Annotated in this window: 51 protein-coding genes (2 of these 51 running past the window's edge); 27 read left to right on the plus strand and 24 right to left on the minus strand. The window is 64.0% G+C overall.

Translation table 11 applies throughout. The annotated features are described in order from the left end of the window. The 5 genes from CQW31_RS14085 to mtnA all read right to left on the minus strand — a co-directional run. Positions 1-1,184 carry the 5' portion of a bifunctional prephenate dehydrogenase/3-phosphoshikimate 1-carboxyvinyltransferase gene (locus tag CQW31_RS14085; RefSeq protein WP_054886631.1) on the minus strand. 1,024 nt of this gene lie to the left of the window's left edge, so the window shows 1,184 of its 2,208 coding nt (coding positions 1-1,184); its start codon is at positions 1,182-1,184; the stop codon falls past the left edge of the window. Positions 1,185-1,378: 194 nt separating this feature from the next. Further along, positions 1,379-2,473 carry a prephenate dehydratase gene (gene pheA / locus CQW31_RS14090; RefSeq protein ID WP_085675434.1) on the minus strand — a complete coding sequence of 365 codons (1,095 nt, stop codon included), beginning with the start codon at positions 2,471-2,473 and terminating at the stop codon, positions 1,379-1,381. Next, positions 2,473-3,558 (minus strand): 3-phosphoserine/phosphohydroxythreonine transaminase, encoded by a 1,086-nt coding sequence (gene serC, locus CQW31_RS14095; protein ID WP_099814792.1) that lies wholly within the window; start codon positions 3,556-3,558, stop codon positions 2,473-2,475. The genes pheA and serC overlap by 1 nt, the downstream gene beginning before the upstream one ends. 149 nt (positions 3,559-3,707) lie before the next feature. Continuing rightward, positions 3,708-6,470, minus strand: a complete 2,763-nt coding sequence (gene gyrA / locus CQW31_RS14100; protein WP_054887170.1) for a DNA gyrase subunit A — start codon at positions 6,468-6,470, stop codon at positions 3,708-3,710. Positions 6,471-6,802: 332 nt separating this feature from the next. Beyond that, positions 6,803-7,879 carry an S-methyl-5-thioribose-1-phosphate isomerase gene (mtnA, locus tag CQW31_RS14110; protein ID WP_099814759.1) on the minus strand — a complete coding sequence of 359 codons (1,077 nt, stop codon included), beginning with the start codon at positions 7,877-7,879 and terminating at the stop codon, positions 6,803-6,805. A 112-nt stretch (positions 7,880-7,991) separates the two neighbouring features. On the opposite strand from mtnA, the gene ubiG reads away from it, so the two are divergent. From ubiG to CQW31_RS14125, 3 genes are all read left to right on the plus strand, one after another. Then, complete coding sequence (ubiG, locus tag CQW31_RS14115; RefSeq protein ID WP_054887173.1) at positions 7,992-8,690, plus strand: bifunctional 2-polyprenyl-6-hydroxyphenol methylase/3-demethylubiquinol 3-O-methyltransferase UbiG; 699 nt, start codon at positions 7,992-7,994, stop codon at positions 8,688-8,690. Between the two features lie 2 nt (positions 8,691-8,692). Beyond that, positions 8,693-9,364: an N-acetylmuramic acid 6-phosphate phosphatase MupP gene (mupP, locus tag CQW31_RS14120; protein ID WP_054887174.1), complete on the plus strand. Its 672-nt coding sequence runs from the start codon at positions 8,693-8,695 to the stop codon at positions 9,362-9,364. A 162-nt stretch (positions 9,365-9,526) separates the two neighbouring features. Continuing rightward, positions 9,527-10,267, plus strand: coding sequence for a YciK family oxidoreductase (locus CQW31_RS14125; protein ID WP_099814760.1), 741 nt, complete (start codon positions 9,527-9,529; stop codon positions 10,265-10,267). A 125-nt stretch (positions 10,268-10,392) separates the two neighbouring features. Here CQW31_RS14125 and CQW31_RS14130 read toward each other — a convergent pair whose 3' ends face one another. From CQW31_RS14130 to CQW31_RS14160, 7 genes are all read right to left on the minus strand, one after another. Next, a complete protein-coding gene (locus CQW31_RS14130; protein WP_054887176.1) occupies positions 10,393-11,178 on the minus strand; it encodes a TenA family transcriptional regulator in 786 nt (261 codons plus the stop codon). Positions 11,179-11,216: 38 nt separating this feature from the next. Beyond that, positions 11,217-13,673 (minus strand): EAL domain-containing protein, encoded by a 2,457-nt coding sequence (locus tag CQW31_RS14135; protein WP_099814761.1) that lies wholly within the window; start codon positions 13,671-13,673, stop codon positions 11,217-11,219. Between the two features lie 224 nt (positions 13,674-13,897). Then, positions 13,898-15,730 (minus strand): ABC transporter ATP-binding protein, encoded by a 1,833-nt coding sequence (locus CQW31_RS14140; protein ID WP_054886394.1) that lies wholly within the window; start codon positions 15,728-15,730, stop codon positions 13,898-13,900. Further along, positions 15,723-16,355, minus strand: a complete 633-nt coding sequence (locus CQW31_RS14145; RefSeq protein WP_054886395.1) for a DsbA family protein — start codon at positions 16,353-16,355, stop codon at positions 15,723-15,725. Before CQW31_RS14145 ends, CQW31_RS14140 begins: the two co-directional genes overlap by 8 nt. Positions 16,356-16,358: 3 nt before the next feature. Beyond that, positions 16,359-17,291, minus strand: a complete 933-nt coding sequence (locus CQW31_RS14150) for a rhodanese-related sulfurtransferase (protein ID WP_054886396.1) — start codon at positions 17,289-17,291, stop codon at positions 16,359-16,361. Between the two features lie 205 nt (positions 17,292-17,496). Beyond that, complete coding sequence (locus CQW31_RS14155; protein WP_054886397.1) at positions 17,497-17,793, minus strand: BolA family transcriptional regulator; 297 nt, start codon at positions 17,791-17,793, stop codon at positions 17,497-17,499. 10 nt (positions 17,794-17,803) lie between these two features. Then, on the minus strand, positions 17,804-18,328 hold the full coding sequence (locus tag CQW31_RS14160) for a DUF2059 domain-containing protein (protein ID WP_027918170.1): 525 nt from the start codon (positions 18,326-18,328) through the stop codon (positions 17,804-17,806). A 152-nt stretch (positions 18,329-18,480) separates the two neighbouring features. Here CQW31_RS14160 and CQW31_RS14165 point away from each other — a divergent pair, with 152 nt between their 5' ends. After that, on the plus strand, positions 18,481-19,875 hold the full coding sequence (locus CQW31_RS14165; protein ID WP_099814762.1) for a class II fumarate hydratase: 1,395 nt from the start codon (positions 18,481-18,483) through the stop codon (positions 19,873-19,875). Positions 19,876-20,035: 160 nt separating this feature from the next. On the opposite strand, the gene CQW31_RS14175 is transcribed toward CQW31_RS14165, so the two are convergent. Together CQW31_RS14175 and pap are read right to left on the minus strand one after the other, a co-directional pair. Then, positions 20,036-20,989, minus strand: a complete 954-nt coding sequence (locus tag CQW31_RS14175; protein ID WP_099814764.1) for a DMT family transporter — start codon at positions 20,987-20,989, stop codon at positions 20,036-20,038. A 117-nt stretch (positions 20,990-21,106) separates the two neighbouring features. Then, entirely contained in the window at positions 21,107-22,600 is a 1,494-nt protein-coding gene (gene pap, locus CQW31_RS14180) for a polyphosphate:AMP phosphotransferase (RefSeq protein ID WP_099814765.1), read from the minus strand. Positions 22,601-22,706: 106 nt separating this feature from the next. On the opposite strand from pap, the gene mnmC reads away from it, so the two are divergent. The 5 genes from mnmC (at position 22,707) to CQW31_RS14210 (ending at position 29,970) form a co-directional block, all read left to right on the plus strand. After that, positions 22,707-24,674, plus strand: a complete 1,968-nt coding sequence (mnmC, locus tag CQW31_RS14185) for a bifunctional tRNA (5-methylaminomethyl-2-thiouridine)(34)-methyltransferase MnmD/FAD-dependent 5-carboxymethylaminomethyl-2-thiouridine(34) oxidoreductase MnmC (protein ID WP_099814766.1) — start codon at positions 22,707-22,709, stop codon at positions 24,672-24,674. A gap of 183 nt (positions 24,675-24,857) precedes the next feature. Further along, a complete protein-coding gene (locus CQW31_RS14190) occupies positions 24,858-26,645 on the plus strand; it encodes an N-acetylglutaminylglutamine amidotransferase (RefSeq protein WP_099814767.1) in 1,788 nt (595 codons plus the stop codon). A 3-nt stretch (positions 26,646-26,648) separates the two neighbouring features. After that, positions 26,649-28,394: an N-acetylglutaminylglutamine synthetase gene (gene ngg, locus CQW31_RS14195; RefSeq protein WP_099814768.1), complete on the plus strand. Its 1,746-nt coding sequence runs from the start codon at positions 26,649-26,651 to the stop codon at positions 28,392-28,394. Between the two features lie 108 nt (positions 28,395-28,502). Then, a complete protein-coding gene (locus tag CQW31_RS14205) occupies positions 28,503-29,687 on the plus strand; it encodes an osmoprotectant NAGGN system M42 family peptidase (RefSeq protein WP_054886404.1) in 1,185 nt (394 codons plus the stop codon). 55 nt (positions 29,688-29,742) lie between these two features. Next, entirely contained in the window at positions 29,743-29,970 is a 228-nt protein-coding gene (locus CQW31_RS14210) for a YheU family protein (RefSeq protein WP_054886405.1), read from the plus strand. Between the two features lie 153 nt (positions 29,971-30,123). Here CQW31_RS14210 and csrA read toward each other — a convergent pair whose 3' ends face one another. Both csrA and CQW31_RS14225 read right to left on the minus strand, forming a co-directional pair. Then, on the minus strand, positions 30,124-30,306 hold the full coding sequence (gene csrA / locus CQW31_RS14220) for a carbon storage regulator CsrA (RefSeq protein ID WP_099814771.1): 183 nt from the start codon (positions 30,304-30,306) through the stop codon (positions 30,124-30,126). Between the two features lie 128 nt (positions 30,307-30,434). Then, positions 30,435-31,244, minus strand: coding sequence for an SDR family oxidoreductase (locus CQW31_RS14225; protein ID WP_099814772.1), 810 nt, complete (start codon positions 31,242-31,244; stop codon positions 30,435-30,437). 312 nt (positions 31,245-31,556) lie between these two features. Here CQW31_RS14225 and CQW31_RS14230 point away from each other — a divergent pair, with 312 nt between their 5' ends. After that, a complete protein-coding gene (locus tag CQW31_RS14230) occupies positions 31,557-31,709 on the plus strand; it encodes a DUF3309 family protein (protein WP_012271016.1) in 153 nt (50 codons plus the stop codon). Between the two features lie 53 nt (positions 31,710-31,762). Here the strand turns inward: CQW31_RS14230 and CQW31_RS14235 are convergent, their stop codons facing one another. The 3 genes from CQW31_RS14235 to CQW31_RS14245 form a co-directional block, all read right to left on the minus strand. Beyond that, positions 31,763-33,427 (minus strand): cation acetate symporter, encoded by a 1,665-nt coding sequence (locus CQW31_RS14235; protein WP_054886408.1) that lies wholly within the window; start codon positions 33,425-33,427, stop codon positions 31,763-31,765. Continuing rightward, positions 33,424-33,735 (minus strand): DUF485 domain-containing protein, encoded by a 312-nt coding sequence (locus CQW31_RS14240; RefSeq protein WP_054886409.1) that lies wholly within the window; start codon positions 33,733-33,735, stop codon positions 33,424-33,426. Before CQW31_RS14240 ends, CQW31_RS14235 begins: the two co-directional genes overlap by 4 nt. Positions 33,736-33,976: 241 nt before the next feature. Then, positions 33,977-34,837: a glycine betaine ABC transporter substrate-binding protein gene (locus tag CQW31_RS14245; protein WP_054886410.1), complete on the minus strand. Its 861-nt coding sequence runs from the start codon at positions 34,835-34,837 to the stop codon at positions 33,977-33,979. A 196-nt stretch (positions 34,838-35,033) separates the two neighbouring features. On the opposite strand from CQW31_RS14245, the gene CQW31_RS14250 reads away from it, so the two are divergent. After that, positions 35,034-36,599, plus strand: coding sequence for a beta (1-6) glucans synthase (locus tag CQW31_RS14250; protein WP_099814773.1), 1,566 nt, complete (start codon positions 35,034-35,036; stop codon positions 36,597-36,599). 138 nt (positions 36,600-36,737) lie between these two features. Here CQW31_RS14250 and CQW31_RS14255 read toward each other — a convergent pair whose 3' ends face one another. Beyond that, positions 36,738-37,103, minus strand: a complete 366-nt coding sequence (locus CQW31_RS14255) for a hypothetical protein (protein ID WP_099814774.1) — start codon at positions 37,101-37,103, stop codon at positions 36,738-36,740. Between the two features lie 189 nt (positions 37,104-37,292). On the opposite strand from CQW31_RS14255, the gene CQW31_RS14260 reads away from it, so the two are divergent. Further along, positions 37,293-38,591: a serine/threonine protein kinase gene (locus CQW31_RS14260; RefSeq protein ID WP_054886413.1), complete on the plus strand. Its 1,299-nt coding sequence runs from the start codon at positions 37,293-37,295 to the stop codon at positions 38,589-38,591. 76 nt (positions 38,592-38,667) lie between these two features. Next, positions 38,668-39,411, plus strand: coding sequence for a VacJ family lipoprotein (locus CQW31_RS14265; RefSeq protein WP_371858381.1), 744 nt, complete (start codon positions 38,668-38,670; stop codon positions 39,409-39,411). Positions 39,412-39,526: 115 nt separating this feature from the next. On the opposite strand, the gene CQW31_RS14270 is transcribed toward CQW31_RS14265, so the two are convergent. Both CQW31_RS14270 and CQW31_RS14280 read right to left on the minus strand, forming a co-directional pair. Next, positions 39,527-40,675 (minus strand): patatin-like phospholipase family protein, encoded by a 1,149-nt coding sequence (locus tag CQW31_RS14270; RefSeq protein WP_099814776.1) that lies wholly within the window; start codon positions 40,673-40,675, stop codon positions 39,527-39,529. A gap of 128 nt (positions 40,676-40,803) precedes the next feature. Beyond that, entirely contained in the window at positions 40,804-41,739 is a 936-nt protein-coding gene (locus CQW31_RS14280; RefSeq protein WP_099814777.1) for a lipid A biosynthesis lauroyl acyltransferase, read from the minus strand. A gap of 111 nt (positions 41,740-41,850) precedes the next feature. Here CQW31_RS14280 and minC point away from each other — a divergent pair, with 111 nt between their 5' ends. The 7 genes from minC (at position 41,851) to CQW31_RS14315 (ending at position 48,603) form a co-directional block, all read left to right on the plus strand. Beyond that, positions 41,851-42,615 (plus strand): septum site-determining protein MinC, encoded by a 765-nt coding sequence (gene minC, locus CQW31_RS14285; RefSeq protein WP_099814778.1) that lies wholly within the window; start codon positions 41,851-41,853, stop codon positions 42,613-42,615. Between the two features lie 100 nt (positions 42,616-42,715). Next, a complete protein-coding gene (gene minD / locus CQW31_RS14290) occupies positions 42,716-43,528 on the plus strand; it encodes a septum site-determining protein MinD (protein ID WP_054886417.1) in 813 nt (270 codons plus the stop codon). Positions 43,529-43,531: 3 nt separating this feature from the next. Next, complete coding sequence (minE, locus tag CQW31_RS14295) at positions 43,532-43,786, plus strand: cell division topological specificity factor MinE (protein ID WP_003252572.1); 255 nt, start codon at positions 43,532-43,534, stop codon at positions 43,784-43,786. Positions 43,787-43,939: 153 nt separating this feature from the next. Then, positions 43,940-44,575, plus strand: coding sequence for an RluA family pseudouridine synthase (locus tag CQW31_RS14300; protein WP_019472567.1), 636 nt, complete (start codon positions 43,940-43,942; stop codon positions 44,573-44,575). A 168-nt stretch (positions 44,576-44,743) separates the two neighbouring features. Next, the gene (locus CQW31_RS14305; RefSeq protein ID WP_099814779.1) at positions 44,744-46,033 is read left to right on the plus strand and encodes a M18 family aminopeptidase; all 1,290 of its coding nucleotides are present in this window, start codon (positions 44,744-44,746) and stop codon (positions 46,031-46,033) included. Between the two features lie 204 nt (positions 46,034-46,237). Continuing rightward, positions 46,238-46,405 carry a hypothetical protein gene (locus tag CQW31_RS31315; protein WP_165837385.1) on the plus strand — a complete coding sequence of 56 codons (168 nt, stop codon included), beginning with the start codon at positions 46,238-46,240 and terminating at the stop codon, positions 46,403-46,405. A gap of 44 nt (positions 46,406-46,449) precedes the next feature. Further along, on the plus strand, positions 46,450-48,603 hold the full coding sequence (locus CQW31_RS14315; protein WP_099814780.1) for a mechanosensitive ion channel family protein: 2,154 nt from the start codon (positions 46,450-46,452) through the stop codon (positions 48,601-48,603). 100 nt (positions 48,604-48,703) lie between these two features. On the opposite strand, the gene CQW31_RS14325 is transcribed toward CQW31_RS14315, so the two are convergent. After that, positions 48,704-49,417: a UTRA domain-containing protein gene (locus CQW31_RS14325; RefSeq protein WP_054886421.1), complete on the minus strand. Its 714-nt coding sequence runs from the start codon at positions 49,415-49,417 to the stop codon at positions 48,704-48,706. Positions 49,418-49,735: 318 nt separating this feature from the next. Here CQW31_RS14325 and CQW31_RS14330 point away from each other — a divergent pair, with 318 nt between their 5' ends. The 6 genes from CQW31_RS14330 to CQW31_RS14355 all read left to right on the plus strand — a co-directional run bounded on the left by CQW31_RS14330 (position 49,736) and on the right by CQW31_RS14355 (position 55,022). Beyond that, positions 49,736-50,800 carry an ABC transporter substrate-binding protein gene (locus CQW31_RS14330; protein WP_054886422.1) on the plus strand — a complete coding sequence of 355 codons (1,065 nt, stop codon included), beginning with the start codon at positions 49,736-49,738 and terminating at the stop codon, positions 50,798-50,800. Positions 50,801-50,945: 145 nt separating this feature from the next. Then, positions 50,946-51,752, plus strand: a complete 807-nt coding sequence (locus tag CQW31_RS14335) for an alkaline phosphatase family protein (protein WP_054886423.1) — start codon at positions 50,946-50,948, stop codon at positions 51,750-51,752. Next, on the plus strand, positions 51,749-52,579 hold the full coding sequence (locus CQW31_RS14340) for an ABC transporter permease subunit (protein ID WP_054886424.1): 831 nt from the start codon (positions 51,749-51,751) through the stop codon (positions 52,577-52,579). The genes CQW31_RS14335 and CQW31_RS14340 overlap by 4 nt, the downstream gene beginning before the upstream one ends. After that, positions 52,569-53,363, plus strand: a complete 795-nt coding sequence (locus CQW31_RS14345; protein ID WP_054886425.1) for an ABC transporter permease — start codon at positions 52,569-52,571, stop codon at positions 53,361-53,363. The genes CQW31_RS14340 and CQW31_RS14345 overlap by 11 nt, the downstream gene beginning before the upstream one ends. Before the next feature lies 1 nt (position 53,364). Further along, on the plus strand, positions 53,365-54,354 hold the full coding sequence (locus CQW31_RS14350; RefSeq protein ID WP_054886426.1) for an ABC transporter ATP-binding protein: 990 nt from the start codon (positions 53,365-53,367) through the stop codon (positions 54,352-54,354). A 14-nt stretch (positions 54,355-54,368) separates the two neighbouring features. Continuing rightward, entirely contained in the window at positions 54,369-55,022 is a 654-nt protein-coding gene (locus CQW31_RS14355; RefSeq protein WP_099814781.1) for an HAD family phosphatase, read from the plus strand. A 112-nt stretch (positions 55,023-55,134) separates the two neighbouring features. Here the strand turns inward: CQW31_RS14355 and CQW31_RS14360 are convergent, their stop codons facing one another. After that, a complete protein-coding gene (locus tag CQW31_RS14360) occupies positions 55,135-56,097 on the minus strand; it encodes an NAD(P)H-quinone oxidoreductase (RefSeq protein WP_054886428.1) in 963 nt (320 codons plus the stop codon). Between the two features lie 144 nt (positions 56,098-56,241). Between CQW31_RS14360 and CQW31_RS14365 the strand changes: the two genes are divergently transcribed. Beyond that, on the plus strand, positions 56,242-57,671 hold the 5' portion of the coding sequence (locus tag CQW31_RS14365; RefSeq protein WP_177332419.1) for a carboxy terminal-processing peptidase. It continues 652 nt past the right edge of the window; the window shows 1,430 of its 2,082 coding nt (coding positions 1-1,430); it begins with the start codon at positions 56,242-56,244; its stop codon lies beyond the right edge, outside the window.

A 57,671-nucleotide genomic window follows, 5' to 3' on the forward strand; every position in this document is an offset into this window, starting at 1 on the left:
GTGCCGGAGTTGCCGACGTAAAGCGGCCCAGGTGGCGGCTTGAGGCCGTGCAGGCCGACGCCGTGGATGGTCACGCGGCCATGGTTCGGGCCTTCGATGACCACACCCATGTCACGGAATGCCTGCAGGGTCGCCAGGGCGTCCTCGCCTTCGAGGAAACCTTCGACTTCGGTCGTGCCTTCGGCCAGCGAGCCGAGCATGATCGAACGGTGGGAAATCGACTTGTCGCCCGGTACGCGGATTCGCCCGGTCAGGCGGCCACCCGGTTGGGCCAGGAAAATCAGATCGTTGGCGTTCATAGCGTCCACATAGGCCCGGCGGGCCAGGATTTTACTGAAATGCTCGCGGGCAACGCGTGCACGAGTGAAAACACCCAGCAGCTGATGCCCGTCCCCAGCATCGACTGCGTCGCGCAAGGCGTCGAGGTCGCTGCGAAATGTGTCCAGGGTGCGCAGGACTGCCTCGCGGTTGGCGAGGAAGATGTCGTGCCACATGGTCGGGTCGCTACCGGCGATCCGCGTGAAATCGCGGAAACCTCCCGCAGCGTACCGGAAGATGTCGAGGTTTTCATTGCGCTTGGCCAGCGAATCGACCAAGCCAAAGGCCAGCAGGTGCGGCAGGTGACTGGTGGCAGCCAGCACTTCGTCATGGCGCGCCACCGGCATGTGTTCGACATCGGCATCCAGCGCACGCCACAGGCGGTCGACCAGGGCCAGGGCGGCGGGGTCGGTCTCTTCCAGCGGCGTAAGGATGACCTTGTGCCGACGGAACAGGGCAGCGTTGGAGGCCTCTACCCCGCTCTGCTCGGAACCGGCGATGGGGTGGCCGGGCACGAAGCGCGGCAGGCGCTCACCGAAGACGGCACGCGCTTCACGCACGACATTGCCCTTGGCGCTGCCGACGTCGGTGATCACGGCATTGCCGAGGTCAAGCCGGGCCAGGCGGGCGAGGACCTTTTCCATGGCCAGGATCGGCACGGCGAGCTGAATGACGTCGGCGCCGATGCAGGCGGCCGCGAGGTCTTCTTCGCAACGGTCGACCACGCCCAGCTCGACAGCCAGCTTGCGCGACGGGGCGTCCAGATCGACGCCGACCACTTCGCGGCACAGGCCGCTTTCACGCAGGCCCTTGGCGAAGGAGCCACCGATCAGGCCGAGGCCGACTACGACCAGGCGGTTGATGATTGGCGCGGGTTTGGTTTTTGCTGCATTTACCACTGGTGCGAACCCTGTTCAGAAATCTAGGCAGTATGTGAGGCCCATTGGGGCCGCTGCGCGCCCCTTCGCGGGCGCGCCCGCTCCCACAGGGGGGATGCTTATTACACCTGTGGGAGCGGGCAAGCCCGCGAAGGGGCGCGCAGCGGCCCCAAGGCCCTGAATCAAAGCACTGCCTTCGGATAGGAACCCAGCACCTTGAGCGCCACGGCCTCCTGGCTGATCTTCTCCAGTACCGCCTTGATCAGCGGGTCGCGGTGGTGACCGACGAAATCGATGAAGAACACGTAGGTCCACTTGCCGCTGCGCGACGGACGGGTTTCGATACGGGTCAGGTCGATGCCGTTCTCGTGGAACGGTACCAACAGCTCGTGCAGCGCACCGGGCTTGTTGCTCATCGAGACGATGATCGAAGTCTTGTCGTCGCCGGTCGGCGGCACTTCCTGCTGACCGATCATCAGGAAGCGCGTGGAGTTGTCCGGGCGGTCTTCGATCTTCTCGGCCAGGCGAGTCAGGCCATACAGGTTGGCCGCCATGTCGCCGGCGATCGCCGCCGAGTTCCACTCGCCCTTGACCCGCTTGGCCGCCTCGGCGTTGCTCGAAACAGCAACGCGCTCGACGTTCGGGTAGTGCGCGTCCAGCCACTTGCGGCACTGGGCCAGCGACTGGGCGTGGGAGTAGATGCGGGTGATGCTGTTGGTCTTGGTGTTCTCGCCCACCAGCAGGTGATGGTGAATGCGCAGCTCGACTTCGCCGCAGATCACCATGTCGTGCTCGAGGAAGCTGTCGAGGGTGTGGCTGACCGCACCCTCGGTGGAGTTTTCCACCGGCACCACGCCGAAGTTGACGGCACCGGCCGCCACTTCACGGAACACTTCGTCGATTGCTGCCATCGGGCGGCTGACCACGGCATGGCCGAAATGCTTCATGGCCGCAGCCTGGGTGAAGGTGCCTTCAGGGCCGAGGTAGGCCACCTTGAGCGGTTCTTCCAGGGCCAGGCAGGACGACATGATTTCGCGGAACAGACGCGCCATCTCTTCGTTGCCCAGCGGCCCCTTGTTGCGCTCCATCACGCGCTTGAGCACCGCAGCCTCACGCTCGGGGCGGTAGAACACCGGCTTTTCGCCTTCCGCCAGGGAGGCAGTCTTGACCCGCGCCACTTCTTCGGCGCAGCGGGCGCGATCGCTGATCAGCTCGAGGATCTTCTCGTCAAGGCTGTCGATGCGTACGCGCAGGGCTTTGAGTTCCTGTTCGGACATCAGCCGTGCTCCTTCTCGAATTCGGCCATGTAGGCCACCAGGCCTTCTACCGCCTCCAGGCCCAGGGCGTTGTAGATCGAGGCACGCATGCCGCCAACCGAGCGGTGGCCCTTGAGGTTGAGCAGGCCACGGGCGTCGGCGCCGGCGAGGAAAGCCTTGTCCAGGCGCTCGTCAGCCAGGCGGAACGGCACGTTCATCCACGAACGGGCGTTGTGGCTGATCGGGTTGGTGTAGAACTCGCTGGTGTCGATGAAGCCGTACAGGCGGTCCTTCTTGGCGCGGTTGCGCTGCTCCATGGCCTCGACGCCACCCTGCTCCTTGAGCCATTCGAACACCAGGCCCGAGAGGTACCAGGAATAAGTAGCCGGGGTGTTGTACATCGAGCCGTTGTCGGCTGCGACCTTGTAGTCGAGCATGGTCGGGCAGCTGCTGCGGGCGCGGCCGATCAGGTCTTCACGAACGATCACCACCACCAGCCCGCTCGGGCCGATGTTCTTCTGCGCGCCGGCGTAGATCATGCCGTACTGCGAAACGTCGATCGGGCGCGAGAGGATGTCGGAAGACATGTCGACCACCAGCGGGACGTCGCCGGTTTCCGGAACCCAGTCGAACTGCAGGCCACCGATGGTCTCGTTGGACGCATAGTGGACGTAAGCGGCGTTCTTGGTCAGCTTCCACTCATTCTGGCCCGGAATGGCCAGGTAATCGTACGGCTTGGCGCTGGCGGCAACATTGACGGTGCCAAAGCGGCGCGCTTCCTCGATCGCCTTTTTCGACCAGATACCAGTTTCGACGTAGTCGGCAGTGCCGTTTTCCGGCAGCAGGTTCAGCGGAATTTCCGCGAACTGCTGGCTGGCACCGCCCTGCAGGAACAGCACCTTGTAGTTCGAGGGGACGGACAGCAGGTCACCCAGGTCCTGCTCGGCCTTTTCGGCGATGGCCACGTAATCGTCGCTGCGATGGCTCATCTCCATCACCGACAAGCCCTTGCCGTTCCAGTCCAGCATTTCGGCCTGGGCACGCTGCAACACAGCGTCAGGAAGCGCGGCAGGGCCTGCGCAGAAGTTAAAGGCTCGTTTGCTCACATCCACTCTCGCTCTGCCAAATAGAACAAAATCTTGATTCGGTTGCTACATATCCTGCAGGAACCGTGGTGCCTGCATCGCGAGCTGTGCTCGCTCCTACACAGTCAAACGGGGCGACCTTGGTCGCCCCGCTCGGGTTTCACGCTTGCTTATTCCTGCGGAGCCTCTTCGGCGCCTGCAGCTTCATCATCCGGAGCATCGGCCCCGACGCCTTCTTCGTCCGTCTCGATCACATCATCGAGTTCGTCCTCGGATGGCTCCTGGATACGCTCCAGGCCCACCAGGGTTTCATCGGTGGCCAGCTTGATCAGGGTCACACCCTGGGTGTTACGACCCAGGCTCGACACTTCACCGACCCGCGTGCGCACCAAGGTGCCCTGGTCGGAAATCAGCATGATTTCCTCGCCTTCCTGCACCTGGATGGCGCCGATCAGCAAGCCGTTGCGCCCCTTGGTGCCCATGGCGATCACGCCCTGGCCGCCACGCCCGCGACGCGGGAACTTGGACAGCGGGGTGCGCTTGCCGAAGCCACGCTCGGAAGCGGTGAGGATCTGCGCCCCGGATTCCGGGATCAGCATCGAAATGATCCGCTGGCCCTTGCCCAGCTTCATGCCCCGTACGCCACGGGCGGTACGGCCCATTTCGCGAACCACGCTCTCGGCGAAGCGGATCACCTTGCCGGCGTCGGAGAACATCATGACTTCCTTGGCGCCGTCGGTGATTGCCGCAGCGATCAGGGTGTCGCCTTCCTTCAGCTTCAGGGCGATCAGGCCGCTGGAGCGTGGGCGGGCGAACTGTGCCAGCGGGGTCTTCTTGACGGTACCGGAGGCAGTGGCCATGAAGATGTAGGCGCCAGTCGGCTCGGCCACCCATTCAGGGGTGTCGCCGTCTTCTTCGTCGATTTCTTCCGCCTCGACGATTTCGCCCTCGATGACACCGTCGTCACCGTCTTCCAGCTCTTCTTCAGGGTCGGCGTTCTGCTGCAGGGCCTCGAGGTCGATCTGCAGCATGGCGGTGATGCGCTCACCTTCTTCCAGCGGCAGCAGGTTGACCAGCGGGCGGCCACGGGCAGCGCGCGAGGCTTCAGGGATGTCGTAGGTCTTCAGCCAGTACACCTTGCCCTTGCTGGAGAACAGCAACAGGGTGGCGTGGCTGTTGGCGACCAGCAGGTGCTCGATGTAGTCCTCGTCCTTCACGCCGGTGGCCGACTTGCCCTTGCCGCCGCGGCGCTGGGCCTGGTAGGCGGACAGCGGCTGGGTCTTGGCATAGCCGCCGTGGGAGATGGTCACCACGCGCTCTTCTTCCGGGATCATGTCGCCGTAGTTGAGGTCGTGACGGGCATCGAGGATTTCGGTGCGACGGGCATCGCCATATTCGGCACGGATCGCTTCGAGCTCTTCGCGGATCACTTCCATCAGGCGCTGGGCGCTGCTGAGGATGCGGATCAGCTCGCCGATCTGCTCCAGGATCTCCTGGTACTCGGCCAGCAGCTTCTCGTGTTCCAGGCCGGTCAGGCGGTGCAGGCGCAGGTCGAGGATGGCCTGGGCCTGCTCCGGCGACAGGTAATACTTGCCTTCACGCAGGCCGTACTGCTCCGGCAGGTCCTCAGGGCGGCAGGAGTCGGCGCCAGCGCGCTCGACCATGACCTGCACGGCACTGGATTCCCACGGCGTGGAAACCAGGGCTTCCTTGGCTTCGGACGGGGTCGGCGAGGCCTTGATCAGGGCAATGACCGGGTCGATGTTGGACAGCGCGACCGCCTGGCCTTCAAGGATGTGGCCGCGTTCACGGGCCTTGCGCAGCTCGAACACGGTGCGGCGGGTCACCACTTCGCGGCGGTGACGGACGAACGCTTCGAGCAGGTCCTTGAGGTTGAGCAGACGCGGGCGACCATCAACCAGGGCGACCACGTTAATGCCGAACACGCTCTGCAGCTGGGTCTGCTGGTAGAGGTTGTTGAGCACCACCTCCGGCACCTCGCCGCGGCGCAGCTCGATGACGATGCGCATGCCGTCCTTGTCGGACTCATCGCGCAACTCGGTGATGCCTTCGATCTTCTTCTCTTTGACCAGCTCGGCGATCTTCTCGATCAGGCGGGCCTTGTTCAGCTGGTACGGCAGCTCGGTGATGACGATCTGCTGGCGGCCACCGACCTTGTCGATGTCTTCGATCTCGGAGCGGGCGCGCATGTAGATGCGGCCACGGCCAGTGCGGTAGGCCTCGATGATGCCCTGGCGGCCGTTGATGATGCCGGCAGTCGGGAAGTCCGGGCCGGGGATGAACTGCATCAGCTCATCCACGGTGACGTCCGGGTTGTCGATCAGCGCCAGGCAACCATCGATGACTTCACCGAGGTTGTGCGGCGGGATGTTGGTCGCCATACCCACGGCGATACCGCTGGAACCGTTGACCAGCAGGTTGGGGATACGGGTCGGCATGACTGCCGGGATCTGCTCGGTGCCGTCGTAGTTGGGCACCCAGTCGACGGTCTCTTTGTGCAGGTCGGCCAGCAGCTCGTGGGCCAGCTTGGTCATGCGCACTTCGGTGTATCGCATGGCGGCGGCGTTGTCGCCGTCGACCGAACCGAAGTTGCCCTGGCCGTCGACCAGCAGGTAGCGCAGCGAGAACGGCTGGGCCATACGCACGATGGTGTCGTAGACCGCAGTGTCGCCGTGCGGGTGGTACTTACCGATCACGTCACCGACCACACGGGCGGATTTCTTGTACGGCTTGTTCCAGTCGTTGCCCAGTTCGCTCATCGCATAGAGAACGCGACGATGCACGGGCTTCAAGCCATCACGCGCATCGGGCAGCGCTCGCCCGACAATCACGCTCATCGCGTAGTCGAGGTAAGACTGTCTCAGTTCGTCTTCGATATTGACCGGGAGGATTTCTTTGGCCAGTTCGCCCATGAGAAGCCTGATTCCTTTTTCTGGTGAAACTTCGCAGCTCCATCAAGGGCCGAACGAAGCTCGCCGCCGCAACGCATAGGGGTGCGACGACTTACGACAAATCAATGAGTTGTTGCATGGATCTGCGCAATGAAGGCCGCCTTCTTGGGCGGTCCTGGAAACTGCCGGATGTTATCACAAAGGCGGGGCGGTGGGGAGATATGGCAGGTGGCCTCAGGCCGAGGATTTTCGTTGCCCGTGCCGGCCTCTTCGCGGGCTCGCCCGCTGCCACAGAGGACCGCACCTCCCTGTGGGAGCGGGCGAGCCCGCGAAGAGGCCGGTACAGGGAATGATCAATGCAACCGCTTGCGACACATCAGTTGGGCCAGCTTGGCGGTATCCGGCCGCTCGACGATGCCGCGCTCGGTGACGATCACGTCGATCAGGTCGGCCGGGGTCACGTCGAATACCGGGTTGAAGGCCTCAACCGGCGGTGCCACACGGGTGCCGGCGTAGTCCAGCAACTCATCGGCCTCACGCTCCTCAAGCGGAATATCCTCACCGGTGGCCAGGTTGAGGTCGATGCTGGTGCTCGGCGCCACCACCATGAAGCGCACGCCGTGGTGCATGGCACTGACGGCCAGCTGGTAAGTGCCGATCTTGCTCGCCACATCGCCATTGGCGGCAATGCAGTCGGCGCCGACCACCACCCAGGTGATGCCCTTGGTCTTCATCAGGTGGGCCAGCGCCGAGTCGGCACACAGCGTCACCGGGATGCCCTCCCTGGCCAGCTCCCAGGCGGTCAGGCGCGAGCCCTGCAGCCAAGGGCGGGTCTCCCCGGCGTACACCCGCTCGACCATCCCCTCCAGATAACCGGCGCGAATCACCCCCAGGGCCGTACCGATACCACCACTGGCCAGGGCGCCGGCGTTGCCGTAGGTCAGCAAGGTCTGCTCGTTGCCCTGATGGCGACGGATCAGCTCGATACCGTGCTGGGCCATGGTCAGGTTGGCTTCGCGGTCACTTTCATGTATGGCGATCGCTTCGGCTTCCAGCGCGGCCAGCACGTCTTCGGCGCCACGCACCCGCAGCAGCCGCTCACGCATGCGGTTCAGCGCCCAGAACAGGTTGGCCGCGGTGGGCCGGGCTTCGGCCAGGCTGAGGAAGTCCTCTTCCAGGTCCATTTCCCAGTCGCCCCCCTGGGCCAGGCGCTCTTCCAGGGCCAGGACCAGGCCATAGGCAGCGGCAATGCCGATGGCAGCGGCGCCACGCACAGCCATGTCGCGGATCGCCGCCGCCACCTGCGCGACATTGTCGCAGGTCAGCCAGCGTTCTTCCGACGGCAGCAGGCGCTGGTCGAGCAGGTGCAGGGCGCCGCCTTGCCAGCGCATCCCGGTCACCTTCTCCGCCGCCAAAAGTCGCTCGCGCATTGCCTCTCCCCGTCGTTCGGATATCAAAAGCCGGCGATTATAGCGACCCTCGGCCGCAGACGCTCGGGTATACTGCGCCCCATTTGAAGTGCAAGTTCCAGAGGATTGTTCAATGAGCAACGTCGACCACGCCGAAATCGCCAAGTTCGAAGCCTTGGCCCACCGCTGGTGGGACCGCGAAAGCGAGTTCAAGCCGCTGCACGACATCAACCCGCTGCGCGTCAACTGGATCGACGAGCGCGTCGGCCTGGCGGGCAAGAAGGTGCTGGACGTTGGCTGCGGCGGTGGCATCCTCAGCGAGGCCATGGCCTTGCGCGGCGCCACCGTCACCGGCATCGACATGGGTGAGGCCCCCCTGGCGGTCGCCCAGCTGCACCAGCTGGAGTCGGGCGTCGAGGTCGAATACCGGCAGATCACCGCCGAAGCCCTGGCCGAAGAAATGCCCGAGCAGTTCGACGTGGTCACCTGCCTGGAAATGCTCGAGCACGTACCCGACCCGTCGTCGGTAATCCGCGCCTGCCACCGCATGGTCAAGCCCGGTGGCCAGGTGTTCTTCTCGACCATCAACCGCAACCCGAAGGCCTACCTGCTGGCCATCGTCGGCGCCGAGTACATCCTCAAGATGCTGCCGCGCGGCACCCACGACTTCAAGAAGTTCATCCGCCCGTCCGAGCTCGGCGCGTGGAGCCGTGTCGCCGGCCTCGAGGTCAAGGACATCATCGGCCTGACCTACAACCCGCTGACCAAGCACTACAAGCTCAGCAGCGACGTTGACGTCAACTACATGATCCAGACCCTGCGCGAGGAATGACCATGCGTTTGCGAGCAGTACTCTTCGACATGGACGGCACCCTGCTCGACACGGCGCCGGACTTCATCGCCATTTGCCAGGCCATGCTCGCCGAGCGCGGCCTGCCGGCCATCGATGACCAACGGATCCGCGACGTGATTTCCGGCGGCGCCCGCGCCATGGTTGCGGCCACCTTCGCCATGGACCCCGAGGCCGAAGGCTTCGAGGCCCTGCGCCTGGAGTTCCTCGAGCGCTACCAGCGTGACTGCGCCGTGCACAGCAAGCTGTTCGACGGCATGGGCGAGCTGCTGGCCGACATCGAAAAGGGCAACCTGCTGTGGGGCGTGGTGACCAACAAACCGGTGCGCTTCGCCGAGCCGATCATGCAGCAACTGGGCCTGGCCGAGCGTTCGGCCCTGCTGATCTGCCCGGACCACGTGAAGAACAGCAAACCCGACCCGGAGCCGCTGATCCTCGCGTGCAAGACGCTGGACCTGGACCCGGCCAGCGTGCTGTTCGTCGGCGACGACCTGCGCGACATCGAGTCCGGCCGCGACGCCGGCACCCGCACCGCGGCGGTGCGCTACGGCTATATTCATCCAGAGGACAACCCGAACAACTGGGGCGCCGATGTGGTGGTGGACCACCCGCTGGAACTGCGCAAGGTGATCGACAGCGCCCTGTGCGGCTGTTGATCCATGACGACTGACGGCTGACCCTGTGGGAGCGGCCAAGCCCGCGAAGCAGACACCCCGGTGCCTGGCACGGGCTACGCCCGTGTTCGCGGCGGTTCGACGCCTCGACACGCCCGCTCCCACAGGGATCGCATTCGCCCTCACGAACACAGGGAATATTCAATGTTCGACTACACTGCCCGCCCCGGCCTGCTCGCCGGCCGCGTCATCCTGGTCACCGGCGCCGGCCGCGGCATCGGCGCCGCTGCTGCCAAGGCCTATGCCGCCGTGGGCGCTACCGTGCTGCTGCTGGGCAAGACCGAGGCCAACCTCAACGAGGTCTATGACCAGATCGAGGCCGCCGGCCACCCGCAGCCCGTGGTGATCCCATTCAACCTGGAAACCGCCCTGCCCCATCAGTACGACGAGCTGGCGGTAATGATCGAAGAGCAGTTCGGCCGCCTCGACGGCCTGCTCAACAACGCCTCGATCATCGGCCCGCGCACGCCGCTGGAGCAGCTGTCGGGCGACAACTTCATGCGCGTGATGCACATCAACGTCGACGCCACCTTCATGCTCACCAGCACCTTGTTGCCACTGCTCAAGTTGTCTGAAGATGCCTCGGTGGTGTTCACCTCGAGCAGCGTCGGGCGCAAGGGCCGGGCCTACTGGGGTGCCTACGGGGTATCGAAGTTCGCCACCGAAGGGCTGATGCAGACCCTGGCCGACGAACTGGAAGGCGTGGCACCAGTGCGCGCCAACAGCATCAACCCCGGCGCTACGCGCACGGCGATGCGGGCCCAGGCGTATCCGAGCGAGAACCCGCAGAACAACCCGCTGCCGGAAGAGATCATGCCGGTCTATCTGTACCTGATGGGGCCGGATAGCAAAGACGTGAACGGGCAGGCGCTCAACGCGCAGTAAGGCTCGAGATTGCCGGGGCTGCCTTGCAGCCCTTTCGCGACACAAGGCCGCTCCTACAGGGGAATGCGATCCGGTGTAGGAGCGGCCTTGTGTCGCGAAAGGGCCGCAAAGCGGCCCCAGAAATTTCAGCCAGCAGCCAAGGCCGGGCGCAGGCGCCCTTGCTGGCGCCCTTCCAGTTGCATGCACCGTTCCAGGAACAGGTACATGCAGTCATAGCTCTTGCAGATGGCCTTGCGCAGTTCGGTGCGCAGCCCCAGGGTCGGGTTCTCGCCCGCCAGCGTGCAGATGATCTCCAGCGCCTCCCAAGGGTGCGCGTCGTCGTACTGCGCATGCATCTTCAACCACTTCATCGCCCGCTTGCGCTGATCTTCCGGGAACCCCATGGCGTAGGTGTCTGCAGCGCAGACCACCGCCGACCACTCGCCCGTCGCCCCTTCGATCGCATAATTGGTCGCCGCCATGGCAATCGCCAGCGACTCGGTGGTGCATACCCGCCAGCACCAGTCGTTCAGCCCGTTCAGTTCTGGCGGTACATCCTGTGCCTGCAGCTCGTGCAGGTGCACGCCATGGGCCTGGCACCAGTTGACCCAGTAGTCGGCATGGTTGAGCTCGACGCGGATGTTACGCATCAGCCAACGCCGCGCCATGTCTTCGCCAGGGTGGCGGGCATAGCGGGTCTTGGTCAGGTTATGGGCCATGTACAAGGAAAACTGCTCGACCACCGGCCAGCCACCGATCAGGTACTGGCGAATGGTCGACTGGCGCAGCTGGCCATCGCGCAGACGCTGGTAGAACTCATGTTCGACCACCCGTCGCTTGCTTTCGCGGCAATCTTCGATCAGTTGCTGGGCCCACTGGGGGTAGCTGGCCGGGTCCATCAAGGGCCCGATACGTACGAATGCATCAATCACTTTTCAGCTCCTTGATCCTTGTGATTTGGCGGACGTGTTCAGCGAAAAGTACCTGGCGCCCGATGCAGCAAGGGCCGCGCAGCAATCCGTTGGCGCTGCAGACTGTCGCAGGTGAACACCTGCGGTCGTTCAATCAGATAGCCCTGGGCGTAATCCACGCCGATCTCCTGCAAGGCCTGCTCGATCAACGGTGTTTCGACGAACTCGGCGATGGTCCGCTTGCCCATGACGTGGCCGATGTGATTGATCACCTCGACCATGGCACGATTGACCGGGTCGTCGAGCATATCTTTGACAAAACTTCCGTCGATCTTCAAGAAGTCGACCGGTAAATGTTTCAAATAGGCAAATGACGACATCCCGGCGCAGAAGTCATCCAGTGAGAACTTGCAACCCAGCCCCTTCAATTCATTGATGAAGCGGATTGCGCTGCCCAGGTTGGCGATGGCGCTGGTCTCGGTGATCTCGAAGCAGACCATGCGCGGCGGAATGGCATATTCGACGAACAACCGCTGCAGATACTCGAGGAACTTGTCGTCGCCGATGCTCGTCCCCGAGAGGTTGATCGCGCACATCGCCAACGGCCCCTCCCGCCCTTCATCCAGGCATTGGCGGATGACCTGGAACACGTTGCGCACCACCCAGCGGTCCAGCGCCGTCATCAGGCCATAGCGCTCGGCGGCCGGGATGAAACTGTCGGGAAGGATGGTGCGACCGCTTTCGTCATGCAGGCGCAGCAGTATCTCGATATGGCCCGGCCCCTCGATGTCTTTCAGCGCGGCGATTTCCTGGCAATAGAGGCAGAAGCGGTTCTCCTCCAGGGCCACGTGCAGGCGCTGGATCCAGGCCATCTCGCCAAAGCGCATGGACAGTTCACTGTCGTCGGCGTGGTACACCTGTACCCGGTTACGGCCCTTTTCCTTGGCCATGTAGCAGGCCATGTCGGCAGCTCGCAACGAGGCCGCCAGCGTGCCCGGCACCTGGGCGATGTGCACCAGGCCGATACTGACGGTGGTCACGAACGGCCTTCCCTTCCACACGAAGTGCAGGCTCTGCACGGCCTGGCGCAAGTTCTCGGCGATGCGCTCGGACTGTTCGGGCGGGCAATTCTCCAGCAGCACACCAAATTCATCGCCGCCCAGGCGCGCCAAGGTGTCACCTTCGCGCAGCCCTGACTGCAGCACCGCGCAAATGTGCCTGAGCAGCTCGTCACCCGCTGCATGGCCACTGGTGTCGTTGACCAGCTTGAACTGATCGAGGTCGAGGAACATCAGCGAATGCCGCCCGGCCTGGCGCACCAGGCTGTTGAGCGCCTGTTCCAGGCGGTATTCGAATTCGCGACGGTTGGCCAGACCGGTCAAGGCGTCATGGGTGGCTTGCCAGGACAGGTTGGCGATGTACTGGCGCTCTTGGGTCATGTCGTGCAGCACCAGCACGATGCCCGCCACCTGGTCGTTGTTGATGATCGGCGAACCGACCAGGTTGACCGAGACCGTGCCGCCATCCAGGCGCTGGATCAGTCGGGCATGCTCAGCACCGCCCTTGAGGCTGCCGCTGAGCACCTGCTCGACCAGCGTGCTGCCTTCGCCCTCCTGCTGCTCGTCGAGCAGGCTGAACAACGCCCCCAACGGCAGCCCCAGGGCCTGCCCGGACTGCCAGTGGGTCAACTGCTCGGCAGCCGGGTTCATGTAGCCGATATTACCCTCGACATCGGCGGTGATCACCGCATCACCAATCGCCTCGAGGGTGATCTGCGCCCGCTCCTTCTCCTCCCGCAGGGCATTGGCGAAGGCCTGGCGCTGGGCCAGCAGCTTGCTCGAACGGCGCCAGGCAAAGGTGATGAGGAACAGCGCAGTCAGCAGGTTGGTGACCAGCAGCACCCGCAGCAGCATCCGCGAGCCTTCGCCCAACGCATCGCTGAAGGCCTTGGCGGCCGGCGTGACGCCTTCGTTGATCGCGACGATGCGGGCTTTCCAGTCATCGAGCTGGGCAGCGCTGACCTGCCCCGCAGCAAAACCCGCGTGCATGTCGCTGGCCAGCATATCGAGCTTGATCAGGTAATCATCGCCGATGTTCCAGTAATCGATCGCCGTCTGCATATAGCTGACCTGGCGAAAATTACGGTAGAACCAGATGATCCGGTCGACATCGTCCGGGTGGTTGCCCCCCTGCAGCACAGCCTGACGGGCGCCTTGCAGGTCCGGGCTGGCCTGGTCGAGCAGTTCACGCAGTTCGTGGTCGCCCTGGGGCACGGTCATGACCTGGCGATAGCGCTGATAGGTACGCTCGTCGCGGTCATCGGCATACAGGTTGAGGTAATAGATGGCGTCTTTCTGCGCCTTGGACCAAAGGCTTTCACCGGCGACGTAGGCACGTACCGCCGACAACGCATAAAGGCTGAGGCTACCCAGCAACACCTGGAACACGACAACGGCGATGAAGGGCCAGATGATACCTGCCAACCTAGGCGCTTCTTGTGTGCGATTTCCCTTCATTTAGTCCCTGTCGCAGAGCAGATAAGACTTTGAATCAACCCAGACAAGCACAGCGTAGGCCATTTGCCATCTGAGTGGAGGGGAATTTCACACCTTCATGGATTGTGCTGGATTCTTCGCGGGCACGCCCGCTCCCACAGGTACTGCACTGATTTCAGATTCAGCGCGGTACCTGTGGGAGCGGGCGTGCCCGCGGAGAGGCCGGCACAGGCGATAGGAAGCCGTCAGGTTTGTTGCAGATGCCCATACAACTTGGCATACAGCCCACCCTCGGCGATCAGCTGCTGATGGTCGCCATCCTCGGCCACATGCCCGCCGTCGAATACCAGCACGCGGTCGGCCTGCTTCACCGCCGACAAGCGGTGGGCAATGATCAGCGTGGTGCGGCCGCTGAGGAAGCGCGCCAGTGCCTGGTGCAGGTTGTACTCGGTGGCAGCATCCAGCGCCGAGGTGGCTTCATCGAGAATCACCACCTTGGGCTCGGCCAGGACCATGCGGGCAATCGCCAGGCGCTGGCGCTGGCCACCGGAAAGGCGCACCCCCGACCGGCCGACCACGCTGTCCAGCCCTTGCGGCAAGGCGGCAATGGTGGCGTCCAGCTGGGCAATGCGCAGTGCCTGCCAGCACGCTTCGTCAGTGCATTCGCGGCCCATGGTCAGGTTGGCGCGCACGCTGTCGTTGAACAGCGAGGGGTGCTGCAGCACCACCGCGACATTCTCGCGCAGGGTCTCAAGGCCGATTTCCTGCAGGCTGGCACCGCCAAAGCGGATAGTCCCGGCCTGCGCGCTGTACAGGCCCAGCAGCAACTGCACCAAGGTACTCTTGCCGCCACCACTGGCACCGACGATTGCCACTTTCTCACCGGGGGCAATGGCCAGGTTCAGCTGGTCCAGCACCGGCTCGTCGGCATAGGCAAACCGCAGGTCGCGCACCTCGATACCCACCGTCTCGCGGCCGCTGAACGGGTCACAGGACGCCGGGTACTGCGGCTCGTCGGCCCGCGACAGCAGCTCATTGAGCCGGCTCAGCGCACCGCCGGCAGCGTAGTAGGCATACTGCAGGTTGAGCAGCTGTTCCACCGGGCCGATCATGAACCACAGGTAGCTGAACACCGCCAGCATCTGGCCGATCGACAGGTCGGAAAACAGCACGGTCAGCATCGCCGCCGCACGGAAGATGTCGATACCGAACTGGAACAGCAGACCGCTGGCGCGGCCGCTGGCATCGCTCTTCCATTGCGATTCCACGGCATAGTCGCGCACTTCACGGGCCCGCAGGCCAAGGCGGCCGAGGAAATAGCCCTGGCGGTTGCCGGCACGGATTTCCTGGATGGCATCCAGGGTCTCCGACAATGCCTGGGTAAAACGCGAGGTGCTGTCGTTCTCGAGTTTCTTCAGGTGCTTGACGCGTTTGCCCAGCTGCACGGTGAAGTAGATCACCAGCGGGTTGAACAACAGGATCAGCAACGCCAGTTTCCAGTGCATCCAGATCAGGATCGCCGCCGTGCCGGTGAGGGTCAGCATGGCCACCAGGAAGCGGCTCAAGGTCTCGCCGACAAACTTGTCGAGGGTATCCAGGTCGGTGACCAGGTGCGTGGTCACGGTGCCGCTGCCCAGGCTTTCATATTCCTTCAGCGAGATGCGCTTGAGGCGCTCGATCAGGCGAATGCGCAGGCGGTAGACGATGTCCTTGGCCAAACCGGCGAACAGCTTGGCCTGCACCACGTTGAAGGCCAGCGCCGCCAGGCGCAGGCACAACGTGGCCACCAGCATCAGGCCGATGTAGCCGGCCGCCACTTGCCAGGCGCTCGGTAGCAGCTGGTTCATCCATTTCAGCGCGGCATCGCCGTGGCCCAGCAGCACTTCGTCAACCAGCAACGGCAACAGCAACGGGATCGGCACCGCGCAGCAGGCTGCCAGTACGGCGACCAGGTTGGCGGCCCAGAGGTTTTTCTTGTGATGCAGGGCCAGGCGCCGGATTTCCGCCCAGCTCAGGCGATCGGACACAGCGGCGGGCTTCCCTGGCACAGGGTCGTGCGACCCTGGCAGATCAAGCACAGACGGCCTGCTGTAGCCAGCGGCCAAGCAGCGGTTGCAGGCTGCCCAGCGGCTGGTAGCCATTGGTCAGCAACGCCAGCTGGCCGTTGCGCTCAGCTAGCAGGGTCGGGAAGCCGGCGATGCCAAGGTCCTGTACCCAGCTGAAATCGGCGCTGGTGGCGGCGCGAATATCATGGCTGGTGAACTGCTGGGCGAAGCGCTCGCGGTCGAAGCCGGCCTGTTCGGCCAGCTCGACCAGTTGCGGCGCGCGGGTGACATCCACGCCCTGCTCGTAGAACGAACGCTGGATCAGCGCCAGCAGCGGCCAGACACGTTCGGCGTCCAGCTCGCGGGCAGTGACCAGGGCGCGGCAGGCCGGCTCGGTGTCGTAGACGAAGCCGTCAGGCATGGCGCCGTCGAAACGGAACGGCTGCCCGGTGGCTTCGGCCACCGCCTGCCAGTGCTCGAGGATGTACTTGCGGGTCGAGCCGTCCAACGCGCTGCCGCCCGTGCGCAGCCCGCCCGGCACCAGCCGCGTGCTGACGCCCGCCTCGGCGGCCTGTGCGATCAGGGCCGCAGCCACAGGTGCGAAACCCCAGCACCAGGAGCACATCGGGTCCATCACATAGATCAGGCGGGCGGTCATGGTTCAAGCCTCGGCTTTGTAGTTGTAACCAATCGGGTGCGGCTGATTGCGAGCCTTGGCCAGCTCGATCTGCTTCTGCCGATCGATGGCGCTGCGGCGGGTCTTTTCGCTCAGGGTGTCCCAGCAATGCGGGCAGCTCACGCCTGGCGAATAGTGCTCCGACTCGCGGTCCTTGGCATCGACCGGGTGGCGGCAGGCATGGCACTGGTCGTACTCGCCCTCGCTCAGGTCATGGCGCACCGTGACGCGGTTGTCGAAGACGAAGCAGTCGCCGTCCCAGAGGCTCTCTTCCTGAGGCACTTCCTCGAAGTATTTCAGGATGCCACCCTTAAGATGATAGACCTCCTCGAAGCCTTCACCGAGCATGTAGCTGGACGCTTTTTCGCAACGGATGCCGCCGGTGCAGAACATCGCGACCTTCTTGTGCTTGCTTGGGTCGAAGTTGGCCTTGATGTACTCGGGGAACTCGCGGAAGGTCTCGGTCTTCGGGTCGATGGCGCCCTTGAAGGTGCCGATGGCCACTTCGTAGTCGTTGCGGGTGTCGATCAGCAGCACTTCCGGGTCGCTGATCAGGGCGTTCCAGTCCTTGGGCTCGACATAGGTGCCGACGGCCTGGTTCGGGTCGACACCCGGCACGCCGAGGGTGACGATCTCTTTCTTGAGCTTGACCTTGGTGCGGTAGAACGGCTGCTCGTCGCAGTAGGATTCCTTGTGGTCGACATCGGCCAGGCGCGGGTCGTTGCGCAGCCAGGCGAGCAAGCCGTCGATGCCCTCGCGAGTGGCCGAAACGGTGCCGTTGATGCCTTCGTGGGCCAGCAGCAAGGTGCCTTTGACGCCGTTGTCGAGCATGGTCTTGAGCAGCGGTTCACGCAGCTCGACGTAATCTTCCAGGGTGACGAACTTGTACAGCGCCGCCACGACGATAGCTTGGGACATGTAACAGACTCTCCAGTGGTTGCCCTCGTAAGGGGCGGACCGGGTTTGACCTAAAAAAAACATGGGGGCGCCTTGCGCCCCTTTCGCGACACAAGGCCGCTCCTACAGGGGAATGCGAATTCCTGCAGGAGTGGCCTTGTGTCGCGAAAGGGCCGCAAAGCGGCCCCCGGATTTTGCAGGATTGTACCAGAACGACGGAAAGGATTCAGTGCCCGCCGCCAGCACACACCGGCGAAGCCGGTGCTGCGCCCACCTTGGCCCACTCTTCGGCCGTGTAGGTGTGGATCGCCAGGGCGTGGATCTCGCCCATCAGCTCACCCATGGTGGCGTAGACCTTCTGGTGGCGCTTGACGCTGTTGAGCCCGGCGAACTGCTCGCTGACGATCACCGCCTTGTAGTGGGTTTCCTGGCCACGGCTGTGCATGTGGCTTTCGTTGTGCACTTCAAGGTGTTGCGGGGCCAGCGCGGCCAGTTGCTGCTCGATGCGTTGCTGCATGCTCATCGGGTGCTACTCACTTCTTGGCCGGGGCGGCGGCCTTGCCAGCGTTCGGGTCCAGCTCCTTGGTCATGTCGTCGAGCAGCTTGTTGACCACAGGCACCGCCGGTTCCAGGCTGGTCTGGGTCAGCTGGGCCGACTGCTGGGTGACCTTGGGCATTTCACGCAGGACTTTCTTGCCCAGCGGCGACTCGTAGAACTTGACCAGGTCCTTGAGCTCTTGCTCGGTGAAGGTCTGGGTGTACAGGTCGACCATCTTCGGCTTCAGCTTGTTCCAGCCGATGGCGTTGTCCAGGGCAGCGTTGGCCTTGGCCTGGTAGCTCTCGAGCACCGGCTGCTTGGAGGCCGGGGCCTTGGTCTGGGCGAAACGCTGGGCGAACATCTGCTGGACCTGCATGTACACCGGAGTGCCCAGCTTGTCGGCATTGGCCAGGGTCAGGAATTTCTCGGCGGCAGCATTGTGGCTGGCGGTGGCAGCGAGTACCTGGCCGCTGGCACAGGCCAGGGCGACGGCAGCACAGAGGACACGGAGACGGGTCATTGCATTTCCTTCAGGAGGGGAGGCGGTACCTCAGAGTAGAGCATTCTGCTCCCGCAGGGGCGCAGCGCTCAAGTGGCACGACGAGCGAATGAACCGCTCGCACGCATGAGGGCCTAAACTGCTGATTCTGACTGACAAGGAGTGAACGCAGCATGAGCCGTATCGAGACAGACAGCCTGGGCCCGGTCGAAGTTCCTGAGGACGCCTACTGGGGCGCACAGACCCAGCGCTCGCTGATCAACTTTGCCATTGGCAAGGAACGCATGCCGCTCGCGGTGCTGCACGCCCTAGCACTGATCAAGAAAGCCGCCGCGCGGGTCAACGACCGCAACGGCGACCTGCCTGCCGACATCGCCCGGCTGATCGAACAAGCCGCCGATGAAGTGCTCGATGGCGAGCATGACGACCAGTTCCCGCTGGTCGTCTGGCAGACCGGCAGCGGCACCCAGAGCAACATGAACGTCAACGAGGTGATCGCCGGGCGCGCCAACGAGCTGGCGGGCAAAGGCCGCGGCGGCAAGGCGCCAGTCCACCCCAACGATCACGTCAACCGCTCGCAGAGTTCCAACGACTGCTTCCCCACCGCCATGCACATCGCCGCTGCCCAGGCGGTACACGACAAGCTGCTGCCGGCGATCGCCGAGCTGTCGTCGGGCCTGGCCGAGTTGTCGGCGCGCCACAGCAAGCTGGTCAAGACCGGCCGCACGCACATGATGGATGCCACACCGATCACCTTCGGCCAAGAGGTGTCGGCCTTCGTCGCCCAGCTCGACTACGCCCAGCGCGCCATCCGCGCCACCTTGCCGGCGGTGTGCGAGCTGGCGCAGGGTGGCACCGCCGTCGGCACCGGGCTGAACGCCCCGCATGGTTTTGCCGAGGCCGTGGCCGCCGAGCTGGCCGCCCTCTCTGGCCTGCCCTTCATCACTGCCCCCAACAAGTTCGCCGCCCTCGCCGGCCATGAGCCGCTGACCAGCCTGGCCGGTGCGCTGAAGACCCTGGCGGTGGCGCTGATGAAGATCGCCAACGACCTGCGCCTGCTCGGTTCCGGCCCGCGGGCCGGGCTGGCCGAAGTGCGCCTGCCGGCCAACGAGCCGGGCAGCTCGATCATGCCCGGCAAGGTCAACCCGACCCAGTGCGAGGCGCTGTCGATGCTGGCCTGCCAGGTATTGGGCAACGACGCGGCAATCGGCTTTGCCGCCAGCCAGGGTCACTTGCAGCTGAACGTGTTCAAGCCGGTGATCATCCACAACCTGCTGCAGTCGATCGAGCTGCTGGCCGATGGCTGTCGCAACTTCCAGCAGCATTGCGTGGCCGGCATCGAGCCGGATGCAGAGCAGATGGCGGCGCACCTGGAGCGCGGCCTGATGCTGGTAACGGCGCTGAACCCACACATTGGCTATGACAAGGCGGCGGAGATTGCCAAGAAGGCCTACAGCGAGGGCAAGACCTTGCGCGAAGCGGCGCTGGAGTTGAAGTACCTGACCAACGAGCAGTTCGACCAGTGGGTGAGGCCGGAGAACATGCTGGCGCCCGGTGGCAAGGGCTGAACAGCCGATTCCAGGAATAGCGCGAAACCTGTAGGAGCGGCCTTGTGTCGCGAAAGGGCCGCAGAGCGGCCCCAGCAATTTCGGCAGCGCTGCTGAAATCCTGGGGCCGCTTCGCGGCCCTTTCGCGACGCAAGGCCGCTCCTACAAAGAGCGCGCAATCCTATGCCAGGCGTGCCCTTCTGGCCCGCCACCCGGCCACCAGCGAAGGCCCCAGCGCCACCAGGCTCGAACCCGCCACCACCGTCACCGCGCCTATATAGCCCAGGGTATTGATGTCTTCGGCGTGCACGTACTCAGGCCACACCACGGCAGCCAGCGCCACCGCGACAAAGGTCACCAGCGGTGTCAGCGCCAGCGTGGCGCTCACCCGTGACGCCTCCCAATGCGCCAACGCCTCGGCAAACGCGCCATAGGCCACCAGGGTATTCAGGCAACAAGCCAGCAACAGCCACCCCTGCACCGGGCTCAATTGCAGCGCCTCCAGCGGATGCACCCAAGGCGTCAACAGGGCCGCACAACTCAGGTAGATGACCATCATCACCTGCTGCGAATGCCACACCGTCAGCAACTGCTTCTGGCTCAGGGCATAGAACACCCAGATGCTGGTGGCCAGGAGAATGGTCAGGACACCCGTGGTGTAGGTGCCCAGCGAGGTCAGCAGCTCTTCCAGGCGCTGATTGAAGAACAGGCCGAAACCGCCCAGCAGCACCAGCAGGCCAATGCCCTGCCCCAGGCTGAAGCGCTCCTTGAACACGAACACGCTGGCCACCAGCAACAACACCGGGCCGATCTGCACCACCAGCTGGGCAGTGCCCGGGCTCAGCAGCTTCAGGCCGATCAGGTACAGCACATAGTTGCCCATCAGCCCGAACACGGCGACCACGATCAGGGCCTTGCCCTTGGGCACCAGCTTGCGCAGCGACGGCAGGCGCCGCTGGGCGGCCAGCCAGGCGAACAGCACGCCGCCGGAAACCAGCAGGCGATACCAGGTGACGGTCATCGGGTCGACCACCTGCAGCACCTGCTTGAGCTTGATCGGCAGGATGCCCCAGAGCAGCGCGGTCAGCAGTGCCAGAAACAGGCCGTAACCCCAACGGCCGGAAGTTGTGTGCATACAGTCCTCGAATGTGCCCTTGGTGGGGGTAACCGAATTCTAAGGGCTTGGAGCTCCGAGCCGGAGGAAAATGCCGGGAAATAAATTCATCGGGTCATTCCTCGGCGGCATGACTGGCTATTTCTTGTCCTTGGCGAAAGCTGCCTCCAGGGCTTGGTTGATCGTGCGCAGCACCTTCACCCGCGCCCAGCGCTTGTCGTTGGCTTCGACCAGCGTCCACGGTGCGATCTCGCTGCTGGTGCGGTCGACCATGTCGCCCACGGCCTGGGTGTAATCATCCCACTTGTCGCGGTTGCGCCAGTCGTCTTCGGTGATCTTGTAGCGCTTGAACGGGATCTGCTCGCGCTCCTCGAAGCGCTCCAGCTGGGTCTGCTGGTCGATTGCCAGCCAGAACTTGACCACCACCACGCCGGCATTGACCAATTGCTCTTCGAAGTCATTGATTTCGCTGTAGGCACGCATCCAGTCGGCCGGAGTGCAGAAGCCCTCCACCCGCTCCACCAGCACCCGGCCGTACCAGGAGCGGTCGAAGATGGTGAACTTGCCGCGCGCCGGGATGTGCCGCCAGAACCGCCACAGGTAAGGCTGCGCACGCTCTTCTTCGGTGGGCGCGGCAATCGGCACGATGCGGTACTGGCGCGGGTCCAGCGCGGCCGCCACGCGGCGGATGGCGCCGCCCTTGCCGGCAGCATCGTTGCCTTCGAAAACCGCCACCAGGGCATGCCGGCGCATGCGCTTGTCGCGCAGCAGGCCGGCCAGGCGGGCTTGCTCGGTGACCAGCTGCTCCTGATAGTCTTGCTTGTCCAGGCGCACGCTCAGGTCCAGGGCACCGAGCAGGCTGCGCTGATCGATGCTCCGGCCCAGCGGAGCGACGTTGCCCTGGTGCTTGCCCTTGGGGTTATTGGCCAGCGCCGCCTGCAGGCTTTCCAGCAGGATGCGCCCCACCGCCAGGCTGCGGTAGTTCGGGTCGACGCCTTCGACGATATGCCACGGCGCGTAATCGCGGCTGGTGCGGCGCAGCACGCGTTCGCCGAAGCGCACGAAACGGTCGTAGGTTTCCGACTGCTGCCAGTCCAGCGGGCTGATCTTCCAGCTGTGCAACGGGTCGTCCTTGAGCGATTTCAGGCGCGCCTTCATCTGCTTCTTGGACAGGTGGAACCAGAACTTGATGATCAGTGCGCCTTCGTCACAGAGCATCTGCTCAAGCCGTTCGGCACCGGTGATGGCCTGGTCGAGCACGGCGTCCTTGAACTGGCCATGGACCCGCCCCTGCAGCATCTGGCTGTACCAGTTGCCGAAGAACACGCCCATCCGCCCTTTGGGTGGCAACGCTCGCCAGTAACGCCAGGCCGGTGGCCGGGCCAGTTCTTCATCGGTCTGCTGGTCGAAGGTGAGCACGTCGATCATGCGCGGGTCCATCCACTCGTTGAGCAGCTTGACCGTTTCGCCCTTGCCGGCGCCTTCGATGCCATTGATCAGCACGATTACCGGGAACCGCGCCTGCTGTTTGAGTTCGTATTGCGCCTCAAGTAGCGCTTCGCGCAAGGCAGGCACTTCTGCGTCGTAGGTTTCCTTGTCGATGCTGTGACCGATTTCTGCGGATTCGAACATGCACTGGCTCCTTCATTGGATAAGCAAGACTAGCGGATTTGCGTAGCGCCTGCGCAAACCCGGCAGATGACATAAGATCCGCACATCCGCTGCAACCGAGCCAACCATGTCCACCCTCCTCCAGCATGCCCAGATCGACTGGGACGACCAGGGCCGCCCCCACTCGCGGCAGTACGACGACGTCTATTTCTCCAAGAATGAAGGCACCGACGAAACCCGCTACGTATTCCTCGAACAGACGCGCCTGGCGCAGCGCTTCGCCGCCCTGGCCCCACACGCTTGCCTGGTGATCGGCGAGACCGGCTTCGGCACCGGCATGAACTTCTTCTGCGCCTGGCAGCTGTTCACCGAACAGGCCCATGCCGATGCACGCCTGCATTTCATCAGCGTCGAGAAGTACCCGCTCGGCCGCGACGACATGGCTCGCGCCGCGCGCTTGTGGCCGGAGATGGCGGCCTTCACCGAGCCCTTCCTGGCCCAGTACGTGGCAGTACACCCGGGCTTCCAGCAGTTCAGTTTCGACAACGGCCGGGTCACCCTGACCTTGCTGATCGGCGACGTACTGGAGCAACTGCCGCAGCTCGACGCCAGCATCGACGTGTGGTTTCTCGACGGCTTCGCCCCCGCGAAGAACCCTGACATGTGGACCCCAGAGCTGTTCGGCCAATTGGCACGGCTGGCCCACCCCGGCACCGCGCTGGGCACCTTCACCACCACCGGATGGGTGCGCCGCGGGCTGATCGATGCAGGCTTCACCATGAAGAAGATCCCAGGCATCGGCAAGAAGTGGGAGGTGATGAGTGGCGAATACACCGGGCATCCATCGCCGGCCATGGTCACGCCCTGGTACGCCCGCCCCGCGCCTGTGGCAGGCCCGCGCCAGGCACTGGTGATCGGTGCCGGCCTGGCGGGCAGCGCCAGCGCCGCCAGCCTGGCCGCACGCGGCTGGCAGGTCACGGTGCTGGAACGCCACGCGGCGCCCGCGCAGGAGGCGTCGGGCAACCCGCAGGGTGTGCTGTACCTGAAGTTGTCCGCCCATGGCACCGCCTTGTCGCAGATGATCCTGGCCGGTTTCGGCTTTACCCGGCGCCAGCTCGAACGGTTGCAGCGTGGCCGCGATTGGGACGCCTGCGGTGTGCTGCAACTGGCCTTCGACCGCCAGGAAGGCGAGCGCCAGGCCAAGCTTGCCGAGGCCTTCGACAGCAGCCTGCTGCGGGCGCTGGAGCAGGCTGATGCCGAAGCGATTGCCGGGGTGGCGCTGCCTGCGGGCGGCCTGTTCTACCCCGAGGGTGGCTGGGTACACCCGCCCGCCTTGTGCCAGGCGCAGCTGCAGCACCCGAACATTCGCGTTCAACTCCATCAAGATGTGGTCGAGCTGCGCAAGGCCGACGGCCTGTGGCAGGCCTGGGATGGGGAGCATTTGCTGGCCAGCGCGCCGCTGGTGGTGCTGGCCGGGGCCGCCGATGTGCGCCGCTTCGCGCCTTGCGCGCAATTGCCGCTCAAGCGCATTCGCGGGCAGATCACGCGCCTGCCCGCCACTGAAGCCAGCCGTGCCTTGCGCACCGTGGTCTGTGCCGATGGCTACGTCGCACCGCCCCGGGGTGATGAGCACACCCTGGGTGCCAGTTTCGATTTCCACAATGATGACCTGACACCGACCGTTGCCGAGCACCAAGGCAACCTGGCGTTGCTGGATGAGATTTCCACCGACCTGGCCTCACGGCTGGGCGCGGAGGCACTCGACGTCGAGCAACTGCAGGGCCGGGCAGCGTTTCGTTGCACCAGTCCGGATTACCTGCCGATAGTCGGCCCGGTCGCCGACCCTGAAGTGTTTGCCCAGGCGTATGCCGTGCTCGGCAAAGATGCGCGACAGGTACCGGAGGTGGCGTGCCCGTGGCTGGATGGGCTGTATGTGAACAGTGGGCATGGCTCGCGAGGGTTGATCACCGCGCCGTTGAGTGGCGAGCTGATTGCGGCCTGGGCCAGTGGCGAACCGCTGCCGTTGCCACGGGCGGTGGCTGAGGCCTGCCACCCCAACCGGTTCATGCTGCGCCGGCTGATTCGCGGGAAGTGAGGGGGCTGGGGGCGTATGGCGATGGATCTCACAGGCGACACAAATTTATCGGCTCACACTTCAGGCCTTACCCCTGCTTATAACAGATCGATCTAAAACTCCCACAAACCGCACAGGTCAGTTCCTTACAGGGTGCCCTAATCCGGGGCGCTCATTCCCCAACGGAAAAACCGGTAAGGACCTATGTGCGGATTAGCAGGAGAGTTGCGTTTCACCCCCATCGACCAGGCCCCTCGCCCAGCCGACCTGGCTGCGGTAGAGCGCATAACCCACCACCTGGCGCCCCGTGGCCCCGACGCCTGGGGCTTCCATAGCCAGGGCCCGATCGCCCTCGGCCACCGCCGCCTGAAGATCATGGACCTGTCCGACGGTTCGGCGCAGCCGATGGTCGACAACACCCTGGGCCTGTCCCTCGCCTTCAACGGCGCCATCTACAACTTCCCCGAGCTGCGCCAGGAATTGCAGGCGCTGGGCTACAGCTTCTGGTCCGACGGCGACACCGAGGTGCTGCTCAAGGGCTACCACGCCTGGGGCGCAGCCTTGCTGCCCAAGCTCAACGGCATGTTCGCCCTGGCCATCTGGGAACGCGACAACCAGCGCCTGTTCCTGGCCCGCGACCGCCTGGGCGTCAAGCCGCTGTACCTGTCGCGCAACGGCGAGCGCCTGCGTTTCGCTTCGACACTGCCGGCGCTGCTCAAGGGGGGCGATATCGATCCGATGATCGACCCGGTGGCGCTCAACCACTACCTCAACTTCCATGCCGTGGTGCCTGCACCGCGCACGTTGCTGGCCAATGTACAGAAGCTCGAGCCAGGCACCTGGATGCGCGTCGACCGTCACGGCGAAGTCGAGCGCCAGACCTGGTGGCAGTTGCACTATGGCCCCAACCCGGACGAGCGCGACCTCGACCTGGAAGGCTGGACCACTCGCGTGCTCGACGCCACCCGCGACGCCGTGGCCATCCGCCAGCGCGCCGCCGTTGACGTCGGCGTGCTGCTGTCTGGCGGTGTCGACTCCAGCCTGCTGGTCGGCCTGTTGCGCGAGGTCGGCGTGGACGACCTGTCGACCTTCTCCATCGGCTTCGAGGATGCCGGCGGCGAGCGCGGTGACGAGTTCCAGTATTCCGATCTGATCGCCAAGCACTACGGCACCCGCCACCACCAGCTGCGCATCGCCGAGCACGAGATCATCGAGCAGCTGCCGGCCGCCTTCCGTGCCATGAGCGAACCGATGGTCAGCCACGACTGTATCGCCTTCTACCTGCTGTCGCGGGAAGTGGCCAAGCATTGCAAGGGCGTGCAGAGTGGCCAGGGCGCCGACGAGCTGTTCGCCGGCTACCACTGGTACCCGAAGGTGAACGGTGCCGAGGATGCCTTCGCCGCCTACCGCGACGCCTTCTTCGACCGCAGCCATGACGAGTACCGCGACACGGTCCAGGCCCCTTGGCTGCTGGAGACCGACGCGGCCGGCGACTTTGTCCGCGAGCACTTCGCCCGCCCCGGCGCCCCCGAAGCCGTGGACAAGGCATTACGCCTGGACAGTACGGTGATGCTGGTCGATGACCCGGTCAAACGGGTCGACAACATGACCATGGCCTGGGGCCTGGAGGCGCGCACCCCATTCCTCGACTACCGCCTGGTCGAACTGTCGGCGCGCATTCCGGCACGCTTCAAGCTGCCCGACGGCGGCAAGCAGGTGCTCAAGCAAGCCGCGCGGCGGGTGATCCCCCACGAGGTGATCGACCGCAAGAAGGGCTACTTCCCGGTGCCCGGCCTCAAGCATCTGGAAGGCGCAACGCTCGGCTGGGTGCGCGACCTGCTGACCGACCCAAGCCAGGACCGTGGCCTGTTCAACCCGGCCATGGTTGACCGCCTGCTGAGCAATCCGCACGGCCAGCTCACCCCACTGCGCGGTTCCAAACTGTGGCAGCTGGCGGCCCTGAACCTGTGGCTCAGCGAACAAGGAATCTGACCGATGAAAACCCACGAAATCGCCTACGGTCAGCGCCTTCTGCGCGGCCAGGCGCCGTCCTACGAGCGCTTGCAGGCGCGCCTGGCCGGCGACGGCAGCGAGCCGCACGACCAGCCGCGTGTGTTGCACTGCGGTTGGGGGCGTCTGCTGATCGGCCACACCTACCCGGACCCAGCCAGCCTGGCCGCCGCCTTGCAGGAGGAGCGCCCCGGCGAGCGTGACATCGCCCTGCACGTGGCCGCCCCCCAGCAATTGCTGGCCCAGGCACCCCAGCAGCTGTTTCTCGACCCCTCCGACACCTTGCGCCTGTGGTTCACCGACTACCGCCCGGCGCAGCGGGTGTTCCGTGGCTTCCGTGTGCGCCGGGCGCAAAACCCCAGCGACTGGCAGGCGATCAATACCTTGTACCAGGCGCGCGGGATGCTGCCGGTCGACCCCGAGCTGGTCACCCCCCGCCACCTTGGTGGCCCGGTGTACTGGCTGGCCGAAGATGAGGACAGCGGTGCGGTGATCGGCAGTGTCATGGGCCTGAACCACAGCAAGGCGTTCGACGATCCCGAACACGGCAGCAGCCTGTGGTGCCTGGCCGTGGACCCGCAGTGCACCCGTCCGGGGGTTGGCGAGGTGCTGGTGCGCCACCTGGTCGAACACTTCATGAGCCGGGGCCTGGCCTACCTCGACCTATCAGTGCTGCACGACAACCACCAGGCCAAGCGCCTGTACGAAAAACTCGGGTTCCGCAACCTGCCGACCTTTGCGGTCAAGCGCAAGAATGGCATCAACCAGCAACTGTTTCTCGGGCCCGGCCCGGAAGCCGGCCTCAACCCATACGCCCGCATCATCGTCGACGAAGCGTTGCGCCGCGGTATCGAGGTGCACGTCGACGACGCCGCTGCCGGCCTGTTCACCCTCAGCCTGGGCGGGCGCCGGATCCGCTGCCGCGAGTCGCTGAGTGACCTGACCAGTGCCGTGACCATGACCTTGTGCCAGGACAAGCGCCTTACCCAGCATGTCCTGCGCAACGCCGGGCTGCAGGTGCCAGCGCAGCAGCTGGCCGGCAATGCCGACGACAACCTGGCGTTTCTCGACGAGCATGGCGCGGTGGTGGTCAAGCCTGTGGACGGCGAGCAGGGCCAGGGGGTGGCGGTCAATCTCACCTGCATCGAGGAAGTGACACAGGCCGTGGAAAGCGCCCGCCGCTTCGACAGACGGGTGCTGTTGGAGAGCTTTCATGCCGGCAGCGACCTGCGCATTCTGGTGATCGGCTATGAAGTGGTGGCGGCGGCGATTCGCCACCCGGCCCAGGTGATCGGTGACGGCAAGCACAGCATTCGTCAGCTGATCGAGGCGCAGAGCCGCCGGCGCCAGGCGGCGACCGGTGGCGAAAGCCGCATCCCGCTGGACGACGAGACCGAACGTACCCTGCACAGTGCCGGGCACGGCTATGACGACGTGCTGCCCGCCGGCCAACGCCTGGCGGTGCGTCGCACGGCCAACTTGCATACCGGTGGCACCCTGGAAGACGTCACCGAACGCCTGCACCCGGTGCTGGCCGATGCGGCGGTGCGAGCGGCGCGCGCGCTGGAAATCCCGGTGGTGGGCCTGGACTTCATGGTACGCGATGCCGAGCAACCGGATTACGTGATCATCGAAGCCAACGAGCGGGCCGGGCTGGCCAATCATGAGCCGCAGCCGACGGCCGAGCGGTTTGTCGATTTGCTGTTCCCGCATAGCCGGCCTTTGGCATGAATCAGTGTTGAGGCCTTCGCGGGCACGCCCGCTCCCACAAGGGCGGTGCAATACCTGTGGGAGCGGGCGTGCCCGCGAAGGCCCCAACACAGGAACCAAGGAGTACCCATGACCGATCGACTCCCCGAACCCGACCTCGACTACATGAAGCGCGTGCTGCTGGAGATGCTCGCCATCCCCAGCCCGACCGGCTTCACCGATACCATCGTGCGTTACGTGGCCGAACGCCTGGACGAACTGGGCATCCCCTTCGAACTGACCCGCCGTGGCACCATCCGTGCCACCCTCAAGGGCCGGCAAAGCTCGCCCGACCGCGCCGTCTCGGCCCACCTCGACACCATCGGCGCCAGCGTGCGCCAGTTGCAGGACAACGGCCGCCTGGCCCTGGCCCCGGTAGGCTGCTGGTCGAGCCGCTTCGCCGAGGGCAGCCGGGTCAGCGTGTTCACCGACACCGGCGTCTTCCGTGGCAGCGTATTGCCGCTGATGGCCAGCGGGCATGCCTTCAACACCGCCATCGACCAGATGCCGATCAGCTGGGAACACGTCGAGGTACGCCTGGATGCCTACTGCACCACCCGCGCCGATTGTGAAACGCTGGGCATTGCCATCGGTGATTTCGTCGCCTTCGACCCACTGCCGGAGTTCACCGAAAGCGGCCATATCAGCGCCCGCCACCTGGACGACAAGGCCGGCGTGGCAGCCCTGCTGGCCGCCCTCAAGGCAGTGGTGGAAAGCGGCCGCCAGCCACTGATCGACTGCCACCCGCTGTTCACCATCACCGAGGAAACCGGCTCCGGTTCCGCCGCTGCCCTGCCCTGGGATGTCAGCGAGTTCGTCGGCATCGACATCGCCCCGGTCGCCCCCGGCCAGGCCTCCAGCGAGCATGCGGTGAGCGTGGCCATGCAGGACTCGTCCGGGCCATACGATTACCACCTGTCACGCCACCTGCTGAAGCTGGCCGGCGACCAGGACGTGCCAGTGCGCCGCGACCTGTTCCGCTACTACTTCAGCGATGCCCACTCGGCCGTGACCGCCGGGCATGACATCCGCACCGCGCTGGTGGCGTTCGGCTGCGATGCCACCCATGGCTACGAACGTACCCATATCGACAGCCTGGCCGCGCTCAGCCGCCTGCTTTCGGCATACCTGCTCAGCCCACCCGTGTTTGCCAGCGACTCGCAACCGGCCAATGCCTCGCTCGAGCGCTTCAGCCACCAGCTGGAGCACGATGCGCAGATGGAAAGCGATACCCGGGTACCGGCCGTGGACAGCCTGGTAGGAAACAAAAGCTGATGGCCATGGAATCGCGTAGCATGCAGGGATTCATGAACAAGACCGTGCGCTGCCCATGCTGATCCCCTACGACCAACTGCAAGCCGAAACCCTGACCCGCCTTATCGAAGACTTCGTCACCCGTGACGGTACCGATAACGGCGACGATACCCCGCTGGAGACCCGTGTGCTGCGGGTGCGCCAGGCGTTGGCCAAGGGCCAGGCGTTCATCCTGTTCGACCCGGAGAGCCAGCAGTGCCAGCTGCTGGCCAGGCATGACGTGCCCCGCGAGCTGCTCGAGTGACATCGTGCCTTGTCGCGGGTCCTGTGGGAGCGGCCTTGCGTCGCCAAAGGGCTGCAGAGCAGCCCCAGCAATCTCGGCGCAGTCGCTGATATCCTGGGGCCGCTTTGCGGCCCTTTCGCGACGCAAGGCCGCTCCCACAGAGGCCGGTGCCGGTCAATCAGCCTTGCGCGCCAGCGCAGCCTTGATCCGCCGATAGACTTCGGCCCGGTGCACCGGCACCTTGCGCGGCGCATCCACACCAAAGCGCACCACGCCATTGCGCGTTTCCACTACCTTGATCCGAATATCGTCACCAATGGTGATGACTTCACCGATTTCACGCGTGATCACCAACATGTCCCGGCCCTCTCGCAACAGGAAAAGACCGCAGAGTGCTTAGGGATATTCCTCTGGACAATACTTCGCCTGCAATTCAGAACGAGCCTACGCAGGCAGGTAATTTCTCCTACAGACAATTCCTACAATCAACGCGACTGCGCCTTGGCCCGCATCTTTACCGCCATGTCCGCCATCGCATCGTACAGCCGCTCCGGCGCCTGGCGTTTGAGCTGCCAAGCCTCGCGCCCGGCGGTATGGGGGAGGATCAGGAACTCACCCGCCGCGACGTGCTGGTGGATGTAGTCGGCGATATCCGCCGCGCTGATCGGCGAGCCTTCCAGCAGCTTGCCGACCTGGGCTTTCATCGCCGAGTTGGGCCCACGGAACGAGTCCAGCAGGTTGGTCTGGAAGAACGACGGGCACACGCAGTGCACCGCCACCTCGAGCTGGCGCAGCTCCACCAACAGGCTCTCCGAAAGCGCCAGCACGCCGGCCTTGGCCACGTTGTAGTTGCTCATGCCAGGCCCCTGCATCAGCGCCGCCATGGACGCGACGTTGATGATGCGGCCCTTGCTGCGCTCCAGCTGCGGCAGGAACGCCTTGCACCCCTTGACCACGCCCATCAGGTTGACCGCAATCTGCCAGTCCCAGTCTTCCAGCGACAGCTCGGCGAAGAAGCCACCCGAGGCGACGCCGGCATTGTTGACGATCACATCGATGCCGCCGAACTTCTCTTCGCAGGCCTGGGCCAGGGCGGTGAGCTGGCTGTAGTCGCGCACGTCGCAGCGCTGGACGAAGCCCTCGCCCCCTGCGTCCCGCACCAGCGCCAAGGTTTCGCGCAGGCCCGCTTCGTTGACATCGGCCAGCGCCAGGTGCCAGCCCTCACGCGCCCAGCGCAGGGCGATCTCGCGGCCAAGGCCGGAGCCGGCGCCAGTGATCATGATGCGGTTTTGCATGGTGGCACGCCTTGTTCTGACAGGTTGTGCAGCGAGTCTAATCAAGGCTTCGGCCGGGGGCAGGATCCATCAGGGTAGTGAATGGGCGGGCATGTCTGTGTAGTCAGTGCCAGCCTCTTCGCGGCTAAAGCCGCTGCCACAGGGATCACCTAAGGCCTGAGGCCAGCACAGTATCTGTGGAAGCGGCCTTAGCCGCGAAGAGGCCGGCACAGGCAGTATTCAAATGGAATCTTTGGCAAGCGGCACCGGTCCGAATTTACAAGAGGCCAGCAGTCCGAGGCCCTTGACCTTCAACCACGCAAGGACTCCGTCATGACCACGATTCTCATCATCATCCTGATCCTTCTGCTGATTGGTGGCTTACCGGTCTTCCCGCACTCGCGCAGCTGGGGCTACGGCCCGTCCGGCATCGTTGGCGTGGTGCTGGTGATTCTGTTGGTGCTATTGCTGCTAGGCATGATCTAGCCGCAGCCCATGAAAAAACCGCGCCAAGGCGCGGTTTTTTCATGGCCGGTGGATCAGTGCGAAACCGCGCCGGAAGCGCCCAGGCCGGTCTGCGAGCGAACGAACTGCGGGAAGAACTTGGCACGTTCGTCATCCGCTGCCTTGGACTTGTCGGTGATCGAGAAGAACCAGATCCCGATGAAGGCGATGATCATCGAGAACAGCGCCGGGTACTCGTACGGGTAGATGGCTTTCTCATGGCCAAGGATCTGCACCCAGATGGTCGGGCCGAGGATCATCAGCGTCACCGCGCTCACCAGGCCCAGCCAGCCGCCGATCATGGCGCCGCGGGTGGTCAGCTTCTTCCAGTACATCGAGAGCAGCAGTACCGGGAAGTTGCAGCTGGCGGCAATGGAAAACGCCAGGCCAACCATGAAGGCGATGTTCTGCTTCTCGAACAGGATACCCAGGCCGATCGCCAGCACGCCAAGGGCAATGGTGGTGATCTTCGACACGCGGATCTCGTCCTTGTCGTTGGCCTTGCCCTTGCGCCAGACGCTGGCATAAAGGTCGTGGGAAACTGCCGAGGCACCGGCCAGGGTCAGGCCGGCAACCACCGCCAGGATGGTGGCGAAGGCCACGGCCGAGATGAAGCCGAGGAACACGCTGCCGCCCACGGCATCGGCCAGGTGCACCGCCGCCATGTTGTTGCCGCCGATCAGGGCGCCAGCGGCGTCCTTGAAGTCCGGATTGGTGCTGACCAGCAGGATCGCGCCAAAGCCGATGATGAAGGTCAGGATGTAGAAGTAGCCGATGAAGCCGGTGGCGTACAGCACGCTCTTGCGGGCTTCCTTGGCGTCACTGACGGTGAAGAAGCGCATCAGGATATGCGGCAGGCCAGCGGTACCGAACATCAGCGCCAGGCCCAGGGAGAACGCCGAGATCGGGTCTTTCACCAGGCCACCCGGGCTCATGATCGCTTCGCCCTTGGCGTGCACCTTGATCGCTTCGGAGAACAGCGTATTGAAGTCGAAGCCGACGTGTTTCATCACCATCAGCGCCATGAAGCTGGCACCGGACAGCAGCAACACGGCCTTGATGATCTGCACCCAGGTGGTAGCCAGCATGCCGCCGAACAGCACATACAGGCACATCAGGATACCCACCAGGATCACCGCGACGTGGTAATCAAGGCCAAACAGCAGCTCGATCAACTTGCCCGCGCCGACCATCTGCGCGATCAGGTAGAACGCCACCACCACCAGCGAACCGGAGGCCGACAGCGTGCGGATCTCCTTTTGCCCGAGGCGGTACGAGGCAACGTCGGCGAAGGTGTACTTGCCGAGGTTGCGCAGGCGTTCGGCAATCAGGAAGAGGATGATCGGCCAGCCGACCAGGAAGCCGATCGAGTAGATCAGGCCATCGTAGCCAGAGGTGAACACCAGGGCCGAAATACCCAGGAACGAGGCCGCCGACATGTAGTCGCCGGCAATCGCCAGGCCGTTCTGGAAGCCGGTGATCTTGCCACCGGCGGCGTAGTAGTCAGCCGCCGACTTGTTGCGCTTGGAGGCCCAGTAGGTGATACCGAGGGTGAAGGCGACGAAGGCCACGAACATGGCGATCGCCGGCACGTTCAGCGGTTGTTTCTGCACCTCGCCGGTCAGGGCATCGGCGGCCCACACGGCGGGTGCAAAGGCTCCGCAGGCCATGATGGCCAGGGCTTTGGCGTGGCGAATCATTGTTGCGCCTCCTTCAGGATGGCCTTGTTCAGCTCATCGAATTCACCGTTGGCGCGGCGCACGTAGATGGCGGTCAGGACGAATGCCGAAACGATCAGGCCGACGCCCAGGGGAATGCCCCAGGTAATCGACGAGCCAGGGCTGAGCTTGGTGCCCAGAATCTGCGGACCGTAGGCGATCAGGAGGATGAAGGCGCAGTAGAGGCCGAGCATGATCGCCGAGAGAATCCAGGCGAACCGTTCACGTTTGCTGACCAGCTCCTTGAAGCGCGGGCTGTTTTGTATCGAGAGGTAAATGCTGTCGTTCATTGTTTTTGTCCTAGCAGCACAGGTAGGGGATGGAACCCACACCCTTACTTTATGCAGCTGTTGGACGCCAACCAGACGACCTTAGTCTTAGATGCAACGGTGTTTTACTGAATTTGCAAAAAAGCGGGGCCGCTTTGCGGCCCTTTCGCGACACAAGGCCGCTCCTACAGGAGATCGCACACATCTGTAGGAGCGGCCTTGTGTCGCGAAAGGGCTGCAGAGCAGCCCCATGCTCTAAAAATTACTTGCCAGTCCACTCTTTAACGCGGTCAGGGTGCTTGGCCACCCAGTCCTTGGCCGCTGCCTCGGGCTTGGCCCCTTCCTGAATGGCCAGCATCACCTCGCCAATCTCATCCTTGGACTGCCACTGGAATTTCTTCAGGAACTCCGCCACTTCCGGCGCCTTGGTGCCCAGTTCCTTGCTGCCGATGCTGTTCACGGTCTCAGCCGCGCCATATACGCCTTTCGGGTCTTCGAGGAATTTCAGCTTCCACTTGGCGAACATCCAGTGCGGCACCCAGCCGGTCACTGCAATCGACTGCTGCTTGGCATACGCGCGGCCCAGTTCGGCGGTCATGGCCGCGCCGGAGCTGGCCTGCAACTTGTAGCCGGTCAGGTCGTAGTCTTTGATGGCCTGGTCGGTCTTGAGCATCACCCCCGAACCTGCATCGATACCGACGATCTTCTGCTTGAAGCTGGTATCGGTCTTGAGGTCGGCAATGCTCACCGCCTTGACGTACTCGGGAACGATCAGGCCAATCTTGGCATCCTTGAAGTTCGGGCCGTAGTCGACCACGTTGTCCTTGTTCTTGGTCCAGTACTCACCGTGGGTGACCGGCAGCCAGGCCGAGAGCATCGCGTCGAGCTTGCCGGTGGCCACACCCTGCCACATGATGCCGGTGGCCACGGCCTGCAGCTTCACGTCGTAACCGAGTTTCTGCTTGATCACCTCTGCGGCGACGTTGGTGGTCGCCACGCTGTCAGCCCAACCATCCACGTAACCGATGCTGACTTCTTTGGCCATGGCCTGTGCAGCGCTCATGGCCAATACCAGGGCGGTGCCCACCCCCAGGAAACGGCGCATTCTTGTAAAAGTAGCCATCAAAGCATCCCCTCGTCAGGTCTTGGAGATTGCATCATCTTCCTGCAACAAAGCGCGACCTGCTCCCACTGCGACCTGTACCACTCCATAGGCGACAGCACTGTGCCATTAGCGGCATCGAGCTACAGCGCCCTGCGCGATCCTTGCATGCCAAAGGTTTGGCGTCAGGCTACTATCTAACGTTTTGCGCCTGACGATGGACCGCCCGATGCCCGATGCCTCCCGCCCGCTGCCGTTGTACCTGCTCGCCTGCCTGCTCGCCCTGCTCGGGCTGGGAGCGCTCTGGTACGGGCTGGGCAAGCCGGTGCAGTTGCCCGACGCGGCCAGCCCCACGCATAAATTGCAGTGTGCGTCGTACACCCCGTTCGACAAGGACCAGTCGCCCTTCGACCAGCCTTTCCGACTGCGCCCGGCGCGCATGGACGCCGACCTGGCGTTGCTGGCCGAGCGATTCCAGTGCATCCGCACCTATTCGATGACCGGCCTTGAGGCAATCCCGGCGTTGGCGCGCAAGCATGGGCTGAAGGTGATGCTTGGCGCCTGGGTCAACGCCAACCCGGTCGACACCGGCAAGGAAGTGGACGCGCTGATTGCCGCTGCCAATGCCAACCCGGACGTGGTCAGCGCAGTCATCGTCGGCAACGAGGCGCTGTTGCGCAAGGAAGTGACCGGCGAGCAGCTGGCCGCGCTGATCGCAAAGGTGAAAAGCCAGGTCAGGGTGCCGGTGACCTATGCCGATGTCTGGGAGTTCTGGTTGCAGCACCCGCAGGTGGCGCCGGCCGTGGACTTCCTGACCATCCACCTGCTGCCCTACTGGGAAGACGACCCACGCGGCATCGACGATGCCCTGGCCCATGTTGCCGATGTGCGCCAAGTGTTCGGCAACCGATTCGCGCCCAAAGACATCTTCATCGGCGAAACCGGGTGGCCCAGCGAAGGTCGCCAACGCGAGACCGCAGTGCCCAGCCGGGCCAACGAGGCGCGCTTCATACGTGGTTTCGTCAGCATGGCCGAGGCCAATGGCTGGCACTACAACCTGATCGAAGCCTTCGACCAGCCGTGGAAGCGAGCCAGTGAAGGTGCCGTGGGCGGCTATTGGGGGCTGTACGATGCCGACCGGCAGGACAAAGGCGTGCTCGAAGGGCCGGTCAGCAACTTGCATTACTGGCCGCAGTGGTTGCTGGCGAGCGCGCTGTTGATGGCGGCCACGCTGCTGATGGCCGGGCGACCCGCGACACCGCTGGCAGCCCTGCTGTTGCCAGTGCTGGCCGCGTTCGCTGCGGGCTGCCTGGGCTTGTGGGGCGAGTTGATGCGCACCCATGCGCGGTTTGCCGGGGAGTGGGTGTGGGCGGTGGTGCTTGCTGGGTTGAACCTGCTGGTGCTGATGCATGCGGCCCTTGCCCTGGCACGCCGCGACGGCTGGCGTCGGCGGCTGTTCGACTATATGCAGGCTCGGGCCGGTTGGCTGTTGCTCGCGGCCGGTTTTGCAGCGGCGGTGAGCATGCTGGCGATGGTGTTCGACCCGCGCTACCGCAGCTTCCCCAGCGTGGCGCTGGCATTGCCGGCGCTGGTGTACCTGCTCAGGCCCGTGGCGGCGCGGCGAGCGGAGGTGGCGTTGCTGGCCTTCATCGTCGGCGCCGGGGTGTTGCCGCAGCTGTTTCGGGAAGGTTGGGAGAACCAGCAGGCTTGGAGCTGGGCGGTAGTCAGCGTGCTGATGACCGCAGCCCTGTGGCGAAGCCTGCGAATTACTATAAGGCGATAAGCTTTTTGTAGGAGCGGCCTTGCGTCGCGAAAGGGCCGCGTAGCGGCCCCAGCAATCTCGGCAGAATGCTGAAATCTTGGGGCCGCTACGCAGCCCTTTCGCGACGCAAGGCCGCTCCTACACAGACCGTGTAGTTTTTCAGGCTGCACGTTGCCGTACCAGGCGCAACCCCGCCAGCACCACCACGAACACCGCGATGCTGGCGGTATACAGCACCAGGGCAGGAATACCGAACACCAGCGCCAACACCGCCAGCCACCAACCGCCACGACTGGTAATGACCTGGGCAAGCAACGCCAGCCCCAACCCGGCCCAGGCCATCACCTGAAAGTGAATGCCCAGCCCCAACAACGAACGTACCTGGCACTGCCAGTGGTCGCCCGGCACTGCGCACAGCCCCACCCACTGTCCATCTTCCATCAAGCCATAGCGCACGCCATAACTGGCGGCAAGCCAGATGGCCAGAAACATCAGCAGTAGAGCGCCCGGCAGCGTTCGAGACATCCCGTTCTCCAATAGCGGTAATCGAAATCATCCATGATCGCCCAAGCCCTGTAGTAAGGCAAAATCACAACCCTGCAGCTATGTTGCAGATAACAAGCACACCAAAGGCCACCGCGCTCGGCAACTTTGCCCAGGCAACCGTGGTCCTAGCCTGCGTACTGCACGACCTTGATCCTTCTGGGGGAACACATGCTTCGATCTTGGCGCCTTGCCGCCCTTCTTGGCGGCCTGCTCATGGCTGCGGCCGCTTCGGCGCGGGATATCGACGCCGCCAGCTACGGCTACCCCTTGACCAACCCGTTCGAGGCGACCATCGCCACCACGCCGCCGGAGCAGCGCCCGACCCTGCCCAGCGACGATGACATCGACCAGTCCGACTACAGCCTGAACCTGCGCCCCGAGCGCGAGTTCACCCTGCCCGACAACTTCTGGGCAGTGAAGAAGCTCAAGTACCGCCTGGCCCGCCAGGACCACGAGGCACCGCTGATCTTCCTCATCGCCGGTACCGGTGCGCCCTACTCCAGCAGCATCAACGAGTACCTCAAGAAGTTGTTCTACCAGGCCGGCTACCACGTGGTGCAACTATCGTCGCCGACCAGCTACGACTTCATGAGCGCCGCCTCGCGCTTCGCCACCCCCGGGGTCAGCCAGGAGGACGCCGAGGACTTGTACCGGGTGATGCAGGCCGTGCGTGCCCAACACCCGCGCCTGCCGGTCAGCGAGTACTACCTGAGCGGCTACAGCCTGGGCGCGCTGGACGCTGCCTTCGTCAGCCACCTCGACGAAACCCGCCGCAGTTTCAACTTCAAGCGCGTGCTGCTGCTCAACCCGCCGGTCAATCTGTACACCTCGATCAACAACCTGGACAAACTGGTGCAGACCCAGGTCAAGGGCATCGACCGCAGCACCACCTTCTACGAACTGATGCTGGCGAAGCTCACCCGCTATTTCCAGGACAAGGGCTACATCGACCTCAACGACGCCCTGCTGTACGACTTCCAGCAGTCGAAACAGCACCTGTCCAATGAACAGATGGCCATGCTCATCGGTACCTCGTTCCGCTTCTCGGCGGCCGACATCGCCTTCACTTCCGACCTGATCAACCGCCGCGGCCTGATCATTCCGCCGAAGTTCCCGATCACCGAGGGCAGCAGCCTGACGCCGTTCTTCAAACGGGCGCTGCAATGCGACTTCGACTGCTACATGACCGAACAGGTGATCCCGATGTGGCGCGCGCGTACCGATGGCAACAGCATCCTGCAACTGGTCAACCAGGTCAGCCTGTATGCGCTGGAAGACTACCTGCGCAACAGCGACAAGATCGCCGTGATGCACAACGCCGACGACGTCATCCTCGGCCCCGGTGATATCGGCTTCCTGCGCAAGGTGTTCGGCGATCGCCTGACCCTTTACCCCCATGGCGGCCATTGCGGCAACCTCAATTACCGCGTCAACAGCGACGCCATGCTGGAGTTCTTCCGTGGCTAACCAATTCCTCCTCGCCACCGCGCTGCTCGTCGCCGCCGGCAATGCCCTGGCAGCCGAAACCGCACCACGGGCCAGCGTGGTCGAAGCCGACCCGCAAGTCACCCAGGCGCCGCTGACACCAGAGGCCGACGGCTTCATCGACCCGCTGCGCGAATTGAAATTCAACCCAGGGCTGGACCAGCGCGAATTCGAACGCTCGACCCTGGAAGCGCTGAACGTGTACGACCCGCTGGAGTCGGTGAACCGGCGCATCTACCACTTCAACTACCGCCTTGACCAATGGGTGCTGCTGCCACTGGTCAGCGGTTACCAATACGTCACGCCCAGCTTCGTGCGCACCGGGGTGAGCAACTTCTTCAACAACCTGGGTGACGTGCCGAACCTGTTCAACAGCGTGCTGCAGCTCAAGGCCAAGCGCTCGGCGGAAATCACCGCGCGGCTGATGTTCAACACCATCATCGGCGTGGGCGGCTTGTGGGACCCAGCCACCAGCATGGGCCTGCCGCGCCAGAGCGAGGACTTTGGCCAGACCCTGGGCTTCTATGGCGTGCCGGAGGGGCCGTACCTGATGCTGCCGGTACTTGGCCCGTCGAACCTGCGCGACACGACCGGACTGGTGGTGGACTATGCCGGCGAGCAGGCGGTCAATTACCTGAACGTGGCCGAAGCCAGCGAGCATCACCCGGAGATCTTTGCCTTGCGCGTGGTGGACAAGCGCTACACCACCAAATTCCGCTATGGGCAGCTCAACTCGCCGTTCGAGTATGAGAAGGTGCGTTATGTGTACACCCAGGCGCGCAAGCTGCAGATCGCCGAGTAGGCAGGCCCGGCCTCTTCGCGGCTAAAGCCGCTCCCACAGGTACTGTGCAGGTTTCAGGCCTGAGGTGATCGCTGTGGGAGCGGCTTTAGCCGCGAAGAGGCCGGTACAGGCAACATCAAATCCCCAGGAACTGGCACAGCTCGCGCTTCTTCGCCAGGGCATCGCGCCGCCCCAGTTCGATCAGTTCGCTGCAATAACTGGCCTCGAACAGCAGATAGCTCAGCACCCCTGCTCCGCTTGTCCGGGTCGCCCCCGGGCCGCGCAGGAACAGGCGCAACGCCGCCGGCAACTCGCGCCGGTGCCGCGCCGCAATCTCGTCCAGCGGTTGGCTGGGCGCTACCACCAGCACCTCGATCGGCGCCAGCCCCAGGCGCCGTGCATCCAGGTGCGCCGGCAGCAGCCGGCTGAGGTGGTTGAGCCGCTGCAGCAGCTCGATATCGTCTTCCAGGCTGTCGATGAACGTGCTGTTGAGCATGTGCGCGCCAATCTGCGCCAGGCTCGGCTGTTGGCCGCTGAACACGCGCTGGGTCGGCAACGGCGCAGCCGGGCGCTGCGGGTTGCCGCTGACCCCGACCACCAGCACCCGGCTGGCGCCCAGGTGCAGGGCTGGACTGATCGGTGCCGACTGGCGCACCGCGCCGTCACCGTAGTACTCGTCACCCAGGCGCACCGGGGCGAACAGCAGCGGGATCGCCGCGCTGGCCAGCAAGTGATCGATGGTCAACGGTGTGGGCACGCCGATACGGCGGTGGCGCAGCCAGGCATCGATGGTGCCGCGCCCCTGGTAGAAGGTCACCGCCTGGCCGCTTTCGTAGCCGAAGGCGGTCACGGCGACTGCCCGTAGCTGTTCGGCGGCGATGGAATGGCCGATGCCATCCAGGTCCAGGTGCGACTGCAACAGGCCCCGCAGCGGGCTGCTGTCGAGCAAGGCCACCGGCACCTGGCCGCCCAGGCCCAGCAGGCTATGGCCAACGAAGCGGCTGGCCTGGCGCACGACGCCGGGCCAATCGCTGCGGATCACCAGGCGGCTGCGGAAGTTCTGCCAGAACGTGGTGAGGCGCTGCACCGCATCGTTGAAGCGGGTGGCGCCACTGGCCAGGGTAACGGCGTTGATGGCACCGGCCGAGGTGCCGACGATGACCGGGAACGGGTTATGTGCGCCGGGCGGCAGCAGTTCGGCGATGCCGGCAAGGACGCCGACCTGATAGGCGGCGCGGGCACCGCCGCCAGAGAGGATCAGACCAGTTACCGGGGGTGGTGCCATGGATTCCTTCCTGGGGTTGATGTGCTTTCAGGCCTGTCCTCTTCGCGGGCACGCCCGCTCCCACGGGTTATGCAATCCCTGTGGGAGCGGGCGTGCCTGCGAAGAGGCCGGCACAGGCAACAAACGGTCTAGCGTTTTTTCTTGTCGTACAGCCGTGGCGCGCCCTCAGGCCGCGACTTGAAGCGCCGGTGCGCCCACAGGTACTGCTCCGGGCACTCGCGCAGCACACCCTCGACCCACTGGTTGATACGCAGGCAATCCGCTTCTTCGCTTTCACCGGGGAAGTTCTCCAGCGGCGGGTGGATCACCAGACGATAGCCGCTGCCGTCCTCCAGGCGCTTCTGGGTGAAGGGAATCACCTGCGCCTTGCCCAAGCGGGCGAACTTGGTGGTCGCGGTGACCGTGGCTGCCGGAATACCGAACAACGGCACGAAGATGCTCTGCTTGGCGCCGTAGTCCTGGTCCGGTGCATACCAGATCGCCCGGCCCGAGCGCAGCAGCTTGAGCATGCCACGCACGTCATCACGCTCCACGGCCAGCGAATCGAGGTTGTGCCGCTCACGGCCACTGCGCTGGATGAAGTCGAACAGCGGGTTGCCGTGCTCGCGGTACATGCCGTCGATGGTATGCGCCTGGCCAAGCAACGCGGCGCCGATTTCCAGGGTGGTGAAGTGCACCGCCATCAGAATCGCGCCCTGCCCGGCCTGCTGCGCAGCCTGCAGGTGCTCGAGGCCTTCGATGTGGGCCAGGCGCGCCAGGCGAGCCTTGGGCCACCACCAGCTCATGGCCATTTCGAAGAAGGCGATACCGGTCGAGGCAAAGTTGGCCTTGAGCAGGCGCTGCCGTTCGTCGTCGGACAGCTCCGGGAAGCACAGCTCGAGGTTGCGCGCGGCAATGCGCCGGCGCTCACCGGCCACGCGATACATCAGCGCGCCCAGGGCAGCGCCGAGCCATAGCAGGGCACGGTAGGGCAACTGCACCACCAGCCACAGCAGGCCCAGGCCCAGCCACAGGCCCCAGAATCGCGGGTGGAGGAAATAGGGTCGAAAACGCGGGCGTTCCATTGAAGCTTCCGGCAAGACAAAGGCCGAGCATTCTACATCGGATCGGCACCGGTTGCGGCCAACCGGTCTTATCGTTATAAGTCAGGGCACTTTTTTCGCAACAAGCCGTCTATGCAGACCATGAGCCCAAACCCCACACCCGACACCGCCTCCGTGTTCCAGCTCAAGGGCAGCATGCTCGCCATCACTGTGCTGGAACTGGGGCGTAACGACCTGGAAGCCCTCGACCGCCAGCTGGCGGCGAAAGTGGCCCAGGCGCCGAATTTTTTCAGCAACACGCCGCTGGTGTTGGCGCTGGACAAGCTGCCCGCCAACGAAGGGGCAATCGACCTGCCCGGGCTGATGCGTATCTGCCGCCATCATGGCCTGCGTACCCTGGCGATCCGCGCCAACCGCATCGAGGACATCGCGGCGGCGATCGCCATCGACCTGCCGGTACTGCCGCCGTCTGGCGCCCGTGAGCGGCCGCTGGAGCCCGAACCCGAGGTAAAAAAGGCCGAGCCTGCACCTGCCCCGGCACCAGAGCCTGCGCCTGTGCCAGAGGTGCGCCCGACCCGCATCATCACCGCCCCCGTGCGCGGCGGCCAGCAGATCTATGCCCAGGGTGGCGACCTGGTGGTCACCGCCTCGGTCAGCCCGGGTGCGGAACTTCTCGCCGATGGCAACATCCATGTGTACGGCGCCATGCGCGGCCGCGCCCTGGCAGGGATCAAAGGCAATACCAAGGCGCGTATCTTCTGCCAGCAGATGACCGCTGAAATGGTCTCGATCGCCGGCCAGTACAAAGTGTGCGAAGACCTGCGCCGCGACCCGCTGTGGGGCGCTGGCGTGCAAGTCAGCCTGTCCGGTGACGTGTTGAACATCACCCGTCTTTAACGGATACTTGCCGTCATTTTTAGAGCAACTTTTTCATCTGTTGCCGTTTATTTGCATATTGCTGGGACACCTGTCCCGACTTATTTAGGGGTGAAACACCTTGGCCAAGATTCTCGTCGTTACTTCCGGCAAGGGGGGTGTGGGCAAGACCACCACCAGCGCCGCCATCGGCACCGGCCTCGCACTGCGCGGCCACAAGACTGTCATCGTCGACTTCGACGTGGGCCTGCGTAACCTCGACCTGATCATGGGCTGCGAGCGCCGTGTGGTGTACGACTTCGTCAACGTGGTCAACGGCGAAGCCAACCTGCAGCAGGCCCTGATCAAGGACAAGCGCCTGGAGAACCTGTTCGTGCTGGCCGCCAGCCAGACCCGCGACAAGGACGCGCTGACCCAGGAAGGCGTGGAAAAGGTGCTGATGGAGCTGAAAGAACAGTTCGATTACGTCATCTGCGATTCCCCGGCCGGTATCGAGAAAGGCGCGCACCTGGCGATGTACTTCGCCGACGAAGCCATTGTCGTGACCAACCCTGAAGTGTCCTCGGTGCGTGACTCGGACCGCATGCTGGGCATCCTGTCGAGCAAGTCGCGCCGCTCCGAGAACGGCGAAGAGCCGATCAAGGAACACCTGCTGATCACCCGTTACCACCCCGAGCGCGTGGAAAAGGGCGAAATGCTCAGCATCGCCGACGTCGAAGAGATCCTGGCGATCAAGCTCAAGGGTGTGATCCCCGAGTCGCAGGCCGTGCTCAAGGCCTCCAACCAGGGTATCCCGGTCATCCTCGACGACCAGAGCGATGCCGGCCAGGCGTACAGCGACACCGTCGACCGCCTCCTGGGCAAAGAGAAACCCCTGCGTTTCGTCGAAGTGCCGAAGCAAGGATTCTTCGCGCGCCTGTTTGGAGGCAAGTAAACCATGAACCTTTTTGACTTCTTTCGTGGCAGACAGAAACAGACCAGCGCGTCGGTAGCGAAAGAGCGTCTACAGATCATCGTGGCGCATGAGCGCGGCCAGCGCAGCGAACCGGACTACCTGCCGGCGCTGCAGAAAGAACTGCTGGAAGTGATCCGCAAGTATGTGAACATCGGCAACGATGATGTGCACATCGAGCTGGAAAACCAGGGCAGCTGCTCGATTCTGGAACTGAACATCACCCTGCCGGACCGCTGATTCGGCTAAAAGCTGGGGCTGCCTTGCAGCCCTTTCGCGACACAAGGCCGCTCCTACAGGAATTGCGTATCCCCTGTAGGAGCGGCCTTGTGTCGCGAAAGGGCCGCAACGCGGCCCCGCTGTGTTTTTCCCCGATATAACCGAGACTACGCAATGCCGCTGTCGAACATCCAGATCCTCCATGAAGACGCCGCCATCCTGGTGATCAACAAACCGACCCTGCTGCTGTCGGTGCCCGGCCGTGCCGAGGACAACAAGGACTGCCTGATCACCCGCCTGCAGGAAAACGGCTACCCGGACGCGCTGATCGTGCACCGCCTGGATTGGGAAACCTCTGGCATCATCCTGCTGGCCCGCGATGCCGACAGCCACCGCGAGTTGTCGCGCCAGTTCCATGATCGCGAAACCGAAAAGGCCTACACCGCGTTGTGCTGGGGCCAGCCGGCGCTGGACAGCGGCAGCATCGACCTGCCCCTGCGCTACGACCCGCCAACCAAGCCACGGCATGTGGTGGACCATGAACAGGGCAAGCATGCACTGACGTTCTGGCGCATCGTCGAGCGATGCGGGGATCACTGCCGGGTCGAGCTGACCCCGATCACCGGGCGCTCGCACCAGTTGCGCGTGCACATGCTGTCGATCGGCCACCCGTTGCTGGGCGACCGCCTGTATGCCAACCCCGAAGCGCTGGCGGCCCATGAACGGCTGTGCCTGCATGCCTCGATGTTGAGCTTCACCCACCCGGTCAGCGGCGAGCGCTTGAAGTTCGAGTGCCCTGCCCCCTTCTGATGCTGCAGGGCCTGTACCGGCCTCTTCGCGGCTAAAGCCGCTCCCACAGGGACGGTGCCAGCCGCAAGGCCTGTGATATCCCTTGGGAGCGGCTTTAGCCGCGAAGAGGCAGACACAAATTGTCGACTCAATAGGCTAAACTCGCGCCACTGCTGTCTGGAGTGAGTTATGCGCGAAGCACTGAATACCGGCCTGATCGAATTCCTCAAGGCCTCCCCGACGCCCTTCCATGCCACCGCCAGCCTGGCCCAGCGCCTGGAGGCGGCCGGCTACCAGCGCCTGGACGAGCGTGACAGCTGGGCTACGGTGCCCGGTGGCCGTTACTTCCTTACCCGCAATGACTCCTCGATCATCGCGATCAAGCTGGGCAAGCAGTCGCCGCTGCACAACGGCATCCGCATGGTCGGCGCGCACACCGACAGCCCTTGCCTGCGGGTCAAGCCGCAGCCTGAGTTGCAGCGCCAGGGCTTCCTGCAACTGGGCGTGGAAGTGTACGGCGGCGCGTTGCTGGCGCCGTGGTTCGACCGCGACCTGTCGCTGGCCGGGCGCGTCACCTTCCGCCGTGACGGCAAGGTAGAAAGCCAGCTGATCGACTTCAAGCTGCCGATCGCGATCATCCCCAACCTGGCGATCCACCTGAACCGCACCGCCAACGAAGGCTGGCAGATCAATCCGCAGAATGAACTGCCGCCGATTCTCGCCCAGGTGGCCGGTGACGAGCGCATCGACTTCCGCGCCGTGCTCACCGAACAGCTGGCCCGCGAGCACGACCTCAACGCCGACGTGGTGCTGGATTACGAACTGAGCTTCTACGACACTCAGGACGCCGCGCTGATCGGCCTCAATGGCGACTTCATCGCTGGCGCCCGCCTGGACAACCTGCTGTCGTGCTATGCCGGCCTGCAGGCGCTGCTCGGCGCAGACAGCGATGAAACCTGCGTGCTGGTGTGCAACGACCATGAAGAAGTCGGCAGCTGCTCGGCCTGTGGCGCCGATGGCCCGATGCTCGAACAGACGCTGCAGCGCCTGCTGCCGGATGGCGATGCCTATGTGCGCACCATCCAGCGCTCGCTGATGGTCTCGGCCGACAACGCCCACGGCGTGCACCCCAATTACGCCGACAAGCACGACGGCAACCACGGGCCCAAGCTCAACGCAGGTCCAGTGATCAAGGTCAACAACAACCAGCGCTACGCCACCAACAGCGAAACCGCCGGGTTCTTCCGGCACCTGTGCATGGCCGAGGAAGTGCCGGTGCAGAGCTTCGTGGTGCGCAGCGACATGGGCTGTGGTTCGACCATCGGGCCGATCGCCGCCAGCCATCTGGGGGTGCGCACGGTGGATATCGGTTTGCCGACCTTTGCCATGCACTCGATCCGCGAGCTGTGTGGCAGCCATGACCTGGCGCACCTGGTGAAAGTGCTTTCGGCCTTCTACCGTAGTCGCGAGCTGCCCTGAGATTGATGTAGGCAGGTCCGGCCTCTTCGCGGGCAAGCCCGCTCCCACAAGTCCTCCACAAGATTCAAATCCTGTGCGATACCTGTGGGAGCGGGCGTGCCCGCGAAGAGGCCGGGCCTGCAAACAGATGCCCAGGATCAATCCCCCTTCTGTCCAACCCGCTATGCTTGTTGTATGGCCCCTTAAGCAGAAGGACCGCTGCACATGTCCCCCTTTCTTTCACTGTTCGTGCCGGTATTCCTGTTCCTGATGCTGCTGACCATCGGTTTCAGCATGCGCGAGCGCAATATCGGCGTGCTGATGATGTGGATCGGCACCTTGGGCATCTTTGGCCTCACCTGCTGGACGATCCTGGAGAAACTGCCCACATAAACCTCTACACTCGGTCAATCGTTTGACCTGAGGTAGATTTCCCGGTGCCAGCCTTCCTTCGTTGCCTAGCCCTGCTGCTATTCATCTTCCTGTCCCCGGCCCACGCGGCCGGCCTGCCCAGCTTGCTGGGCTCCAGCGCCCCCGCTCAGCCGGAGGCCACCGAGCCGCTGGCCAATTCACTGGACGAGGTGATCAAGAACCTCGAAAACGACCAGCAACGCACCAAGCTGCTGGCCGACCTGAAGAAGCTGCGCGACGCCACCAGGCAATCGCAACCTACCGTCGAACAGGGCGTCCTGGGCCTGATCGGCGGCGCCCTGCACGACTTCGAGAAGCAGTTCAGCGGTGACTCCAGCCCGTTCTACCGCTGGTCGCAGGAAATCGAACAGGCCCAGGCCGAACTGGCCGAACTGATCGTACCGGTGCATCAGTGGCCGGCCATCCTGTTCGGCTTTGCCGCGGTGATCGCGGTGTGGAGCTTGCTGGCCTATGCCTTCAACTGGATTGGCCACCGCGTGCGGGTGCGTTTCGGCCTGACCGAGGAGCTGCCGCAACACCCCCGTACCTGGGACCTGGTGCGCTTCGCCCTGCGCAAGTTGGGGCCGTGGATGGTGGCGCTGATCTTCACTGTGTACCTGAGCTTTGCCCTGCCCCCGTCGCTGGGCAAATCGCTGGCGATGGTGCTGGCCTATGCACTGGTGGTCGGTACCTGTTTCTCGGCCATCTGCGTGATTGCCTTCTCGCTGCTCGACGGCCCCCATCGCCACCGCGCCCTGCACATCCTGCGCCACCAGGCCTTCCGCCCGCTGTGGCTGATCGGCAGCTTCGCCGCCTTTGGCGAGGCCATGAGCGACCCGCGCATGCAGGTCGCACTCGGTACCCACCTGGCCCACGCCCTGGCGACCCTGGCCAATGTCATCGCGGCGCTGTCGTCGGGCCTGTTCATCCTGCGCTTCCGCCGGCCGATCGCCCACCTGATCCGCAACCAGCCCCTGGCCCGGCGCCTGACCCGACGCACCCTGAGCGACACCATCGAGATCCTCGGCAGCTTCTGGTTCGTGCCGGCACTGATCCTGGTGGCCATTTCGCTGTTCGCCACCTTCATTTCCGCCGGTGACACCAGCACTGCCCTGCGCCAGTCATTGATGTGCACCGTGCTGGTGGTGGTATGCATGGTGCTCAACGGGCTGGTCCGCCGCCACGCCGCCAACCCCAAACGCGCCAACAAGCGCCAGGCGGTGTACGCCGAGCGCCTGCGCAATTTTGCCTACCTGCTGGTGCACCTGTTCATCTGGCTGGTATTCATCGAACTGGGCTTGCGCGTATGGGGCCTGTCGATGATCGGCTTCGCCGAGGGCGAAGGCCATGAAGTGAGCGTGCGCCTGCTGGGCCTGGCCGGCACGCTGATTGTCGCCTGGCTGGTATGGATCCTTGCCGACACCGCCGTACACCATGCCCTGGTCCGCTCGCGTCGGGGCCTGGCCAACGCCCGTGCGCAGACCATGATGCCGCTGATCCGCAACGTGATGTTCGTGGTGATCTTCATCATTGCGGTGATCGTCGCCCTGGCCAACATGGGTATGAACGTCACGCCGCTGCTGGCTGGTGCCGGCGTGATCGGCCTGGCCATCGGTTTTGGCGCGCAGTCGCTGGTAGCCGACCTGATCACCGGCCTGTTCATCATCATCGAAGACTCGCTGGCGATCGACGATTATGTCGATGTCGGCGGCCACCTGGGCACGGTCGAGGGCCTGACCATCCGTACCGTACGCCTGCGCGATATCGACGGCATCGTGCACACCATCCCGTTCAGCGAGATCAAGAGCATCAAGAACTACTCCCGTGAGTTCGGCTACGCGATCTTCCGCGTCGCCATCCCGCACAGCATGAACATCGACCAGGCCATCACGCTGATCCGCGAAGTGGGGCAGAAACTGCGTAACGACCCGCTGATGCGCCGCAATATCTGGTCGCCGCTGGAGCTGCAGGGGGTGGAGAGTTTCGAGTCAGGCTCGGCGATCCTGCGGGCACGCTTCAAGACCGCGCCGATCAAGCAGTGGGAAGTGTCGCGGGCGTTCAACCTGGCGCTCAAGCGCCAGCTCGATGAAGCCGGGCTGGACCTGGCCACGCCGCGGCTGTCGGTGCAGGTGGTGACTGCCGGAGGTGGCCAAATGGCGGAATCCGGTTCTTCCAGCTAAGTCCCTTTCGCGGGCTCGCCCGCTCCCACAGGGTGCTCACTGGTATTGAAACCTGCGCGTTACCTGTGGGAGCGGGCAAGCCCGCGAAGAATCCAACACCTCAGCCCGCCTGCGCGCGGATGCGAATGGCATCGTGCCGCCAGTATTCAAGGTCACAGTCGATCAGGCGCCCATGCTGGTCGCTGTTGACCCGGGTGATATGCAACCCGGGGCTTCCCGTAGAGACCTTGAGGGCAGCAGCCGCTTCCACCGGCAAGGCGGTCGGCAGGATCTCGAAGCACACCTGCCCGTAGCGGATGCCGTACACCCGCCCGTAGATCTCGGTCAGCGACTGCGCCAGGTCCTGCTCGAGGATCCCGGGAAAATACCTCGGGTTCAGGTAATGCTCGGCGTACAGCACCGCCCGCCCATCGATGCGCCGTAACCGGCATATTCGCACCACGCTGGACAGCGCCGGCAGTTGCAGGCGCGCGCAGATTGCCGCCGAAGCCGGCTGCAGACGCGCCGAGAGCAGCTCGGTGCTGGCCTCCCGCCCCTGGTCCCGCACCATCGCATGAAAGTGGCTACGCTCGATCAGGTCGTAGGTCAGACGTTGCGGTGCGACGAACCAGCCGCGCCGTTCTTCGCGGTAGATCAGGCCCTGGGCTTCCAGCTGCACCAGCGCCTCGCGCAGGGTGATGCGCGTGGTGGCGAACACCTCGCTGAGCTTGCGTTCGGCCGGCAGCTTGCCGCCCGGTGCCAGCAGGCCGTGCTCGATCTGCTCCTGCAGGGCATGGCAGATGGCTGTTACCGCGCGCGGGGGCGTCGACTGCATCAAAAGGTTACCTATCTGGACTAGTCCAGCCCCATAACGAGGCCTCTGGAGAATAGTGCAAGCCTAGGCAGGGCTGATGAACATCCTGTGACAAAGGCCTCGGCCGGGTACTGCCAGAAACGCGCCAGGCCAGCATATCCGGGGCCATCGGGTGGTCTACGCTGTAGCGTCAAGGCCTTGTGCAGGCTTTGCCCTACATCAAACTGTCATGCAAGCGGCCTACCTTGGCTCAAGCTTTGCTGACCTAGACCAACGGTCAGCAAAAACCGCTTCACTCATAACAACGATCGCTAAAGGCACCCACCCAAGGAGCTTCGGATGAAAAAGTTGTTCATGGCGTCACTGCTCGGTTCGGCCATTACCCTGTGCACCTCGGCGATGGCCGCAGGCCCCGACCTCAAAGCCCTGGAAGACGCCGCCCGCAAGGAAGGCAACGTCAACAGCGTGGGCATGCCGGATGCCTGGGCCAACTGGAAGGGCACCTGGGAAGACCTGGCCAGCAAATACGGCCTGAAGCACAGCGACACGGACATGAGTTCGGCCCAGGAAATCGCCAAGTTCGAAGCCGAGAAGGACAACGCCAGCGCCGACATCGGCGACGTCGGTGCCGCCTTCGGCCCGATCGCCGCCAGCAAGGGCGTGACCCAACCCTACAAGCCAAGTACCTGGGACCAGGTGCCGGAGTGGGCCAAGGACAAGGACGGCCATTGGGCGCTGGCCTATACCGGCACCATCGCCTTCATCATCAACAAGGACCTGGTCAAGGAAGGCGATCGCCCGACCACTTGGCACGACCTTGAAAAAGGCAAGTACAAGGTCGCCATCGGTGACGTCAGCACCGCCGCCCAGGCTGCCAATGGCGTGCTGGCTGCGGCCATCGCCTACAAGGGCGATGAAGGCAACCTGGCCCCGGGCCTGCAGTTGTTTACCAAGCTGGCCCAGCAGAAGCGCCTGTCGCTGGCCAACCCGACCATCCAGACCATCGAGAAGGGCGAGGTCGAGGTCGGCGTGGTCTGGGATTTCAACGGCCTGAGCTACCGCGAGCAGATCGACCCCAAGCGTTTCGAAGTGCTGATCCCATCGGACGGTACGGTGATCTCGGGCTACACCACCATCATCAACAAGTACGCCAAGCACCCGAACGCGGCCAAGCTTGCACGTGAGTACATCTTCAGTGACGCCGGGCAGATCAACCTGGCCAAGGGCCATGCGCGGCCGATCCGTGCCGAGCACCTGAAACTGCCGGAGGATGTGCAGGCCAAGCTGCTGCCCAACGAGCAATACAAGGCCGCGCAGCCGATCAAGAATGCCGAGGTGTGGGAAGCGACTTCGAAGAAGCTGCCACAGATGTGGCAGGAGCAAGTGATCATCGAGATGGAATAAAGGGCTAGCTTTTGTAGTACCTGATCTGGCCCTTTCGCGGGCACGCCCGCTCCCACAGGGATTGCACATGCCTTGAAAGCTGTGCTGTACCTGTGGGAGCGGGCATGCCCGCGAAGAAGCCAACGCGGATTTGACTGGAGCCACCATGCAACACAACGTCATCCTGGTCCTGCTCGACGGCCTCAACTACCAGGTCGCGCACCATGCCATGGGCCACCTGCACGCCTACGTCGAGGCCGACCGCGCCGCGCTGTACCGTATGGAATGCGAATTGCCGTCGCTGTCACGGCCGCTGTACGAGTGCATTCTCACCGGTGTCGCACCGATCGACAGCGGCATCGTGCACAACAACGTCAACCGCCTGTCCAACCAGCGCAGCGTGTTCCACTACGCCCGCGAAGCCAACCTGGGGACTGCCGCGGCGGCCTATCACTGGATGAGCGAGCTGTACAACCGCTCGCCCTTCGACCCCCAGCGCGACCGCCACACCCACGCGCCGAAGCTGCCGATCCAGCACGGCCTGTTCTACTGGGACGACCGCTATCCCGACTCACACTTGCTGGCCGACGGCGAATACCTGCGCCGCCGCCATGCGCCGAATTTCCTACTGGTGCATCCGATGAGCATCGACGACGTGGGCCACCGCCATGGCCTGGACAGCAGCCAGTACCGTAATGCCGCGCGCAGCGCCGATATCCTGTTGTCCGACTACCTGCCGCTCTGGCTGGAAGAGGGCTACCAGGTGCTGGTAACCGCCGACCATGGCATGAACAACGACCGCTCGCACAACGGCTTGCTGGCCGAAGAGCGTGAAGTGCCGCTGTTCGTGTTCGGCGACGCCTTCAGCCTCGACCCGGCTGCCAAACCGCTGCAGACCGAACTGTGCGGGACCATCTGCGAGCTGCTCGGGGCGGCGCACGACAAGTCGGTTTGCCGGGAGTTGCTCAAGTGAACCGTGGCCGCTACCTGGCCCTGCTCTGCCTGCTGCCGTTCGCCGTGTTCTTCGTGATCTTCCAGATCGCCCCGCTGGCCTGGGTGGCGATCAACAGCCTGCAATCGGAAGCAGGCTGGGGCATGGACAACTTCAGCAAGGTGTTCGCCTCGAAGTTCTACCTGCAAGCGCTGCAGCGCAGCCTGGAGATCAGCTTCTGGTCGAGCCTGTTCGGTATCGTCATCGCCACCCTCGGCGCCTATTCGCTGCGCCAGGTCGACTCGAAGCTGCGCGACTTCGTCAGCGCCTTCGCCAACATGACCAGCAACTTCGCCGGGGTGCCGCTGGCCTTCGCCTTCATCATCCTGCTCGGCTTCAACGGCGCGCTGACCCTGCTGCTGAAACAGATCGGCCTGCTGGAGGACTTCAGCATCTACTCCAAGAGCGGGCTGATCCTGGTCTACACCTATTTCCAGATCCCGCTTGGCGTACTGCTGCTCTACCCCGCCTTCGACGCCCTGCGCGAAGACTGGCGCGAGTCGGCCGCGCTGCTCGGTGCCAGCCACTGGCAGTTCTGGCGGCATATCGGCCTGCCGGTACTGACCCCGGCGCTGCTCGGCACCTTCGTCATCCTGCTGGCCAACGCCCTCGGCGCCTACGCCACCGTGTACGCCCTGACCACCGGCAACTTCAACGTACTGCCGATCCGCATCGCCGGCCTGGTGGCTGGTGATATCAGCCTCGACCCGAACCTGGCCAGCGCCCTGGCGATGGTGCTGGTGGGGCTGATGACGCTGGTGACGGTGGTTCATCAATGGCTGCTCAAGAGGAGCTACCATGCGCGCTGAAAAAACCTCCGCCGGGCTCTACCATCGGCTGGTGGTGTACCTGCTGTTCCTGATCCTGCTGCTACCGCTGGCCGGTACCCTGCTCTACTCGTTGGCCACCAGCTGGTCGGCAAGCCTGCTGCCCAGCGGCCTGACTTTCAAGTGGTATGTCGCGCTGTGGAGCGAGCCACGCTTCCTGGCCGCGTTCGGCCAGTCGCTGCTGGTGTGCGTGGGCGCGTTGCTGCTGTCGGTGGTGCTGATCCTGCCGCTGCTGTTCGTGGTGCACTACCACTTCCCGAAACTCGATGCACTGATGAACATCCTTATCCTGCTGCCCTTTGCGGTACCGCCGGTGGTGTCCTCGGTGGGCCTGCTGCAGCTCTACGGCAGCGGCCCACTGGCGATGGTCGGCACGCCGTGGATCCTGATCGGCTGCTACTTCACCATCGCCTTGCCGTTCATGTACCGGGCAATCACCAACAACCTGCAGGCAATCAACCTGCGCGACCTGATGGACGCCGCCCAACTGCTCGGCGCCAGCACCTGGCAGGCCGCCCTGCTGGTGGTGCTGCCGAACCTGCGCAAAGGCCTGCTGGTGGCGCTGCTGCTGTCGTTCTCGTTCCTGTTCGGCGAATTCGTGTTCGCCAACCTGCTGGTCGGCACTCGCTATGAAACCTTGCAGGTGTACCTGAACAACATGCGCAACAGCAGTGGCCACTTCAACAGCGCGCTGGTGATTTCGTATTTCGCCTTCGTGCTGGTGCTGACGTGGGTTGCCAACCGCCTGAACAAGGACAAAACCTGACATGAGCTTCGTCAGCGTACAAAACCTGCAAAAAAGCTATGCCGGCAGCCCGGTGTTCGAGCACATCGACTGCCAGATCGAACGCGGCGAGTTCGTCACCCTGCTCGGCCCCTCCGGCTGCGGCAAATCCACACTGTTGCGTTGCATCGCCGGGCTGACCCCGGTAGACGGCGGCAAGATCCTCCTCGACGGCCACGACATCGTGCCGCTAAGCCCGCAGAAGCGCGGCATCGGCATGGTGTTCCAGAGCTATGCGCTGTTCCCCAACATGACCGTGGAGCAGAACGTTGCCTTTGGCCTGCGCATGCAGAAGGTCAAGGCCGATGAAAGCCAGCAGCGCGTGCGCGAAGCACTGGAGCTGGTGGAGCTGGGCAGCTTCGCCGGGCGTTACCCGCATCAACTGTCCGGTGGCCAGTGTCAGCGTGTGGCCCTGGCCCGTTCGCTGGTCACTCGCCCGCGCCTGCTGCTGCTCGACGAACCGTTGTCGGCGCTGGATGCGCGCATTCGCAAACACCTGCGTGAGCAGATCCGCACGATCCAGCGCGAACTGGGGCTGACCACCATCTTCGTCACCCACGATCAGGAGGAGGCGCTGACGATGTCTGACCGCATTTTCCTGATGAACCAGGGGCGCATCGTCCAGAGCGGCGATGCCGAAACCCTCTACACCGCGCCGGTGGACCTGTTCGCCGCCGGTTTCATCGGCAACTACAACCTGCTCGACGCCGACAGCGCCAGCCGCCTGCTGCAACGGCCGGTGGCCGGTCGCCTGGCAATCCGGCCCGAATCGATAACCCTGGGCCTGGACGGTGAACTGGACGCCGAGGTGCGCAGTCACAGCCTGCTCGGCAACGTCATCCGCTACCGGGTATACGTGCGTGAGGTGGAACTGGTGGTCGACGTGCTCAACCGCTCGCCACAGGACCTGCATGCCGACGGCCAGCGGGTCTCCCTGTCGATCGACCCCACGGCGTTGCGCGAAGTGGCTTAAGGAGAATCAGCAAGATGGCACTGGCAATTTTCGATCTGGACGAAACCCTGATCCACGGCGACTGTGCGTCGCTGTGGAGCGAACAGATGGCCCGGCTGGGCTGGGTCGACAGCAAGGCGTTCCTGCGCCGCGACCATGAACTGATGGAGGCCTACGGCAAGGGCCACCTGCGCATGGAAGACTACATGGCCTTCAGCCTGGAGCCGATTGCCGGGCGCACGCTGGAAGAGGTGGAGCACTTGGTGGAGCCGTGGGTCGAGGAGGTGATCGAGCCGATCATCTACGGCGACGCCTGCCGCTGCATTGCCGAGCACCGCCAGCGAGGCGACCGGATCCTGATCATTTCTGCCTCAGGCACGCACCTGGTGGGGCCGATTGCGGCGCGGCTGGGGGTTGATGAGTACCTGGCGATTGAACTGGAGGCAGTCAACGGGGTGTATACCGGCAACACCCATGGGGTGTTGACCTACCGCGAGGGCAAGATCACCCGGTTGCTGGAATGGCTGGATCAGGAGCAGGAGAACCTCGAAGGGGCGAGTTTCTATTCCGATTCGCGCAATGACCTGCCGCTGTTGTTGAAAGTGGATCATCCGCATGTGGTGAACCCGGATGCGGTATTGCGCGAGCATGCCGAGAAGAATGGCTGGCCAATCCTGAGCTGGTCCTGAAGATTACTGTGGACCTCTTCGCGGGCACGCCCGCTCCCACAGGCACCCACCGTTTTCGGACTTGTGGTGATGACTGTGGGAGCGCGCGTGCCCGCGAAAGGGCCTGGCCTGCTTACGCCAGGCTCGGGTCGATGACCATCACCAGCTTGCCGGACACCTGGTTGCTCTCAAGCTCGGCATAAGCCGCCTGGGCAAACTCCACCGGGTAGGTATCGACCAGTTGCGGCGACAGTCGCCCTTCGGCAAACAGCGGCCACACCTGCTGCTGCAATTCACGCAGCAGCTCGGCCTTGAAGCCATCATCGCGGTTGCGCAGGGTCGAGCCGGTGATCTCCAGGCGTTTGCCCAGCACCTGTGCCAGGTCCAGCTCGAACGTGCGCCCGCCCATCAGGCCAATGATCACCCAACGCCCGTCACGCGCCAGCAGCTTGAGGTTCAGCTCACCGTAGCTGGCACCCACCGGGTCCAGAATCACGTCGAACGGCCCAATGCCTTCCAGCGCGTCGAGGTTCTGGTTGCGCACCACGCCACCCGCTGCGCCCAGCGCCTCACAGTAGTCCAGGCGGTCCTGGGAACCGACACTGACCCAGATCGGGCTGCCAAAGGCCTTGCACAGCTGAATCGCCGCCGAGCCCACACCGCTGGCGCCCGCATGCACCAGCACCTTCTCACCGGCCTTCACCTTGCCCAGCTGGAAGATGTTCAGCCACGCCGTGGCATACACCTCCGGCAGTGCCGCCGCTTCATGCAGGCTCAGGCCCTCTGGCACCGGCAACACATGGCGCGCATCGACCACCACTTCTTGCGCCATGGCACCGCTGGCCAGCAGCGCGCAGACGCGGTCGCCCACCCGCCAGTCAGCGCCGGCACCGACCTCCTCGATCACCCCGGCGCACTCCAGGCCCATGTATGGGCTCGCGCCTGGCGGCGGTGGATACAGCCCTTTCATCTGCAACAGATCGGCGCGGTTCAGCCCCGCTGCAGCCACGCGAATGCGCACTTGGCCCGCGTCACAGGCCGGGCGTTCGGCCTCGACCCAGGCCACATGTCCGTCAACGCCTTGCAATGCCTTCACAGTGCCTCCATAGTTGATTCACAGACTGAGCCTGAGGAGCCCGCTCCTCAGGCTTTTTTGCAGTATTTGCCCGGCTCTGATGGAACCGGCGAACGGATAAGACGGCCTACTATGCGTGATCAATTGCCTCCACGTCGAATCAGCATGAAGCATTTCCTTCCCAGCACCGCCCTGGCCCTGATGGTTGGCCTGGGTAGCCTCACGCTCGGCGGCAATGCGGCGGCCGCCAACAAGTGGGACAGCCTGCAGCCGGACCGCGACGAAATCGTCGCCAGCCTCAATGTGGTGGAGCTGCTCAAGCGTCACCACTACAGCAAGCCGCCGCTCGATGACGCCCGCTCGGTGATCATCTACGACAGCTATATCAAGCTGCTCGACCCGGCCCGCAGCTACTTCACCGCAGCCGACATCGCTGAATTCGACAAGTGGAAGACGCAGTTCGACGACTTCCTCAAGAGCGGCAACCTCGACCCCGGCTTCACGATCTACAAGCGCTACCTCGACCGCGTCAAGCAGCGCCTGGACTTCGCCCTGGCCGAGCTGGCCAAGGGCGTCGACAAGATCGACTTCACCACCCGCGAAACCTTGCTGATCGACCGCAAGGATGCCCCGTGGGAGAAGGACCAGGCCGCGCTCGACGAGCTGTGGCGCAAACGCGTCAAGGACGAGGTGCTACGCCAGAAGATCGCCGGCAAAGAGCCGAAGCAGATCCAGGAAACCCTGACCAAGCGCTACAAGAACCAGCTGGCGCGCCTTGACCAGACCCGGGCCGAAGACATTTTCCAGGCCTACATCAATACCTTTGCCCAGTCCTACGACCCGCACACCAACTACCTGTCGCCAGACAACGCCGAGAACTTCGACATCAACATGAGCCTGTCGCTCGAAGGTATCGGCGCGGTGCTGCAGAGCGACAACGACCAGGTCAAGATCGTACGCCTGGTGCCGGCAGGCCCGGCCGCCAAGACCAAGCAGGTGGCACCGGCCGACAAGATCATCGGCGTCGCCCAGGGCAACAAGGAGATGGTCGACGTGGTCGGCTGGCGCCTGGACGAAGTGGTCAAGCTGATCCGTGGCCCGAAAGGCTCGGTGGTGCGCCTGGAAGTCATCCCGGCCAGCAATGCGCCAAGCGACCAGACCAGCAAGATCGTCTCGATCACCCGCGAATCGGTAAAGCTCGAAGAACAGGCAGCGAAGAAGTCGGTGCTCAAGCTCAAGCAGGACGGGCGTGAGTACAAGCTCGGCATCATCGAGATCCCGGCCTTCTACCTGGACTTCAAGGCTTACCGCGCCGGTGACCCGGAGTACAAGAGCACCACGCGCGACGTGAAGAAACTGCTCACCGAGCTGCAGAAGGAAAAAGTCGACGGCGTGGTGATCGACCTGCGCAACAACGGCGGCGGCTCCCTGCAGGAAGCCACCGAGCTGACCAGCCTGTTCATCGAGAAAGGCCCTACCGTGCTGGTCCGCAACAGCGACGGCCGCGTCGATGTGCTCGAGGATGAAAACCCGGGCGCCTTCTACAAAGGCCCGATGGCGCTGCTGGTCAACCGCCTGTCAGCCTCGGCCTCGGA

It is taken from the genome of Pseudomonas sp. 382, assembly GCF_002759075.1.
Lineage (GTDB): Bacteria > Pseudomonadota > Gammaproteobacteria > Pseudomonadales > Pseudomonadaceae > Aquipseudomonas > Aquipseudomonas vlassakiae.

Excerpts from the sequence above, each read along its gene's own strand:
- csrA (WP_099814771.1), bottom strand. The coding sequence starts at position 30,306 with ATGTTGGTGATCACGCGTGAAATCGGTGAAGTCATCACCATTGGTGAC.
- CQW31_RS14345 (WP_054886425.1), top strand. The coding sequence starts at position 52,569 with ATGCGCGCTGAAAAAACCTCCGCCGGGCTCTACCATCGGCTGGTGGTG.
- gyrA (WP_054887170.1), bottom strand. The coding sequence starts at position 6,470 with ATGGGCGAACTGGCCAAAGAAATCCTCCCGGTCAATATCGAAGACGAA.
- CQW31_RS14330 (WP_054886422.1), top strand. The coding sequence starts at position 49,736 with ATGAAAAAGTTGTTCATGGCGTCACTGCTCGGTTCGGCCATTACCCTG.
- CQW31_RS14155 (WP_054886397.1), bottom strand. The coding sequence starts at position 17,793 with ATGAGCATGCAGCAACGCATCGAGCAGCAACTGGCCGCGCTGGCCCCG.
- CQW31_RS14210 (WP_054886405.1), top strand. The coding sequence starts at position 29,743 with ATGCTGATCCCCTACGACCAACTGCAAGCCGAAACCCTGACCCGCCTT.
- minE (WP_003252572.1), top strand. The coding sequence starts at position 43,532 with ATGAACCTTTTTGACTTCTTTCGTGGCAGACAGAAACAGACCAGCGCG.
- CQW31_RS14160 (WP_027918170.1), bottom strand. The coding sequence starts at position 18,328 with ATGACCCGTCTCCGTGTCCTCTGTGCTGCCGTCGCCCTGGCCTGTGCC.
- CQW31_RS14280 (WP_099814777.1), bottom strand. The coding sequence starts at position 41,739 with ATGGAACGCCCGCGTTTTCGACCCTATTTCCTCCACCCGCGATTCTGG.
- CQW31_RS14305 (WP_099814779.1), top strand. The coding sequence starts at position 44,744 with ATGCGCGAAGCACTGAATACCGGCCTGATCGAATTCCTCAAGGCCTCC.
- CQW31_RS14135 (WP_099814761.1), bottom strand. The coding sequence starts at position 13,673 with ATGAAGGGAAATCGCACACAAGAAGCGCCTAGGTTGGCAGGTATCATC.
- CQW31_RS14205 (WP_054886404.1), top strand. The coding sequence starts at position 28,503 with ATGACCGATCGACTCCCCGAACCCGACCTCGACTACATGAAGCGCGTG.
- CQW31_RS14235 (WP_054886408.1), bottom strand. The coding sequence starts at position 33,427 with ATGATTCGCCACGCCAAAGCCCTGGCCATCATGGCCTGCGGAGCCTTT.
- CQW31_RS14175 (WP_099814764.1), bottom strand. The coding sequence starts at position 20,989 with ATGCACACAACTTCCGGCCGTTGGGGTTACGGCCTGTTTCTGGCACTG.
- CQW31_RS14150 (WP_054886396.1), bottom strand. The coding sequence starts at position 17,291 with ATGTCCCAAGCTATCGTCGTGGCGGCGCTGTACAAGTTCGTCACCCTG.
- CQW31_RS14230 (WP_012271016.1), top strand. The coding sequence starts at position 31,557 with ATGACCACGATTCTCATCATCATCCTGATCCTTCTGCTGATTGGTGGC.
- ngg (WP_099814768.1), top strand. The coding sequence starts at position 26,649 with ATGAAAACCCACGAAATCGCCTACGGTCAGCGCCTTCTGCGCGGCCAG.
- CQW31_RS14245 (WP_054886410.1), bottom strand. The coding sequence starts at position 34,837 with ATGGCTACTTTTACAAGAATGCGCCGTTTCCTGGGGGTGGGCACCGCC.
- mupP (WP_054887174.1), top strand. The coding sequence starts at position 8,693 with ATGCGTTTGCGAGCAGTACTCTTCGACATGGACGGCACCCTGCTCGAC.
- mnmC (WP_099814766.1), top strand. The coding sequence starts at position 22,707 with ATGTCCACCCTCCTCCAGCATGCCCAGATCGACTGGGACGACCAGGGC.
- CQW31_RS14250 (WP_099814773.1), top strand. The coding sequence starts at position 35,034 with ATGGACCGCCCGATGCCCGATGCCTCCCGCCCGCTGCCGTTGTACCTG.
- CQW31_RS14350 (WP_054886426.1), top strand. The coding sequence starts at position 53,365 with ATGAGCTTCGTCAGCGTACAAAACCTGCAAAAAAGCTATGCCGGCAGC.
- CQW31_RS14190 (WP_099814767.1), top strand. The coding sequence starts at position 24,858 with ATGTGCGGATTAGCAGGAGAGTTGCGTTTCACCCCCATCGACCAGGCC.
- CQW31_RS14300 (WP_019472567.1), top strand. The coding sequence starts at position 43,940 with ATGCCGCTGTCGAACATCCAGATCCTCCATGAAGACGCCGCCATCCTG.
- CQW31_RS14255 (WP_099814774.1), bottom strand. The coding sequence starts at position 37,103 with ATGTCTCGAACGCTGCCGGGCGCTCTACTGCTGATGTTTCTGGCCATC.
- CQW31_RS14145 (WP_054886395.1), bottom strand. The coding sequence starts at position 16,355 with ATGACCGCCCGCCTGATCTATGTGATGGACCCGATGTGCTCCTGGTGC.
- CQW31_RS14355 (WP_099814781.1), top strand. The coding sequence starts at position 54,369 with ATGGCACTGGCAATTTTCGATCTGGACGAAACCCTGATCCACGGCGAC.
- CQW31_RS14325 (WP_054886421.1), bottom strand. The coding sequence starts at position 49,417 with ATGCAGTCGACGCCCCCGCGCGCGGTAACAGCCATCTGCCATGCCCTG.
- mtnA (WP_099814759.1), bottom strand. The coding sequence starts at position 7,879 with ATGCGCGAGCGACTTTTGGCGGCGGAGAAGGTGACCGGGATGCGCTGG.
- pap (WP_099814765.1), bottom strand. The coding sequence starts at position 22,600 with ATGTTCGAATCCGCAGAAATCGGTCACAGCATCGACAAGGAAACCTAC.
- CQW31_RS14240 (WP_054886409.1), bottom strand. The coding sequence starts at position 33,735 with ATGAACGACAGCATTTACCTCTCGATACAAAACAGCCCGCGCTTCAAG.
- CQW31_RS14125 (WP_099814760.1), top strand. The coding sequence starts at position 9,527 with ATGTTCGACTACACTGCCCGCCCCGGCCTGCTCGCCGGCCGCGTCATC.
- CQW31_RS31315 (WP_165837385.1), top strand. The coding sequence starts at position 46,238 with ATGTCCCCCTTTCTTTCACTGTTCGTGCCGGTATTCCTGTTCCTGATG.
- CQW31_RS14225 (WP_099814772.1), bottom strand. The coding sequence starts at position 31,244 with ATGCAAAACCGCATCATGATCACTGGCGCCGGCTCCGGCCTTGGCCGC.
- pheA (WP_085675434.1), bottom strand. The coding sequence starts at position 2,473 with ATGTCCGAACAGGAACTCAAAGCCCTGCGCGTACGCATCGACAGCCTT.
- CQW31_RS14165 (WP_099814762.1), top strand. The coding sequence starts at position 18,481 with ATGAGCCGTATCGAGACAGACAGCCTGGGCCCGGTCGAAGTTCCTGAG.
- CQW31_RS14270 (WP_099814776.1), bottom strand. The coding sequence starts at position 40,675 with ATGGCACCACCCCCGGTAACTGGTCTGATCCTCTCTGGCGGCGGTGCC.
- CQW31_RS14335 (WP_054886423.1), top strand. The coding sequence starts at position 50,946 with ATGCAACACAACGTCATCCTGGTCCTGCTCGACGGCCTCAACTACCAG.
- minC (WP_099814778.1), top strand. The coding sequence starts at position 41,851 with ATGCAGACCATGAGCCCAAACCCCACACCCGACACCGCCTCCGTGTTC.
- ubiG (WP_054887173.1), top strand. The coding sequence starts at position 7,992 with ATGAGCAACGTCGACCACGCCGAAATCGCCAAGTTCGAAGCCTTGGCC.
- CQW31_RS14260 (WP_054886413.1), top strand. The coding sequence starts at position 37,293 with ATGCTTCGATCTTGGCGCCTTGCCGCCCTTCTTGGCGGCCTGCTCATG.